Genomic DNA, 57,397 nt, shown 5'->3' with positions numbered 1-57,397 from the left:
GTTTTGAACTGACGGAAGTCTACGATACATTCGTGAGCTACTCTTCCACTCTCGTTTGAATATAAGATCGGGAAATGCTCTGCTAAAATTTCTTTAAGGTAATTAGCATTCATGATCGCATGCCCTGTTGCTTTTTTCAATCCATCTGTTCCTAACATCTTGATGTAAGAATAAGAAATGTTTAGGATCAGACCTGAACCATAAGGTGCAGCAGAAATACCTTCGATCGCTTCTTTAGAACCGATTCTGATATTCGCATTGGAAGGAAGGAAAGGAACCAGGTGCTTAGCCACACAGATTGGACCTACTCCAGGACCTCCACCTCCGTGAGGAATCGCGAAAGTTTTGTGTAAGTTCAGGTGACATACGTCTGCTCCGATGTTTCCAGGACTTGTGAATCCTACCTGAGCGTTCATATTGGCACCGTCCATATATACCTGTCCACCGTGCTCGTGGATCAAGCTTGTAATTTCTTTAATATTCGCGTCAAAGAATCCGTAAGTTGACGGATAAGTAATCATTACGCAAGATAAGTTTTCAGAATTCTGTTCTGTTTTAGCTTTTAAATCTTCGAAATCAATTTCTCCGCTTTCAAGATTTTTAACCACAACAATTTTCATTCCTGCCATTGCTGCAGAAGCCGGGTTGGTTCCGTGTGCAGATTGAGGGATCAATACTACATTTCTGTGGCCTTCACCTCTTGAAATGTGATATTCTCTGATCACCATTAATCCTGCATACTCTCCCTGAGCTCCAGAGTTTGGCTGAAGAGAAGTTCCTGCGAAACCAGTGATTTCAGCTAAATCTTTTTCCAATTCTCTGATCATTTCCTGATACCCTCCAGCTTGGTCCACCGGCACAAATGGATGAACAGCTCCCCAGTTATCCCAAGAAAGCGGCAACATTTGAGTAGCAGCGTTCAGTTTCATGGTACAAGAACCAAGAGAAATCATTGAATGCGTTAACGATAAGTCTTTTCTTTCAAGACGCTTGATGTAACGCATCAATTCTGTCTCCGTATGGTATTTGTTGAATACCTGCTCCGTAAGAATTTCGTCTTTTCTCAACAATTCTTCCGGAATGCTATATCCTTCTTTTAATTCTAATTTGAAAGTCTGCTTGTCTTTAAACTGAGCGAAAGAAGCCATCAGATAATTTAATTTCTCCAATGTTGTACTTTCGTTGACCGCAATGCTTACCACACCTTCTGTGAAATAATTCAGATTAAGTCTGTGATCAAGCATCATTCTCATCAATCTTCCTTTTTCATCTTCACTCATGGTGATTTTCACCGTATCGAAGATAGGTTCTTCAACGGTCTGGTAACCTAATGCTTTAAGACCGTTTTTCAAAGCGTTGGCTTTAAAGTGGATCTGGTCAGCGATATAGTTTAATCCTTTTGGACCGTGATAAACTGCATACATTCCTGCCATTACCGCAAGAAGTACCTGTGCTGTACAGATATTGGAAGTGGCTCTTTCTCTTTTGATGTGCTGCTCTCTGGTCTGAAGCGCCATTCTCAATGCTCGTTTTCCGTACATATCCTGAGAAACCCCGATGATTCTTCCCGGAATATCTCTTTTGTAATCTTCTCTGCAAGAGAAAAATGCTGCGTGAGGTCCTCCGTACCCTAATGGAATCCCAAATCTCTGTGAAGTTCCAACGGCACAGTCAGCACCCATGGAAGCCGGAGATTTCAGTTTCACCAAAGCCATCGGATCACAAGCTACAACCACCTGCAAATCTAATTTTTTATAGTCTACAATATCTTCTGTATAGTCTAAAACGATACCGTTTTTACCTGGATACTGTAATAAAACACCATAATAGCTCTCGTCCAACTGGTGTGTTTTGTGATCACCTTCTACGATTTCGATCGCTAAACCTTCAGCTTTAGTTTTTAAAACTGAAACGGTTTGAGGTAAAACAAGATCGGAAACGAAGAATTTGTTTGCATTGGCCTTTTTCTGGTCCTTTGTTCTGTTGTTAAAGAACATGTGCATTGCTTCGGCAGCGGCTGTAGATTCATCTAAAAGAGAAGCGTTAGCCAGCCCAAATCCTGTAAGGTCACATACTACCGTCTGGAAATTAAGAAGAGCTTCCAGTCTTCCCTGTGCAATTTCAGCCTGATAAGGAGTATACGCCGTATACCAGCTAGGATTTTCAAAGATATTTCTCTGAATAGCTGATGGCAAAAGTGTATTGTGGTATCCAAAACCAATGTAGCTCGTATAATCAGTATTCTTCGATGCCAAATCTTTCGAATGGTTCAGCATTTCGTATTCTGAAAGCGGTGCAGAGATCTCAAGGTCTTTCTCTAATCGGATAGAAGAAGGAATGGTCTGAGAAATTAGTTCTTCAATACTTGAAACGCCTAACCTTTCCAACATTGCCTGTTTATCGGCTTCATTAAGGGAAATGTGACGGCTCACAAACTGTTCTGTATTCATTTTTATTTATTAGATTTTGTTTGTAAAAAAGATTCGTAAAATTACAATTTTTTAAACGACTGTACAAGAGTTCAAAATTGCCGAAACAATAACGAAAATATCATATCAGTTCTAAAAAAATTGAAATGAAATCTGTTTATTGATTAAAATTGAAGAAGCCTCTTTTGTGACCCTATCGCATATTATTTGTTAAATCAACAGTCCGATTCATCATTTGCCTAAATAATATGTAAAATTTATCAACATCTATATGATCGTTTATCCACGGAAATCTTATCATTTTCCCTCAAGAATCAGAAAGTTCACTTTAGACTGGTAGCCAATCATATAATCTTTCACTTTTTTGGACTTAATCAGTATTGATTTTCGGAAATTATACAAACGAAAAAATTTACTTTTCCCATCAAAAAAAGGCTCTCAATAGGTATTGAACTTACTGATCAACAGGCATTGTAACTTTTATGAAATTTTATTAATTATATTTATTCTAAATTAATATATTTGCAACATGAATATGATTGTCCCATTTAAAGTACCGCCTTTAGCTCCTGTATTTGCATTTAATAATGAAGATATGTATTGTGAAAAGAAATCTTGCTGTAAGAAGTTCAAGAAAGGGAAAAGATGTAAAAAATGTCCGGGAAGAAAAAAGATGGCTTAACTAGCCGAAATTCCTGAATAAAAAATATACCGCCAACGCCAAAATAATAATTCCCCAGATCAGCATCATGATCTTTGGCTGGCCGGATCTGTTCATTCTTGTTCGGGGCTTAGGCTTAAACATTTCCTCCACACTGCTTTTGAACTGAGCACTATCGTTCTCAAAAACTTCAGTAATGGTAATTCCCTGAACTACCGTTTTGTGAAGGAGAGAATTCGTTACATGAAGCAATAACTGAAATTTCCCGTCCTTAAATTCTGTGATCTTAAAGATCCTTTCTCCAAAAGGTTTTTCCAAACCGAAAGGCAGTACTTTCACCACATCAGCATTGCTCGTCTGCCAGTTAATGATGATCTCCTCTCCTTTTTTTGCATGAATTTTATTCGCCGTAAATGTTTTAATACTCGGTGGAATATTATATCTGAAACTTTTCTGATGGTTCTCTAAATTCTGGTCGTAGGTACGCCTCCTTTCAGAATCACTCAAAATTTCATAGGCTTCCTGAATTTCGCGAAAACGTCCCGCAAAGAAATCATCGTTGTCATTCTTATCAGGATGGTATTTTAACGATAGCTTTCTATAGACTTTCTTGATGTCTTCTTCTGAAGCATCCGGTGTAATCCCGAGAAAATAGTAGTAATCTTTCATTAAGCTATGCAAAAATAAGGAATTATTTTTTTTGGGGTTTATTCTTTAGGGGAATGTTTCAGTAAAATCCGAGGTTTTTTAGTTGTAATTATTCGTTTTTTAACACAAATGTTTTCACAAATACTATAATTTAATGATGGCTAAGATGTTGTAGATGTAACTTCTTTTATTACAATGGTGTTTCACTCGGCAGGGATCAAAGTATGATGTATTCCTCTGGTAGCTTCGAGAGCTTCAGCCACCAGCAAAGGTGACAAAAAAAATTCCGGCGCGGGAAGCTTTGCTTCCCGCGCCGGAATTAAACAATTTCAATTGAGTTATTTACTTCTTATGCTTCTACGGTATTGTCTTTTCTGCAACATCTTGAAGTGAATTCTTTTTTGAATTTACCCTTCAATTCCTAATACTGCTCATCGTCCATTTCTCTGATCTTATCTGCAAGACCGAAAGGCGATCTTTCTTTGATTCCGTATTCGCTAAAAATACCTTTCATAAATCTTTTTCTCTGTGCTATTTTTTTGGCAGCCAATGCCACGCCCACAACGGCAAGTGCTCCAAGAGCTCCTTTTAATGCTGAATTTTTCATTTTTTCAAAATTTTAAATTTTACTACTTCTTGTTTTTTATATAGACGGATGAATTTCAATTTTACTTTACTACTTCTTAAAATTTTTAAATTATCCGTTGTTTCTGTTAAAGAACCCTCCTGAACATCTGTCTCTCCATACTTCTTTAAATTTTTCTCTTTCTTCCGGAGAAAGTCCTTCCATTTTCTCCCTCATTTTTCTTTCCTTAAAATCTCTCACCCCTTTTCCAAAATGGAAACCTCCAAACAGGATCTTACTCAAAACCAAAATTCCCATTGCCTGCCAATAGGTGATTGATTTCACGCCTAAAATATCAGGAAGCAAGCAATTCCAAAGGGACATGACAATCCATGTAACGCCCAGTAAAATCAATGGCGGACATAAGAATAAAAGAATCCAGCCTTTTTTGTGTTTATTATGATTCATAACTTTCTTTTTACTAACTATTTAAATCTTCGTATAATCTTCTCAGTCTATTTCTCAAATGCTTCACAGCATAATTTTTTCTACTGATAATGGTCTTTATATTTTCGCCCTGTTCATTGGCAATTTCCTGAAGTGTTTTGTCGTTTAATTCATTTTCAACGTAAACCAGCCTTTGTTTTTCGGGAAGTTCATCCAATGCTTCAAATAATTTTTTCCAAATTTCATCCTGAAACATTTTCACTTCCGGACCTGCACTTTCATCCAACAAAAGAATATCTTTTATAGAAAAACTTCCGTCTTCATCTTCATACACGAAATCTTCAAGATTTTCGGTTTTCTTCTTACGATACTTGTCTGTGATTTTATTTGCAGTGACTCTATATAACCATCCACCCACGTTTACAATCTCAGAAAGATTGGTAATACTGCTGAACTGATACCAAACCTCCTGCAGAATATCTTCCGCATCTTCGGTGTTTTTCACTTTCGGACGAATATAAGACATCAGCTTTCCTCCGTACTTTGAAACGGTTTGTGAGATGATACTTGCTTTCTCCTCCTGTGGCATTGTTATTTCTTCGACAACCTCCATATTGCTATGACGATCTGCCTTTTGGTTTTACTTTAATAAATTTAAAAAAAATTATTGACTGTTGGGATTTTGTTTCTGGAAGCGGGTTTCTGAGTTTTAGAGTTTTAGAGTTTTAGAGAAGGAGATTGAAACCGGAACAAAAAAATCCTGTACCGGGTTTTTGTTTCAGGGTGAGTGGATTATAAGTTTTGAATATTTAAACTTCAAATGATTACCTCTTAATCTCAGTCTTAGTCTTAGTCTTAGTCTTAGTCTTAGTCTTAGTCTTAGCCTCAGTCTCAGCCTAAAACCTCATATCTGATATCTGGAATCTTGGTTCTTGGTTCTTGGTTCTTGATTCTTGACTCTTGACTCTTGACTCTTGATTCTCGACTCACGACTCTATCCACAAAAAAACGGAAAGCATAACACTCTCCGTTCCTATAATTATACAATCTGTATTATTTCTTGTTGAAATTCTCGGCAAAGAAGCCCATCATATATTTATACAGTTCTATTCTGCTTGGCTCTTTTCTGAATCCGTGACCTTCATCATATTTTACCATGTACGGAACATCAACTCCTTTGGCACGCATCGCCTTTACAATCTGATCTGATTCATTGATATTCACTCTTGGATCATTGGCTCCCTGAACTACAAATAAAGGTTTTTTGATCTTATCAATATGGAAGACAGGAGAAACTTCTTTAGCAATTTCAGCTTCTTTGGGATCGTCCAGATTATACCATATTTCTTTTACCATTTCTTTGTAAGGTTTCCAGTATTCCGGGAAAGATTCGAAGAATGTGAAGATATTGGAAACTCCTACATAGTCTACTCCACACGCGTAAAGATCCGGTGTTTTGATAAGTCCCATCAGGGTCGCATAACCACCGTGGCTTCCCCCGTAGATGGCGATTTTATTTTTATCGATCCAGCCTTGTTCTATCACGTATTTTACTCCATCTTCCACATCATCCATTGCTTTACGCCCTATCTGCTTATAGCCTGAGTGTTGAAATTCTTTTCCATAACCTCCTGAAATTCTGAAATTCACATGCAGTGTTGCATATCCTCTACTGGCAAAAAGCTGGTCTTCAGGATTGAATCCCCAATTATCTCTAACACCCTGCGGGCCGCCGTGAGGATTAACAATCAATGGAACTTTCTTGCCATTAACCGCATCTTTCGGCATTGTGATATACCCCCGAATTGTCAGCCCGTCTCTGCTTTTGAATTCAATAGGCCTCATTTCTGCCATATCCTCTTCTTTCAGCTGTGGCATCAAGTTATACAGAAGTTTTATCTGTTTAGATTTTGTATCATATTCATAATAAGTTCCATATAATCTATCGCTTCCTACTACCACTAAAAGCTTGTCTTCATTATCATCGGAGGAAACCACCGAAAATTCTTTGTCTTTGAATTCAGATTTTAATTTGTCGTAAACTTCTTTATAAAATTTACTTACCGGAATGGTCTCACTTTTAACCCCGTTATAACTGATATAATCCAGTTCATAATTCCTGTTTTTACGAGCAGTACTTATAGAACTGACATCATATACAGGATTAGAATACACTTCTTTTATAATTGCATTTTTCTTCAGATCATACAGCACGATTCTTTCTTTATCACTGTCTAAATTGGTGACTACATACGCTTCATCTTTATTTTTAGAGTTATCGTTTAATCCAATAATATTGAAGGTGTTTTTCCAGTCTGTTGATTTGATCAGGTTAAATTTACCCGTCTCCAAATCTTTATAGTAGGTCTTTGTGGTCAATCCATTTTCCAGAACCGTATATCCCCTCATATTCCCTTTCTTGTCAAAAATATAGCCGTCGATAGGATTATTAACGTCTTTATTTTCAAAAAGCTGAGTCATTTCACCTGTATTGAAATTGATTTTATAAGGTTCAAAAATCTGTTTATTATTTTTATTCAGAGCAACAATAACGAATTCTGTATCCTTAATGATATCTGCGTAATTGAGGGTTACTCCATCAAAAGGAGTCAGATCTTTAAGATTCTGTCCGTCAATATCTACGGCATACATATGGGTATTTTCATTCCCTCCTTTATCCTGCGTGTAGAAAAGTCTTTTTTTGTCCAGCCAGCCGTAATTTCCGATAAGATCATCTTTTTCTACGATAGCTTTCGTGATTTTCCCTGTTTTCAGTTCTTTTACATAGACGTGATTCTTTTTGTCTTTGTCTTTTTCTTTATAGGAAAGATATTGCCCGTCCGGTGAAATTTTAAACTGTGAAGCATTGGGTCTGGCAAAATAGTCTTCTACTTTGTACTTGAAGTTCCCTTTATCATAGGAAATCAGCTTATCCAGATTTTCTTTGGAAGTAGGAAGCGTAAGGTCGCCCGGCAGTTTAGCCGTTGAAGTCTGTGCATTGATCATAATGGCTGATAGTACGATTTGAGCCGCACCAAAAATTTTAGTATTCAGATTCATAACTCATGTGATTTAATGTTAAGTGTTAGGTCAACTTTGTAAGTCTTCTCTATAATAGGACACCTTTAACCTCAAAATGTTACATCAATTATGAAAAAAATGATAGAATGAGTTTATTTAAACAGATGGGTTTAATTTAAATAAATTCCAAAATATATGGTCCATGCTATCAGAATAATCTGCATTGGGATTCTTTCACGGTAAAGATACTGCATGCCGGGACCGGTATAATCTGCTTTGAAAATATTGATGTTTTTCTTTGAAGAATTGATGTTCGCCATAAAAACCAGGATATAAAAAATAAGAAGAAGTATCGCAGTCAATTCACGTATTGAAGGGATCATTAATCCTATTCCGGCAGCAATTTCAAGAACTCCCGTACAGTAAACCCAGAACATTTTACCGGGAACAAACTCGGGAATCATCATGCCCATTCCTTTCTGAAATTTAAAGTGTGAAAAACCTGTAAATATAATGAATACAGCCATTCCCAGATTTCCGGAGAATAGAAAATCAGGTTTTCCCTGAAGAACAAAGGTGGCAAGTAACGCGAGAATAAATGTTCCAAAAAGGATGCTTAATAATTTCATAGGATTGTTGGTTATAACTGATTAGAAAGATAATGCATCTTCACATGATATCCATATTAAACCTAATAGATTTCAAAAATCTATTAGGTTCTTTTTTGTTAAAGTAATATATGGATTATTTATTTTCGGCAAGATTTTTTACCACTTCCAGGCCTTTTAAAAATCCCGTATTCAGATGCTCTCTCCATTCTTTTTCGACCTGTACCTCAGTATGAAGTTTGGTTTTCCCATCCAGATCGATAAGAATATACTTTTCGAAAGCACCACTCCATTCCATTACTTCTTTGCTGTGTATGTCTTCGTTGCCTTCTTTATCTACCATTCCCAGATGTTTGAAAATGATCTGATTGGGTTCATCCAGACTGTCGATAGTTGATACCATCCCTGCCCCTTCTGCATTCACAAAATAAGTTTTTCCGCCCACTTTCCAGTCGGATTTCATTACAGATCCGGGACCGAAATACTGAGTCCATTCGGTATAGGTTTCGGGAGTCCACAGAACGTCCCATACTTTCTGTAATGAGGCGTTGATAATGATTTCGTAAGATAAGGTTTCCATATTTTAAATTTTTATGGTTGATGATTTTTGCAGTTTATAATTGATTTTCAGAAAGATTTTTCACAATTCCTAAAGCTGTCGGAAATTTTTCTTCAAAATACTCTTTAAACTCTTCAGGAGTCTGAATTTCAATTTTTAAAATTGTCCCTATTTCTGTTTCTTCTAAAATATAAGCTTCTGTAGCTTCGCCCCAATCCTGGGGTGTTTCTACACCATCATAAATTTCTCCGAGGTGCAGGAATTTGACTTCTTTGTGGGGTATATTTTTTTCAACACGGCTGTACATTCCGTTATTGTTGGGATCAAAAAATTTCATGATACTTCCCTCTTCAAATGTTCCCTGATAAAAAGAACCTTCTGTAAAAGCAGTAGTCCATTGTCTGTAAGTGATGTCACTCCAAAGTACATCCCACACTTTCTCACTCGGTGCATCGATTTGAATTTCAAAAAATATTTTTTGCATTGTTTTTTTATTTAGGGTTAGATAGAGTCAAGAATCAAGAGCCAAGATGCCAGACGTCAGATTTCAGATGGTAAATGTTAAAAATACTACTATTGATCGTTATACTTCCAGTTTCTAACTTCTAACTTCTAACTTCTAATTTCTAGCCTCTAACTTCTGATTTTATCCTCCAACGAAATCTCCGCCATTGATATGAATTACTTCTCCTGTAATATAAGTGGCATCTTTTGAAGCAAGGAAAACATAAGCCGGCGCCACTTCTGAAGGCTGTCCTGCCCTTTTCATAGGAGTATCTTTTCCAAATGTTGAAAGATCATCAAAAGCTTCTTTTACAAGAGGCGTCCAGATGGGTCCGGGAGCAATTCCGTTCACTGTTATTTTCTTTTCAGCAAGATTGGTTGACAATGACCGGATAAAAGATAAAATAGCCCCTTTGGTTGCTGCATAATCGATCAGATGATCACTTCCACGGTATGCTGTAACAGAAGTGGTGCAGATAATCCGGCCTCCTTCACTGATTAAAGGCAGATAATCTCTCGTTAAAGAAATCATCGAAAGTATATTGGTATTAAAAGTTTCCTGAATTTGCTTATCAGATATCTTTTCCAGAGTGTTTTTCGAAGTATGAATTCCTGCATTGTTAACCAGAATATCCAAATTCTTCCACTCTTTTTTTATCCTTTCCACACATTTTGCTCTGAATGCTTTTCTGGTGAGATCTCCTTTGATGAGCATACATTGCTGGCCTTCATTTTCTACCAATCTTTTGGTTTCTTTAGCATCGTCATCACTTTCATTGTAAATGATTGCAACATCTGCACATTCTCTGGCAAAATGAACGGCTACAGCCTGGCCTATTCCACTGTCTCCTCCTGAGATGACCGCCTTTTTTCCTTTGAGCTTCCGGCTTCCCTCATAATCGTTACGGATGATTTCCGGGAAAAGTCCTTCTTTGGGAACTTTTGATTTGGATTGTGACTTGTTCTGTGTTTTCATAAGCAAATCTTTTCCCTAAACTACATCAAACAGCAAGCCGAAAACTGAAACATACAAACGGAAAAGGGCTAAAAGAGGAATTTATTTTTCACCTTTTAGCCAATCTATCTTAAGAATGATAAGCCTCTTCCAGGTCTTTTATGATAATATTCTTCATTTTCATAATCGCTTGAAGAACTTTCTGAACTTTATCCTTATCGGGGTCACTCACCAACTTCATTGACTGTTTTGGAAAGATCTGCCAGCTTAACCCATACTTATCTTTTACCCATCCGCACACTTCTTCGTTGCCTCCTTCAGCGGAAAGACTGTTCCAGAAATAATCGGTTTCTTCCTGACCGTCAGTCATCACCACCATTGAAATGCCCTCATTAAAATCATACTGATGATCATGCGAACTATCCATACAGAACAAACTGTAATCATTCAGGGTAAAATGGGCGTGCATGACATGCTCAGGATTCTCCACAGACTCTCCTCCATCTTCATATTTTGATATATTTCCAATACTTGAATTGGGAAAAACCTTTGTATAAAACTCTATAGCTTCCACAGCTTTTCCGTTGTTGTGATGAATAAACATCAAGGTAGGAACCAGTTTCTGGTCGCTTGCCTTTTCACCTAAATACAGCTGCCAGCTAACCCCATACTGATCCTGTATCCAGCCATATTTCTTACTCCAGGGGTAGGCATCGAGATCCATCAGAACTTCCCCTCCCTCTTTTAGCTTATCCCAATATTGTTGTACTTCATTTTCAGTATCACAGATCACCATAAAAGAGACTGAAGGATTTTTCTCCTGTTGTGGACCATTAAGAAGCATTATTTTCTGTCCGAAAAGCTCAATATTAATAACAACCTCTGTATCTACGGTAATTTTCCCGTTAAATAGCTCACAATAAAAATCTGCTGATTTTTTAGCATCTCCACCGCACAAAATGCATGGAAAGATATTATTATTCATAATTTAAGATTTTAGTGGAATTTTCAGTTGGTAGCAATGGCCAACTCACAAGAAATAATTTGACTATTTTGGCTTTATGAACGATAGGCCTCCTCCAATTGCTCCACAACTATTTTCTGCATCTTCATCATCGCCTGAACTACTTTTTGAGCCTTCAACTGATCTGAATCGTTCATTAATTCAATCAGTCTTTTGGGAACAATCTGCCAGCTTACTCCGTATTTGTCTTTCAGCCAGCCGCACATGCTTTCTCTTCCACCTTCTGAAATAAGGGTGTTCCAAAGGTGATCGGTTTGCTTTTGGTCATCGGTCATGATCACGATAGAAACTCCTTCATTGAAATCGAATGGATGATCATAAGAATTATCCATACAGAAAAAGCTGTAACCGTCAATGGTAAAATGAGCATGCTGTACATTTTCAGCGGGCTCGGATATAGGGTGTCCTTCTCCGCCGTCTCCATATCTCAGGATATTTCCAATGCTTGAATTGGGGAATGTCTGGGTATAAAACTCCATCGCTTCCATTGCTTTTCCGTTATTCTCATGGATGAACATCATCGTAGGAATGATTTTCTGCGATCCCTGTTTGTCTCCTAAAAACAGCTGCCAGCTAACGCCGTACTTATCCTGCACCCAGCCGTACTTCTTGCTCCAGGAATAAGAATCCAGAGCCATAAGAACAATTCCTCCTTCTGTCAGCTGATCCCAATACTGTTGTACCTCATCCTCTGTTTCGCAGATGACCATAAAGGAAATGGATGCATTCTTTTTAAAGTGGGGACCTCCGTTCAGCAGCATCAGTTTCTGCCCGAACAGATCCATATTCATGACTACAGGAGTATCTGCGGTGATCTTTCCGTCGAAGACCTGGCCATAGAATTCTGCGGCTTCTTTAGCCTCTTCATCAAACCAGAGACATGGAAAAATATCGTTATTCATACTATTAAATTTAGGGTTGATATATAGTTTTATGAATCACTGCAAACCAATTGGGCCCACAATGACAAAAAATATCCGGTAATTACAGGTGTCAATTTTTGAAAGAAACCTGATGTTCCTTCATATGATTTTTAAGTTTTTCCATGGCGTTCTTCCCGAAACCATGAAGTTGCATGATCTCTTCTTCAGAATAGTCCGAAAGTTTTTCAAAAGAGTCTATTTTTTCTCTTTCTAAAGACCTTCTCGCCGGTACTGCAATAATACCACACAGGAAATTATTACTTTTAACAACATGATTAACAGCACAAATAGAGCCTAAACATTTTGCCATTATTAAGAGATTGATCATGACTGCACTTGTGTGTTTTAGTGATTTTCAACGTACTTGTGAAAATTATTGAGAATAGCATACCAGCCGTCTCTTTGCATCTCCACGGAATTCTGTTTTTCAGGATCGAAAATTTCGGTCACCTTGGTCGTATTTTCGTCTATCTTGTCAAATATAACTTCTACTTTTCTTCCGTCTTCTAAATGATATTTGAGATGGGCATTCGGAATCACCTCATCATAGATTCCTTCAAAATCAAAACCGAAACTTTTGTCTTTCGCTTCCATTCTGGTCTTAAATTTACCTCCTACTCTCAAATCATTTTCCGAACTTGGACATTCCCAGGTTTCATGGGCGAAATTCCATTTTGTGATGTGTTTTGGTTCATTAAAATAATTCCAAACCTTTTCTACAGGAGCTAAAATCGTAATATCTATCTTAATAGGATCCATAATTCTACTTTTTAATGTTGAAGTAAAAAGGCAGTCCGGGTTTGAACTGCCCTTATAATTGAGTTAAATATAAGATTATTTTGTGTATTCTTCATTATAGTTCACCATCCAATGAACTCCGTACCTGTCTTGAAAGCTTCCGAAATAATCGCCCCAAAACTGGTCTTCAATCGGCATTTCTACATTCCCGCCTTCAGAAAGTCCTTTGAACAGTCTGTCTGCTTCGTCTCTGGACTCCGGGAAAATTGAAACATAATTATTATTTCCTACATTAAGGGTCTGTCCAAAGCTTGGAACAATATCCGAAGCCATAAGAAGGTCATCTCCGATTGGCAAAGCAATATGCATCACCCTGTTTTTTTCTTCGTCTGATAAGTTTTCGGTTCCCGGGGCATTGCCCATTTTGAAAACCTCTCCACGGAATTCTCCTCCGAAAACAGATTTGTAAAAGGTAAAAGCTTCTTCTGCTTTTCCGTCAAAATTGAGGTATGGATTTAATTTAGCCATGATTTTTGATTTTTAAATTAATAGTAATGATTTTTATGTTTTTGTTTTAAACGCTAAGGGTTTAGAAATTTCGTCACCTCGTTAACCGTTAGATTTATTAAATTATGGTCTGTATTTCCTCCAAAATCGGCCATCATATAGGAGCCGTGGGTTGCCGGAAGGATCATCAGTTGAGAATCCGGGATCAATCGCCACATTTCTACCGTATGTTCAGGTTTCATAACGTCTTTGTCTCCGCTGATCAATAAGGTGGGAGCTTCTATAGAGGTTAAAACAGCCTCATCCCAATCTTCAAAAGTCTGCATCCTTTTGCTGTCTTTATCGAAAAGATTTTCAAGCTTTGAAAAATCCGGATTCAGGTTAAGAAAATTGATCTTAAGAGGCTCGGGCATTGATTCCAAAGTGGCTTCTGCCATACTTTCGAAAAAGCCATCCATCATTCCATTTCTTTTGTAGAATGCGGAGGCAACAATCAGTTTTTCAACAATTCCAGGGTAACGGTGGGCAATCTGCATCACGGTATTCCCTCCGTTACTGAAGCCCCAGAAGGAAGCTTTTTCAATGTGGAGTTCTTTTAAAAGAGCGGTTACATCATGAGCATCCTGTTCAAAAGTTTCGGGAATATCCCGGTGATCAGTCATTCCATGGTTCTGCAGATCAATTCCTATTAACTGAAACTGTCCTTCCAGTCTGGAGATTATTTCCTTAAAATCAAACAGGATCGAGGAACCGCCACCATGAATCAGTACCACAGGTTTTCCTGAGCCATAAACTTCGTAATACATACGGATTCCGTTGACCTGTTTGTAGCCTTTTTCTTTGGGTTCCATACTAATACTTTAGATTTTCATCCATATCATATTTCATTCCCGGATAACCCAATATTCTTCTCATCAAACCTATCTGTCCGCATAAATAGTCCTCACGACCTATACACATTCCTGCGAAATTGAGTTTGGTTTCACGGACAAAAGGAATATTCATCCCGATCTCGAATATTTCGTCCAATTCTTCATCAGTCACTTCCGCCAGCTTCTGAAATACTTTTGGCGAAATATCATGGAAGTTTTTCTCCAATTCATCTAAACTCGGATACTTATAACTTTCATCCAGTGCTTTTCCCTGAAAGAAAAGATCGCTGTAAGGATCTTCATCTCTGAGTCCTAAAACCCAACCCAGGCTATAACGCATATTCACAAAGTTCCCTGCCATCCAGACAATATGGTTGGTTTTTCCGTCAATTCTTTTCAATGCATCTTCTTCCGAAATACCGTCCAAAACATTGAGAAAGCTTTGGGTGTGCATTCTGTAAGCCGGCATAACGATCTCCATTTTTTTTGATTTTGGTGTGTCCATTTCTTTGATTTTTAGTTGTTTTAAAAATGATATCTTTCTGAATAAGGAACATGAAGTCCCTCTTCTGCAAATTTTCTCAAAACTCTTAAATACAGTGCCCAGCAAAATGAGGTCTGACGAAAATGCTCATTGGTATCTTTCCAGTTGGTATGATAAAAACTTAACTTAGTTCCATTTCCGGCTTCTTTTAAAATAAACCCAACGCTGGTTTCTACCCAATCTTTATCACCGTCTGTTATTAAAAATTCAATTTCATAAGGAGGATTGAATTTTGAGATTTTTCCTTTTAAAATATCCTTTTCGGAAAATTCGAAAGTATATTCTGAATCGGGCTCGGGGACGCCCTGACAATAATGGGTCCACCATTCATTGAGAAATTCGGGAACGGAAACCATTCGAAATACATTTTCCAGGGTGGAATCGACTTCCAGGTCGTGGAGAATTGAAAAGGAATTGTCCATAGTATTAGGGATTTGGATTTTTTTTGGTGATGTTTCACATCAAGCTATTCTTTTCAGGATTATTTTATAGCGCCCGGTTTTCCGAGAATTCTTCTGAGGTAGCCTAATTGTCCACTGTGATAATTTTCATGAAAGCTTAGGATCGCAATATCGTTCACCGTTTCCGGATGAAAGCTTTCCATACTGATGAGCTTTGCTTCCAGTTTATCCTGAGATTGCTGGAGATAAGACTTCAGTTCTTCAAAAGTGACCAATTCCTCTTTTCTTTCAAGTGGAATAGCTCCTCTGTTGTAGCATGAAAATTTTTCACTGTCCCACACAGATTCTTCGCCAAGAACATTTAAGAAAGCATTTCTGATGTAAATTAAATGTCCTAAAATCCAGTTCATGCAGTTCGCTTCACCATTCGGAAAGATCATAGATTCTTCATGGGTGATGCTGTCGATATTCATTGAAATCACTTTATAATTGCTGAATACGTGAATTTTTATGATTTCTATATCATTGGATTGTGTTTCCATAACTTTAGATTTTTATTTTTACGTCTCCTGAATCAAGCAGATTCGCTGAACTGGAGAATATGACAAGTTTCTCATTTTCCCCCACAGGGTATCCGGATAGCCACAGATTCTTTATGATGACTTTCCAAATTAACACGTTATTTTTATCTGGTTATTTTTTGCTTTCCGGAATAGGAGTATTGACTGCCTTTAATTTTTTATCCAACTGATTAATTATTCTACTGGGAGTTGAGAAGCGTCCGCAAACATGACGTTCCAACCATGTCCGTTAATGTCCCAGAAAGAATTATGATACATCCATCCGTAATCCTGAGGTTCCTCATGCTGGGTAGCTCCATTTTCCAAAGCTGTATTCACTACCTGATCAACTTCTTCCCGGCTGTCAAGACTAATCGCAACAAGAACCTGGGTAGTATCGCCTTTTGGAACAGGTCTTTCGGAAAAAGTCTGGAAAGATTCTTCGGTCAGAAACATAACGTAGATCTGTTCTTCTTTCATTTCGATACAAACTGCTTTTTCACTAGACATCTGTTCGTTGAAAGAAAAACCAATTTTTGTCCAAAATTCTCTTGTTTTCTGCACATCTTTTACAGGAAGATTGACATAGATCTGATTGATTTTCATATTATAATTATTTGATGTTTAACTTTTAACCAAAATTACCAAGCCTTTATGAAAATCAACTTGTCATAGGACAAGATTTAATTTTTCTTGGGATGGGAAACTATTTCTTTACGAATCCGGCTCAGAGAAGTATCTGTAACACCCAGATAGGAGGCGATCTGTTTGAGGGGTGCAAACTGCACCACTTGTGGCTTTTGTTCTAAAAGATTAAGATAACGTTTGGTTGCAGAAAGGGTAAACATTTCCACCGAACGCTGTTTATAGACAAAAAGCTCTTTTGACATCCATGATCTGCCCCATTCACTGAGATTAGGAATTTTATGGTACAGCTCCTGGAATGTTTCAAAGTCAAACCTCCAGCATTCACAGTCTGTGATGCAGACGATATTTTCCTGGGAAGGAATTCTCTGGAAAAGGGATAAGACTTCAATAATGATCTCATTATCTGCAAAAAAGTGGGTGGTTACTTCATTTCCGCTAAAATCGTTGACATAGGAGCGGGCGAGGCCTTTTTCCAGAATATAATATTCATTGGCCATTTTTCCTTCTTCAAGAATGATGTCTCCTTTTTGGAATGACACTTTTTCATGAGCCTGAAATATTTCGTCAAGCTCTTCCTGTAGAAAAAACGGGAAATCATAGCAGATTTCTAAGGCTTTACTGGTCATTGAGTCGGTGTTTGTTAAAGCTTTAAAAATAGAATTTTTAATTGAATCATGGATCAAAAGCATTAAACAAATCAATAAAATATGTAAAGAAAGCTGCATTTAACAGTATTATTACTAACTGTTTTTATTGTTTCTAAATAATTAAACATGTTTTAACCACCCCGTCAAATCTTCAATTTGCCACCCTTCCAAAGGATGGGAATACTCGCCCATTCAATGGGAGTAATCGTAAGAACCGATGATTATTAAAAAAATTGAGCGTAAGAAAACATTCTGAACTATTATACATTATATCAGAATAGAGAAAGCTGGATTGGTTTTGGTTTTTTGGGAGGTTCGGCATCTCCGAAAACCGTTTTTCCTCCGAAGCGCCATGAATTCTGTCTTTCTTCTTCTATCACCTGCTGGATATCGAAATCCGGTGTAAAGTCTTTTTCGGTGGCTGCCACAATCTGATGAAGTTTATTTAAAGTATTCAGCTTATCAGAGTTTCCAAGTTTGGATTTTTCGATTCCTTTTCTGAGAATACTGATGCTTTCATCATAGGTTTTGGTTGGAACCGGGAAAGGATGTCCGTCTTTTCCACCATGGGCAAAGGAAAATCGTGCAGGATCAGCAAACCTTGACGGAGCACCGTGGATCACTTCGCTCACCAATGCCAAAGACTGCATGGTTCTGGGTCCTACGCCTTCGAACATTAAAAGATCCTCAAAATTCTGAGGTTGCTGCTCGCGGGTGAGATATAAAAGGGCACCCAAGCGTTTTAAATCAACGTCTGAGGCCTGAACATCGTGATGAGCAGGAAGAATCAATCTTGAAAAATCTTTCATGACATCAATGGAATCGGTATGGGAAATATCCAGAATTCCTTTTCTGTTTTCTGAAGCTTCAGCATCGGTAAGGTTGAGGATCTTTCCTCTGGAAACACCATTGATCCCTGTGTGAGGCTCTTCTATAAATGATTTGATATTTCCGGAATGCCAGTGATAGCGTCTCGCGGTACCATCTGATTCATGCATTCCTTGTTGCACCACACTCCAGCTTCCGTTATCCGCTAAAATAAAATTATGCAGATACAATTGATACCCATCCTGAATGGCTGTATTATCCACTTTCGCGGAGAGTTTGCTGGCTCTTACCAGTTCATGGCCGTTCAGCCCTGTTTTATCAGCAATCTGAATAAGTTCCGATGGAGTTTCTCTTGATAATTTCCCTTTTCCGCCACAGATATAAAGCCCCAGCGCTTGAGAATTAGGGTTAATGGAACGTTTCAAAGCGCCCATCACAGAAGTGGTAATCCCTGAAGAATGCCAGTCCATTCCCATCACAGCTCCAAAACTCTGAAACCAGAAGGGATCTGCCAGCCTTCTGAGCACTTCATCTTTACCATAATCCATTAAAATGACTTCAATAATGGAAAGTCCAAGTGCGGACATACGCTCATACAGCCACGGCGGTACTTTTCCGTAATGTAAAGGCATATCTGCAGTTCCTGAACGTTTCATAGTATATTCTAAAGTGTAAAGGTAATTATTGTATTGATTCTTTTTTGATGATTTGAATCATCGATTTTCTTATTCATTTCATTATTAAACGGACTAAAGTCCGTTCCTATTGATATTAATGAATTGAAAAGAATTCAAGGTCTTTATGTTTCTCTTCATCAAATTCTTCGTTGAATATGATTTTATTTCCAAACGGATCATCTACTGTAAAAGATACCGCTCCATAAAAGGCTTTTTCAAGTCCGGGGCGGTTGTATTTGTATTTTTTATCAATCAGTTCTTTGTGGTAATCTGCAACACCTTCTCCCCAGATGAACACTCTGCTTCCGGGCGTTCCGTCTCCATGATGTTCGCTTAGATGGAGAATGATGTTTTCTTTTTTCACTTCCATATAAACAGGTGTATTTTCTTCAAAATGATGTTCCCATACCACTTTAAACCCCAACCAATCGATATAAAACTCGATCGCTTTTTTGTAATCAAAAATCCTGAGAACCGGAATGATCTTCTCTGCTTTCATGTGTAAAAGTTGTCTTTTTGAATTAATATTACTTATTGCAAGTAAATTATTGATGTGAAAGTATATTAATTAATTGTCCAAATGGATCTTTGACAAAGAATCTGCGTACTCCCCAGTCTTCATTGGTCATTGCGTAAATAATTTCGAAACCTGCCTCCTGCATTTTCTCATACACTTCATCTGCATTATCCACTTCAATAGAAAGATGAGGAACTTCGGTATCGTTTCCGCCCTGGTTGGCAAAACTTACCTGAACTTTTGCATCTTCCTGATTTCCAAAAGTTTTGATCCATCCGTGATCCATCAATATTTCAAGACCCAGAATATCACGATAGAAATGATCTGCTTTTGACAGATCATCTGTCTTTATATTGGCTACAATTCTCTTTACCATCTGACCCGGATTTTTGACATTCTTACTGCTGAAAAAGCCCTGCAAAATAAAACTTTCACAAGGCTTTTATAAAAATTTTATCTCAAAATTATTTTAATGCTTCAATAGCAGCACTGTAATTAGGTTCGTCTGCAATTTCAGAAACCTGCTCTGTATAAACTACTTTATTATTTTCGTCCGTTACGATGACAGCACGGCTTAAAAGACCCTTTAACGGAGAATCTGTAATGGTTACTTCATAATCGTCACCAAAACTGCTTCTGAAATCTGAAAGGGTTTCTACATTATTCAATCCTTCAGCTGCACAAAATCTTGTCAAAGCAAAAGGCAAATCTTTAGAAACGTTGATCACAACTGTATTACCTAAGCCTGAAGCTTCTTCATTGAATTTTCTTGCTGAAGATGCACAAGTAGGCGTATCAATGCTTGGGAAAATATTGAACACTTTTTTCTTTCCTTCAAAACTATGAAGTGTTTTCACATTTAAACCTGAATCTACCAAAGCAAAATCCTTAACGGTAGTTCCTACTGATGGTAAAGTTCCTATTGTATTGACTGCGTTTCCTTTTAATGTAATATTTGACATAATTTATTTTTTTGTTCTTCAAATTTACTTAAAATAGAAAGCTTTTAGAGTCAATTAAAGGTTAAATAATTCTTAAAGTGAAAATAAAAAGACTTATCTCCCCGCAGTGATTTTTTAGTCAGATTTTTATTTATATTCGTTATCCAAAAAAAATAATAACAATGCGAAAAAAAATTACTCTCTTGCTCTTTGGAGTGCCGGTCTTTGGTTTCGCCCAGTCTGTGATCGGGAATGTTAATTCCGGGGCAGTTTCTGATACCAATTTCACGCATTCTGTAGGAGAAATCTATGTAATTCCTACTGATCCTGACCAGGCTAATTCAGGAACTATGGGAATGTATTATCAATCTGTTTTAAAGGTTTTAGGTATTAAAGAACTTGAGAAAGACCATGTCAAGATCTACCCCAACCCTACCGCTGATTTTGTTCATGTCACTTTAAACTCAACATCAAAAATTGAGGATGCAGAAGTGTATGACACTGCGGGAAGGCTTGTATTAAAAGTGAAACTGGACAGTGGGAAGCTTGATCTCCGCAGTCTTAATTCCGGAGTGTATATGATCACTTTTAAAAATCCGGATCTTAAACCTATTAAAATCATTAAAAAACCTTAAAAACTCTTCAAACATGAAAAAACTTTACGCTACTATAGGATTATGTATTGCCACTTTATTAAGTGCACAGGTTCCACAGGCTTTCAGCTATCAGACGATTGCTTTCAATGCAGCCGGAGCTCCAATTGCCAACGGAAATGTATCTTTAAAAATAAGCATTTTAGAAAACACTGCTACAGGAAACGTTCTGTATACTGAAACACATAACAAAACGACTAACTCTAAAGGTCTGATTAATTTAAATATTGGACAGGGAACTGCATCTACAGGGAGTTTCGGAGGAATTAACTGGGGAACCAATACCAAATTTGTAAAAGTAGAAATGGATCCTGCTGGTGGAAGTAATTATACCAATGTTGGAGTGAATCAACTAATGAGTGTTCCTTATGCGCAGGTAAGTAAAACAATCGTTACTGGTCCTGGCCAGGGCATTACTCTGGTATCTCCAAACGGAACCAATTATACATTAAACGTAAGCGACTCCGGTATATTAAGTCTGCCTACGAATACGAGTTCATCTGGTAATACTTTACCTTCCAACTTATATACGTATGGATCATATAACTCCTTTACTCCTTCCTCCGCTGAATTACTACGGGGAAACGGCACTACGAAAGTGGGTTATAAATACCTTCAGGCCAATACCCAGATTAAGTTCATAGCTTCACCGAGTAATGGTGCACAGGTTTACGGTTCAGACTCCAACGGATTCGTTACTGCTAACGGAAGTAATTATAATGTTGCGTCCAACGGATACTACCAGATCCTGGTCGCTTCTAACGGTCCGCAAATGAAGGCAGGTTTCTTCAACTTTGTTCCCAAAATCAAGTTTACTGCTATTTCAGGTACCACGCCTGTAACTTCTGTCACCTATAATAATGCTACAGGAAAATTTACGGCCATTATCAATGGAGTTACCACCAGTACCGGAGGTTCATTTTATATCCAGCTTGCCTCAGATAGTCTAGAGGTTGAAGATTTAGGAGATAACCTGAATGACGGATCTTTTGATATAGAAGGTGCAGCGATTACCTTTCCCAATCTTTCTTCTACCACACCCAAAAACTATAAGGTTGAATTCAGCCTCAATTTTGATGGTACCGGAACTTATACCATCACACAAATATAAACTTAAGAGGCACCTGCCTCTTTTTTTATGCAAAATAACTCTATAAAACAATCATATTTAGTAAATTTGTGATTCTTAAAAAATCAAATAATAAATACCAGTATAATGTCAGACAAATCAAAAATCTATTACACCCTTACGGATGAGGCTCCAATGTTGGCAACACACTCGTTTTTACCTATCGTAAAAGCATTTACAAAATCAGCAAACATTGAGATTGCCGTTCCGGATATTTCTTTGGCGGGAAGAATTCTAGCCAACTTCCCTGAGTTTTTGAAAGATGACCAGAAAATCGGTGATGCATTGGCTGAATTAGGTCAATTGGCCACTCAACCAGATGCAAACATTATCAAATTACCCAATATTTCAGCTTCTGCTCCTCAGTTAGATGAAGCTATTGCTGAATTACAGTCTAAAGGTTTTGCCGTTCCCAATTATCCTGCAGAGCCTAAGAATGATGACGAAAAAGCGATCAAAGCTAAATATGCTAAAGTTTTAGGAAGTGCTGTAAACCCTGTATTAAGAGAAGGGAACTCTGACAGACGTGCTCCGAAAGCGGTTAAAAATTATGCAAAAGCCAATCCTCACAGAATGGGTGACTGGGCTTCTGACAGCAAAACTGATGTTGCTCACATGGACAACGGAGATTTCTACGGAACAGAAACTTCTACCACGCTTGAGAATGCCACAAAATATAAAATTACATTCAAAGGAGCAGACGGTGCTGAAACTTTATTAAAAGATTTCGCAGGTCTTCAGGCGGGAGAAGTGATTGATTCTTCTGTAATGAACTTAAATGCTTTAAGAGCTTTTGTACAGAAAGCTATCGATGAAGCTAAAAACAGAAACGTCCTTCTTTCTGCTCACCTGAAAGCTACGATGATGAAAATCTCTGATCCTATTATTTTCGGAGCTATCATAGAAACTTTCTTTAAGGATGTTTTCACTAAATATGCTGAAACATTCAAATCTTTAGACGTTAATCCAAACAACGGTCTTGCTGACCTTTTTGATAAAATCAAAGGAAATGCTCAGGAAGCTGAGATTAAAGCCGATATTGAAGCTGCTTTAGCCAACGGACCAAGAGTGGCCATGGTAAATTCTGACAAAGGAATTACTAATTTCCATGTTCCTTCTGACATCATCGTTGATGCCTCTATGGCTGCCCTTGTAAGAGGAGGCGGTAAAATGTGGAACAAAGAAGGTAAGGAAGAAGATACGGTATGCATCATCCCGGACCGTTCTTATGCAGGTTTCTATCAGTCTGTTATTGATGATATGAAAGCGCACGGAAAATTAGATCCTACCACAATGGGTTCTGTTCCAAACGTAGGTTTAATGGCTCAAAAAGCTGAAGAATACGGTTCTCACGACAAAACTTTCCAGGCATCTGCAGACGGAACTATTGAAGTTCAGGACGAAGCAGGAAACGTTCTTCTTTCTCAAAAAGTAGAAACAGGTGATATCTTCAGAATGTGTCAGACGAAAGATGCTCCTATCCAGGACTGGGTAAAATTAGCGGTAAACAGATCAAGACTTTCTGATACACCTGCTATTTTCTGGTTAGACAAAGGAAGAGCGCACGACAGAGAAATCATCAAAAAAGTAGAAAAATATCTTAAGGATCATGATACTGCAGGTCTTGACATCAGAATTCTGGATGTAAAGGATGCTATGACTGAAACGCTTAAAAGAGCAAGAGAAGGGAAAGATACAATCTCTGTTTCAGGAAACGTATTGAGAGACTATTTAACGGACCTTTTCCCTATCCTTGAATTAGGGACTTCTGCAAAAATGCTTTCTATCGTTCCATTGATGAACGGAGGTGGTTTATTCGAAACAGGTGCAGGGGGTTCTGCTCCAAAGCACGTTGAGCAGTTCCTGGAAGAAGGTTATTTAAGATGGGATTCTCTAGGTGAGTTCTTAGCACTTCAGGCTTCTTTAGAGCACCTGGCTCAGACGCAGGGAAATACTAAAGCTCAGGTTTTAGCAGATGCATTAGACGAGGCTAACGCTAAATTCTTAGCGACTGATAAATCTCCAGCAAGAAAAGTCGGACAGATCGATAACAGAGGTTCTCACTTCTATTTAGCAATGTACTGGGCTGAAGCTTTAGCTAACCAGACTGCAGACGCTGAATTGGCTTCTCATTTTGCTCCGGTTGCAAACGCAATGCAGGAAAGCGAAGAGGTTATCAATGCCGAATTAATAAGCGCTCAGGGTAAGCCTCAAAATATTGACGGTTATTACAAAACTGACACCTATAAAACGTATGCAGCGATGAGACCAAGTACTGTTTTAAATGAAATCATTGACAGAATTTAATTCCTGATTGATATAAACGAAAGCTCCTTTTTAAGGGGCTTTTTTTGTGTCCGAATTAATAAATTTTGAAACCATTCCTAATTAAGTCTTCAAATAAATACTATTTAAAATACATTGCCATTCTCAAACTCTTTAGACTATTAATCAACAAATCCTCCCGGAAATGAGAGGATTTATTATAGAAACTATGTCGTAGAAAATTGAAGTTTAATTAGTTCATAAAGCTCTGAGGAATCCATTCATAGGCGGACCCTTTCTTTTTTGTAAAGCCAAGTCCCGGCCATGGAAGATGATAAGAAAAAGCTTTAGTCTTGGTTTCTGCTAACTGTGATAAGAGTTTTTTACGGGATTCTACAGCAATATCAAGATCTGTATCCCCTGAAAAACCCCATTCAGGATGCGGAAAAAGGATCACATCGGAATGGATAAGATCTGCCACATATATGAGTGTATCGCTACCGGAAGAAATAGTCATGACCGTAAGTCCGGGTGTATGTCCGGGAGCGAGCTGAAAACTGAAATGATCATACAAAGGCTTTTTAAAGTCATAAAACCTGAGCTTCGGACGAATTGTTTTCAGAATATTCTGGATAGGCGGAATCACCTGATTAAGAAATTCCGGCTGGGTCTTTAGAAAGCTGTTTTTAAAATCTTTCATGGAAGCCTGTAGCCAAAAGTCATGTTCAATCTTTGAAATGTAAAAATCTGCATTGGGGAAAACCAAATTATTCTGTTTGTCTACCACTCCACCGATATGATCCGGGTGAGCATGGGAAATAAAAACATCTGTGATATCTTTCGGAGAAAACCCGGCCTTTTGAAGACTTTTTAAAAGAAAACCAGTTCTTTCATCAGCAAAAATCCCCATTCCGGTATCCAATAAAACGATTCTGTCCTTGGTTTTGACAAGCATCAGATTCATCGCCATGTCTATATAATCATCCGGTCGGAAATTATCCCTCAGAATTGTTTTCAATTGAGGCACATCGGCTCTCGGACAGAATGTATCGACATTTTTCTCGTGAATATATCCATCCGTAAGAATGAATACCTCCAATTCTCCCAGTTTTATCTTTTTAAATCCGGAAAGATCTTCTTCCGAATCCGGCACAATTGTTTTAGTTCCTGCAAAAACATCTGTAAAAGGGACAAAGCTTAATGCGCCTGCCATCAGTCCGTTTTTTAAAAGTTCTCTTCTGTTCATAATCAAAATAGGTGTTTTTATAATAGATCCGGATTCCTGAATAATAAGCAGGAATCCGGAAATAGGGATGTTTAGTTGTTGACTAATTTCATAGAACCTTCAGTATATCTCTCCCCTACATTAGGGTATTTTTTAAGAAGACTATCGATGGTTTCCAGATCTGATGGTGAAAGATCGATGTTCACCGCTTCAATATTCTCTTCCAGATATTTGATGCGCTTAGTTCCTGGAATCGGAATGATATCTTCTCCCTGGTTTAACACCCACGCCAGGGCTAACTGAGTTCCTTTTATACCTTTAGACTGAGCAAATTCATTGATTTCTCTGGCCAGGTTTCTGTTATTTTCCAAATACTCTTCCTGATAGCGCGGTAATGTCTTTCTGAAATCTTCGTCACCAAAATTCTGCACTTCATTGATATTGGCAAAAAGGCCTCTTGCCAACGGAGAATATGGCACCAATGTAATTCCCAGTTCTCTGATGGTCGGAAGTATTTCATCTTCTATATCCTTGGTAAGAATGGAATATTCTGACTGCAACGCTGTGATCGGGTGAATGGCATTCGCTTTTCTGATAGACTCCGGAGAAGCTTCTGATAACCCAAGATACTTTACTTTTCCTGCTTTTACCAATTCTGCCATAGCACCTACCGTTTCTTCTACCGGAATATTCGGATCAATCCGGTGGGCGTAATAAAGATCAATGGTATCTATTTTCAGTCTCTGAAGACTTAAATCAACGGCTTTTTTGATCCATTCCGGCGAACCGTCAAAATACGTTCCCGGAGCTCCGCTGTGACTTGGTTTTCCATCTTTAAACCTGAATCCGAATTTGGTAGCTATAAAGATCTTATCCCGGTTGGGAACCAAAACCTTTGAGATCAGTTTTTCATTTTCTCCGGCTGCATACATATCTGCCGTATCCCAAAAGTTGACCCCTAAGTCTAATGCTTTGTGTAATGTGCTGATGCTTTCCTGTTCATCTGCCGGGCCATAAGCAAAGCTCATTCCCATACATCCTAAACCTACTGCAGATAACTGCTCTCCTGTGTTTCCTAATTTTCTGAATTTCATAATGGGTTGTGATTTTAAATTGATAAGACAAAATTATAACAAGGACAGCCCGGATGCTCTATAGAATTCAAACTAAGAATTATAAAAATCAAACAACCGTTGTTCTGACGGCATTGGGAGCTAATCCGGTCTGCTTTTTAAAGAAGTTGGTAAAATAAGCAGGCTCTTCAAATCCTAATCCATAGGCAATTTCGGAGATATTCCAGTCTGTATGTTTCAGCAGTGCGCTGGCTTCCTGAGTAATTCTTGAAGCAATCTGCTGGCTTGTAGTCTTTCCGGTCATTTCTTTTACGGAACGATTTAAAGAGTTGACATGAATGGACAAACTTTGTGCATAATCATTGGGTGTTTTTAACTTCAAATAGGCTTCAGGGCTGTCAATGGGAAACTGTCTTTCAAGAAGTTCCATAAATAATGAAGCAACCCTATGTGACGCATTCTGATAGGGCTCAAAGTTTTCCGCAGGATGCATTTTCATGGTTTCATGAATCAAAAGATGGAGGCAGGTACGGAGCATATCATATTTGTGCATATACTCGGACTCGATCTCGGACATCATCTTGATAAAAAGATCTGAGATAGTCTTCTGCTGTTCTTCATCGACAAAGAAAATAGGGGTTCCTCCAATTTTAAAAAGTTGTGAATCCTGAAGATTCCCCAGACGGGTACCATTCTGCAGAAACTGGTCTGTAAAAAGACAGAACCAGCCAGTCTGGTCATCATTCTCTGCTTCCCAGGAATAAGGAACGATGGGATTTGAAAATAACAGGGCTGGACGGTCTACATAGATCCATTTATCTGCATAATGAAGCTTTCCTTTTCCAATAATCAGTGAAATTTTATAATAATCTCTCCTGCTATAAGGGGTTAAGAGTGAGCAGCTTTCCCGTGTAAACACATTAAAATGTCCTACTCCTGCAGTGGTATCAGTCTCCAGCCTCTGTACTGAAGCATTGCGTAAATAAAATCCTTTTATTGTTTCTTTAGATTCCATAGTACTAAGTTATAAAATTCAAACGAATAAAAATATTTAAATTCTGATTATAGATACCATAAAAAATGACCGGCAAAAATGCCAGCCATCTAAAATTGAATATATAGTTGATATTTGAGACTTAATGATGTCCCTTTTTGTGTTCTTTTTTATATTCCTTTCTATACTCTTTGTATTGTTTGGAATTACTTTTCTTATAGTTATTCTTGTTACGGTTATAGACCGCTACAGGATTCTGGCCTTTATAGTATTTAGTTTTAAACTTAGTATACTTTTCTCTTCCAAGTATTCTTTCTATTTCATAATACCTGTCTTCTCTCCATCGATCGGGCTGGCTTACATAAGCCCTGTTCCAGGAATCATAATCACGGTATCTGTCATTTAAAGCATTCAGTTGGTTGGTTTGTGCTACCGAAAGCAGTAGATCTGCAGCCACGGATTGCCAGTTAACATCTGTGATACTTCTTCTGTAATCGTTATAATAATCTGACTGCGCATAAGTGAGGCCAAATGTGCCTGCAAGCATTAATGCAATTAATATTTTTTTCATCTTTTAGCTTGTTTTAAAGTTAAACTGTTTTAGCATAGTCAATTAAAATGCCAATCTCATAAAGCACAATCCTAATCTTTGTTAAAAAAACAAATCACCCCTGGTCCATCTTAGAATAATATCCTCAGAACTTTGTTCAGCACACCACGAATTACAAGTAAAGGACCCTTGTTATAAGCTCTTAGTCTGAAACACTACAACGCGCTCACCTTTTTAAAAGAACTTAAAATTTCGTTAAGTTTAGGGAAAACTCATGTTTCGTATTATTTTAATTTGTAATTTTAAGAGTGAGAAGTATAAATCCGATAGGATTGTCATGTTGCCAGATTATTCAATGCTTGATGAACTGAATGAAGCAAATCATTTAAACTCAACTAAATCTTAATTATTATGGAAAATATAAAGTTTGAGATATCTCCCTATCAGGACGAACTGCAACTATTATTGGATGGAGAGAAAGCAGGATATATGTCTATAAAAATTGACGGAAGGCTCCTGATCGTTTATTATACCAAAATTATTGAGGAACGTGAAGGGCACGGCTATGCCAAAATGCTTTTGGATGAACTGGTACGCTATTCTGAGGAAAAAGATCTTCTGGTAGATCCGGAATGTGATTTTGTACGCCAGCAGTTTGAAAACCATCCTGCAAGGTACAAGGACATCTGGCATGCCTGAATCAGTCTTCCCACCAATTTCTGAACTGATGGTCAAAATGGTTCAAATCCAATACTTCCCCAATCATCGGGGTAAGGATATTGAGACCTTTTTCTTTTCCTAAATCTGTTACTTTCTGAAGCGGTTCATTCCAGGGATGAAGAGCCAGTGCAAATTTTGAAGAATGAACAGGAATAATATTTTTTACTTTTAAATCAATCGCTGCCTGAATGACATCTTCGGGCAGTGCATGTATATATTTCCAGGCTTCATCGTATTGTCCGTTCTCAAGAACTGCATAATCAAAAGGACCCACTTGCTCCCCTACCGTTTTAAAATGAGAGTCGTATCCACTATCACCGCCCAAAAATATCTTTTTCGTAGGAGTTTCCAGAACGTAGGATGTCCACAGCGTATTGTTTTGCTTTATTTTCCTTCCGGAAAAATGCCTCGCCGGTGTGAAGGTTATTTTTAGATTATTTTTTAAAAGCACTTCTGTTCCCCACTCCTCTTCAATCAAACTTTCTTCATGGTAGCTCCATCTTTCAAAATGTGCTCCGGCTCCCAAAGGCACAATAACCCTGCCCGTCCGGTCTTTAATTGATTTCACTGTTGGATAATCCAAATGGTCAAAATGATCATGCGTAATCACCAAATAATCAAGATTGGGAATATCTTCCGGTTTAAAAATATCTGATCCTTTAAAAGCTTTGTTGAAATATTTAAAAGGAGAACCATATAAACTCAGTACCGGATCGATCAGAAAGGAAACACCGTCGGTCTGAAGAAAATAGGATGAATGCCCCAGCCAGATGAACACATCCTGGTTTTTCTGGATATTTCTTAAATCTGTATGAATAGAAGGAATCGCTTTTAATGGCTTTAGCAAAGGATCTTTTTTACCGAATAGGAAATCATAAGTGACTTTTAGGGTACTGTGCCCTTCAGCAATATTAGGAGTATGGCTGATATTCTGAAATTCCCTGTTTTTATAAAGTTTTGACTGTTTTATGCGTTGCAATCTTTTGCCTTTCGGTTCTGCTCCGAAAGCCGGCAGATTCATTACTATGAAGTACATGGCAACCAGAAAAACAACAATTAAAATCAAATATATCATCTGCATTTAAATAAGGGACAAAGGTATTGACTTTTACTTTCTCTTAAAAATATCATTCTATAGAAGGTTATTTTTAACTAAATTTATAAAGCTTTTGGAATAATTTATTATTTATTTAATCGAGAATAATCTTAAACTTTTTAACTTAGCCGATTGAAAAAGTCAAAACACATTGAAAAATTATTCGATCATATTGCTGGCAGCAGCCCTTTCTTCATGTGCTTCTATCAGAAGGCATAATGAACAGAGAGCGTCATGCATTGAACCGGACAAGCTTAAGGAGGACATAGACTATGCCTACTCTAAGCTTCAGAAGATGCATCCCCAGCTTTATTGGTATATTTCCAAACAGGATCTTGACCATAAATTTGACAGCCTGAAACAGACAATCAACGAACCTCTGACTCCGCTGCAGTTTTATTTTAAACTGCAACCCGTTATTGCAGATATCCGTGAAGGACATTTGTCGCTGAGAATCCCCAGAAAAAAGTTTTCGAAAAGAGAAATCAAAACTATTGAAAATAAGAAAGGAATGTTCAGCCGTTTTGAATATTATGTAAAAGATAATCATCTCTATATCATTCAAAACAGAGACTCAATAGAAAATATACAACCGGGAACTGAAGTTTTGTCTATCAATGCTATTCCTGTTACTGAATATTTAAAAAAATACCGTGAACTCATCAGCAGCGACGGCTATAACAATACCTTTCAGTCTTATTTTTTAAAGGATGTTTTCTTTAATTTTTATACTGCAGAAAACGGGTTTAAAAACACCGCAACTATAGAAACACTGTACAACGGTGAAAAACACACATATACATTACACCGGGAATCCAAATCCAAAAATGATCTGGACCAGGATAAACAGCTGGAAAAACGCACTCCTGAGAAGAAAGTGAATGATTATGTAGCCTCAAGCAATTCTTATAACCGGAATTTCAAATTTCTAGATAAAGACAGCACAACAGCGTATATAAAAGTAAAAAGTTTTTCAAGGGATTATTCTGATAAGTTTTACAAGGAAACATTTGCAAAGATAAAAAATGCCGGATCCAAATACCTTATCATAGACGTCCGCAACAACTACGGCGGGTCTTTGTATGAGATCAACAACCTGTATTCATATCTGGCTCCGAAGCCCTATGTCCTGATAAAACCATCACAGCTTACGTCAAGACTGACTCCTCTAAAGACCAATTATTTCAGAAAAAGCAGTGCTTTTCAATATGCTTTTAAGAGTCTGGCCTACCCTACTTATGTTTTTGCCCAGACTTTCAGTACTTATAAAAAAGATGGAAAGGTCTACTATAAAATGAAAGCAGATCAACCTACGAAACCCAACAAGAACGCCTTCAATGGGAAGGTTTTTGTACTGATCAACGGCGGAAGTTTTTCAGCGTCTTCAATTATCACAGCGAAACTGAAATATGATAAACGGGCAGTTCTTGTAGGCGAAGAAACCGGCGGTGCGAATGACGGAACTGTTGCAGGATTTTATTCCTACCAAAAGCTACCTAATTCGAGGATCAATCTTCCTATTGGATTGTTATTGGTGCAACCCAACATCGATTTTCTGAATACAAAAAAAGGAGTCATCCCTGATATTACCATTACAGAAAGCATGCAGGATATTATCGATAAAAAAGATCCGCAGCTGGAATGGGTAAAAAAAGAAATTGCAAAAGAAAAAGAACATCAATAGTTTTATACGGTTTCGGCGGGCTTTCAGCCCGCCGAAACTGTTTTCACTTTTTTAATTCCTTCACAAGATCTTCAATATGTACAATATATCTTCCGTAGTAACGGTTGAACCAGAATTTCCCCGTCACAAACAGCACAAATAATCCTATCGTAACTGAACTGATCAGAATTACGGCCGTTTTTATTTCACTCATGGGTTCAGGCCAAGGAATAAATTCTATCACAATGATCATTTCGCAGACGATAAAAGGCACAAAGCTCAGATAATAGGATAGATAATACTGTTTATTCAGATTAACCTGCATCACCAGATCTTTTAAAGAATCATATGTTTTGAGCATCGGATTGCTGATATCGCTGTAAAGCCTGAAAAATTTACTAAAAAAGAAGATCGTAACCATCAGCATTGACGCTATGAGAACCGTAATATAAAACTGTAGTTTAAAGGGTCTGCAGAAAGCGCATACTATAAATGAAAATATAAAGATTCCAATGATGGACCAGAATTCCATGCGCATATTTTTACGCATTTTTTCCAGCGGAAGGTTGATCTTATTTCTTTGCTCCATACTTATTTCAGGTGCTTCTTCGGAAACATCTTCATTCCAAGCGTTTTTTAATTCATCTATATTCATTTGGGATTGATTTAAAAATTATGATTTATTTGAGTTCAGGATATCCTTAAGCTTATTTTTGGCGCGGTTCATTCTTACCCTTGCATTACCTTCGGAAATCCCCATCTGCTCTGCAATATCTTTTCCTGAAAAATCTTCCAGATAGTAAAAAATAAAAGCTTTATCGATAGGATTCAACTGACGGATCGCTCTATACATCTGAGCAAGTTTCTCTTCTTTTCCGTCATCATATTCATCCTGAATGACTTTAAAGACGGACAATTCCCCATTAGAAATAAAACTTCTCTTTTTCTCAGATTTCAGAAAAATAATAGCGGTGTTGAGGGCAATCCTGTACAGCCAAGTAGAAAATTCACTCTGCCCTCTGAAGTTGAGATAGGCTTTCCAAATCTGGTAGGTAATTTCCTGAAAAAGATCATCGCGGTCGTCTTTTTCGGACATATACATTTTAGAAATCTTAAAAATGATTCCTTTATGTTTTTCTATTTTGTCTAAAAATTCCTGCTCTAACGAGTTCATATCTTCGGGCTCTATAGAGTTAGTTTTAATTGTAAAAAAATGTTACAAATATTTTTTAAAATAAAAAACCCAACAGAAAATTCCTGCCGGGTCTCATTGTGTGTTTTATTTAGTTTTTCTCAAGCATCCGTTAAAAAACATAGCCTTTGGACGAAATAATCTTAATCTATAAACTTTCTCTTAAATGGTTTATCTATTAAATTAAACAGTTAGTTAAAAATTTGAGCCTCAACAACTAAAATATGTGACTAACATTTTATATTTCTAATAGTTAGTAGAAAAAAAGAAAAAATGTTACACCATTTGGGGAAAAATTTACATTAAAAAACAATATTATATTTCTTGTCATTTTCACAAGCTCCTTAGCCCTCTCATACAGGCGGTTTTTAACAGACCGATTTTTTATTAATTCGTATAAAAAAATAGCCCCATCAGAAAATGTCTGTCGGGACTAATGGATATGATTAAATTTATGAAGAAATCAATTCAGTCTGTCTAACGCTTTTTGAAGTATGTGAAGATCAATAAAATCAAGTTTTACACCGATAATGATGAATAGCAAAAGAACCAGCGTCAAAAATATAATGATAAAAATATATACCGAGACAAACCATATCACCGTATTCAGGATATTTCCTTTGAGCCCGAATTTATTCATGAAAAATCTCTGGGAGCGCTCAAACCATGAATTTTTTCTGGCCTTTTTCTGTTCTATTTCCAGACCATTCAGTTCATCCACCAAGCGTACCACATCTTCTATATAGCGGCCGTACATATAATAGATCCAATATTTTATAATGAACCAGACCAGCATCAGGGTCATCAGAAAACTGACTCCAAAAATAGCCAGGTTGTATTTCGCTTCAAAATGAAAGTTGATCTTGATGAGCGATAACAGAAAAGCAAGCGGAATGTAGGAAATATAATAGGAAATGTAGATTTCTTTCGATATTAAAAGCTGTGTTTTAAGGTTAAACAGATCATAGTTTGTATTGATACCACTTTTACGAAGTATTTTGTAAAGCTTGAGAAAACGGGAATAGAAATAAATAATAAACCCCATCGTCAGTGCAACGACAAAAGCTGATATGGTGACAATATTTGTATCTCCGGAAGCAAACGGAAATCCTATCAGAAGCATAGGCATGGTGACAACCATCAGCCAGAATTCTGTTTCCATATTGATCCTGAGCATTTGCATTGGTGAATGGATCTCTGTCTGTTTTTCAATGGAAATTTCAGGCAAATCCTCTTTGTTGTCTTTATTCCAAAGTGTTTTAAAATTTTCTAACTCCATTTGTTTTTGTTTTTAAATCTGGTCACTCTTTTGCTTTTCGATGATTTCCTTTAATTTTGTCTTGGCTCTATTCATCTTTACACGGGCATTCACTTCGGTAATACCTAGCTGACGGGCGATCTCTTTGCCCGGAAAATCTTCCAAAAAGAAAAAAATAAGTGCCTTGTCTATAGGACTGAGTTGGTGGATAGCCTCATACATCAGCTTCATATTTCTATCATCTGCATCATTATAGGATTCATGTGGAACTACAAGATTCTCTATACCCTGATTTTGTATAAAACTACGTTTTTTTTCACTGCGCAAAAATACAATCGCTGTATTAAGTGCAGTCCGGTAAAGCCATGTAGAGAAGTCACTCCTCCTCTGGAAATCTCCGTATGATTTCCAGGCCTGATAAATGATCTCCTGATAAAGATCATTTTGATCATCCTGATCGTCCATATACATTTTAGAGATCTTGAAGATAACACCTTTATGCTTCTCTATTTTCTCTAAAAATTCTTTTTCCATTAAAGACATGTTCGAAACTCTACTCGTAAAGCAGCATTTTGATAAAAACACTGCTTTTTTAACACAAAAAACTAAAAACTCTCTGTCTCAAAGTACAAAATCCTCAAAAAATAAATAAATTTATTGAGGATTATTATTTTATGTTAAATAGAATCAGAAATCTATCTAGAAAATGTAGTCTGTGCTTAGAAAATTAGAATCATGTTCTCTCACGATTGTATTTAATAATTTCTTATTGGAATCCGTCAGTTTTGCAGCTACCAGAGACCTGATTGAAAATGAGCGAAGCGCATCAAATACAGAAAGTGTTCCTTCTGCGCTGTCTTTTCTTCCTGTAAACGGAAAAACATCCGGTCCACGTTGCGCCTGACAATTGATGTTGACACGGCTTACCAGATTCACAAACGGATCGATTAGCCTGGAAACTTCCTGCGGATCTTCACTGAAGATGCTCACCTGCATTCCGTGGGACGCATTCACCTGATAATCGATAGGCTCTTCTATATCTTCAAACGGAACCACCGGGATCACCGGACCAAACTGTTCTTCATGATATAATTTCATCTCGCTGTTAACCGGATAAACCACTGCAGGAAAAACAAAAGATTCTTCTGTAAATCCTCCGTTTTCATTTAAAACTTTTCCACCTTTTGCCAAAGCATCTTCAATACATTCTTTCAGATAAGGAGGTTTGTTTACTTCAGGAAGTGGGGTTACTTTGACGTCTTTTTCCCACGGCAGCCCCGGCTTCAGGGCAGAAACAGCAGCACTTAATTTTTGTATAAATTCTTCAGCAATTTCTTTTTGAACAAATATCAATTTTAGGGCGGTACAGCGCTGCCCGTTGAAAGATAATGCTCCAAGGATACATTCGCTCACCGCAACATCCAGATTGGCATTTTTAGTCACGATGGCAGCATTTTTAGCATCAAGGCTCAGGATGGCGCGCAAACGGTTGACTTTAGGGTGCAGCTTTTTCAGTCCGTTCGCCACTTTGCTAGATCCGATAAAGGCCAGAACATTTACTTTTCCACTTTCCATGATCGGGGTAATGATCTCTGAACCTTTACCGTAAAGGGTATTTACCGTTCCTTTCGGGAAGGCTTCTTTAAATGCATTCAGTAAAGGATAATGGGCTAAAACACCATGCTTTGGAAGTTTAAACAATATCGTATTTCCCATGATCAGTGCAGGAATCAATGTGGTGAAGATCTCATTTAAAGGATAATTGAATGGTCCCATGCTTAAAACAACGCCCAACGGAGCTCTTCTGATCTGCGCTATGGTTCCTTCAGCTTCCTGAAAACGGGAAGATTCCCGGTCCAGATCTTTCAAGGCATCAATGGTTTGATTGATGTAATCTACGGTTCTGTCAAATTCTTTAGTAGAGTCGGCGAGCGTTTTTCCGATCTCCCACATCAGCAGTTTGATGACCAGGTCACGCTGCTCAATCATGAGATAAACAAACTTCTGCATGCATTGTATACGTCCTTCTACAGACATGGTTGGCCATTCGCCCAAGCCATTATCATAGGCTCTCACGCAAGCTTCAAGAACTTCCATTGCTTCTTTGGGGCCGATATTGGGAATACTTCCGAGAAGTTTTCTTTCCAGGCCGTTTTCTGTAGGAATACAGACGGGTGAGTAGATATCCTGAACCTCTCCTTTCCATTCTACCAGTTCTCCATTGAGAAGGTAGACCTTTTGGTGGATCTCGGGAACTTTAAATTCTTCTGGAATTTCGCTTTCGCTTTTAAAAATATCTTGAAATAACGGCTTATTTACTGAATCCATAAATTTTATTTTTTTTGATAACTGAGTGTGATTCTAAAATTATACAGAATAAAGGTAGCCGTTAAAATCGATTTTAAAAAGAGGCAGTTGATAGATTTGCTCTATTTATCGGGTATTTGAATTAAAATTAACAAACGGAGACTAAAAAAAGAATAATTTTGTTTCAAAATAAAATTACATGTTTTCAAAAATAATTTTCAGTACGTTATTCCTTTTCTCAGTATGTACGTTCGCTCAGAATACAGTAATGATGGGAGGAAAACCGGTACATACCTACGCCAAACTGCCGGCAGTGAATAAGGCAGCGCCCAAGTTTACGCTTACAGATGTTACGATGAAGGATCAGACTCTTGATTCTTACAAAGGAAAATTCATTATTCTTAATATTTTCCCAAGTGTAGATACAGGTGTTTGTTCGGCTTCTGTACATCATTTCAATGAAGATGCAGCTAATATTCCAAACACAGTGGTTCTTTGTATTTCCAAAGATCTTCCTTTTGCCCAAAAAAGATTTTGTGGTGCAGAAGGAATCAAGCATGTGGTGATGCTTTCGGATTTCCGTTCTGATTTCGGGAAAACTTATGGGGTGGAAATCACAGATTCTGTGATGAAAGGGCTTTTAAGCAGAGCCGTTGTGGTAATTGATCCTTCAGGAAAGATTGTGTATGAAGAGCAGGTGGATGATATTTCGCATGAACCTAATTATGAGGCTGCTATTGCAGCGGTAAAAAAGTAAGTTTTTGCTTTTGAAATAATTTAAAACGAGTTGCGGCGATCTTCGATCGCCGCAACTCGTTATTTTTTTAGCTTTTCTTTCTTTTTAGTGGTTACTACAATAACGCCGTTTTGAGCTTTTGAGCCATAAATTGCCGTTGCAGAAGCCCCTTTCAGAACATTCATCGTTTTTATTATTTTAGTGTCCATCGAACTGAGTTCTTCAAAACTACTCACCTTTCCATTGATTACACATAAAGGCTTTTCAGTACTCCTCAGCGTTGATGAAGCACCTCCGATCCTCATTTTCCGATGAGCTTTATCGTCTTGTTGTACAGTGGAAATTCCCTTACCCATCAAACCGCTCAGCTGGGCCTGCATTTCACTCTGTTGAGTATTCGCTATAAGATTTCCCGGTATTACGGTCGTTGAACCCAGCAGTTTTTTTTGTTTTTGGGGGAAGATCACAACGTCTTTTATTTCGTCTGATTTTAAAGTATCGTGTACTTCATTTTGCTGTGCATATACGGAAACAAATCCTCCTGTTGTCAACATAAAACCGACCGCAAACTTCGTAAAGAGTGAATTGATAAAAGAATATTGCAGATCTCTGTTAAGCTGCGATGCATTAAAATTTCCACAAATATCTTCTGAAGAATGGGAAAAAACCTCTATAATTTCCTGATCAGAAGCCCCGGCGAAATCCCGGACAGTTTTGGAACAAACGGAACAAAATCTACCTTTCTCTTCGGGCGTCATCATTTCCCAGTTTTCGTGACATGGTTTTGGTATGGTGATTTTCATAGTCTCTTTTTATATAGAGATGCTGTAATTATGGAAAAGGTTGGAAATATTTAGACAAGTTCTGTAAAAACAAGCCGTAAAAAACTTTTATTTTTTATGGTTGGAACATCGCAAAGACGCAAGTTATATGACAAAAACACGTTTTAAGGTGCAAAGATTTTATCTCTGATAAAATTTAGTACCGCCCATTTCACAATGAATCTATAGCTGAAAGTCTTTGATTTTCTTGCGCTTTAAATATTCATGCAGCTGTAAGAAACCTTGCGCTTTTGCGATTTCCCAACAAAGCAAAGAATACCCTTTGATCTGAAACAAAAAAGAATCATCAAATGTTGCCGCTAAAAAACCTAACCCCTATTTTTTTTGCGTAATATTTTGCATATTTGTACAAAATACGGTTATGCAAAAAGAAAAACTACGCGACGTAAGAAAAAGAAAAGGCTTTACACAACAGCAGATCGCAGATATCATTGCAACAGATGTTTCCAACTACAGCAGAAAAGAAAGCGGAGATGTAAGCATCCGAAAAGAAGAATGGGAAAAAATCGCCCGTTTTCTTGAAGTTCCTTTGGAGGAAATTTATCAGGAAGATGAAGCTAAAAACATAAATCATTTTAATAACAATACAATTGATGTAGGGAATATCAATGGTAATTATTACTGCAATGTCCCGGAATTCCTTCTGGAAAGCCAGAGAGAGCTTATACAGATTCTGAAAAAGGAAAATCAAAGGTTGGAGGAAGAACTGAAAAAGTATAAAAAATAAATAGTCGAATTTTGATTATCAGATATAAAAAAACTCAGCGGTGTGCTGAGTTTTTTTGTTCCTATTGTTTTAAGATGGCTTTTCCGGTTTGGGGGTTACGATAGAAGAATTTTTCGCGGCCTTTACCAATTCATTAACATCATTGTAGAAAAGTTCCCAACCCGAAACTCCTTTCATTACGGTTAATAAACTGATATACGCTTTCAGATTTTTTTCCAGATCCTTTCGGATGGCCGATGCGCTTTTCATCTGACGAAGATCTGCATTAATCATTGCCTGTTCAGAAAAAAGCGTTTCAAAAGCTTCATGTTTGGCTTTCATATCAGCCAATGCGGTTTCCAGAGAAAGGGCTGTGATTTTCTGTGTATTCTCGGAACTTTCAAGGGTTTCGATCAGCTTTTTCATTTGAGCAGTCTGGGAAGAATAGCTTATTCGGTCGAGATCCAGCCCGAAAGTTTTAAATACCTGATACAGGTCTTCCGCCAGCTGATAATTGGCGGCAGAAGAAAGCTTCCGGTACCCGTTCAGGAATGCTTTCATACTGTTGTACGCAACATCTCTTTCATGATCCAACGCGGCAACGTCTTTTCCTTTTCCGCTGTAGACCTGTTTGGTATATACCCTATCGTATTCGATATAGGAGTCCTGCAAATCCGTAAGCAGCGGATGGTTGGCAATAACCGGATATTTCCCTGACTAGGCATTTGAAATAGTTCTCTGAGCTAAAGTCGCAAGATCTTTAGTACTCAGCTTGGTGAGTGCGATTTCCATACGTGTTTTTGTGTATTTGTTAGTGAATTGATACTGATTTTCAGAATCAAATATATTAAAAAGTCACTAGGTTACAAATACCGTTGCGCGTAATCTTCGGAACACTTCTTTGGCTGCCTGCACGTTGCGGGAGACTTCCGGAGTCCTCCGGAGATTAGAATCACGCTTGTTTTGAAGTTCCGGAGGAGTACGGAAGTTACAAACAGAGTTGTTTTAAACAAACGGAGAAGTTGGGAGGTTTATTTTACGATTTTTTTTACTGAAAAGTAAAAATGTTTTAGCAGAAGTGAAAATATTTTGTGTATTGATTTTCTTCAAAAAAAAATAATCCAATTAAAATCTAAAACTATCTTTATTATTCAGAATGATTTCTTTATAAGCAAATACGATATTTATTATCATCTTTTTTTTACTTTTGTCATAAAATACCATATACAATGAATGAAGGTTTAAATAAAGAAATAATAAAGCTTGATGAGGATGTTGTTGATGATTCTAATTCTAGTTCTAGTTTATACCCATACGATCCTATTCTCAATGATTTGGATATGGGCGTGGAACAATTTTCTATTTTTGAACTTTTACGTCAAAAAAAGAAGCAAAAAATTATCACACAACCTGATTTTCAAAGAAATTTGGTATGGAACACTAAAGCCAAATCTAAATTTGTAGAATCAATTTTACTAAATTTTCCTATTCCATTCATATACTTTAATGAACGAATAGATTCTGAAACAAAAGAATCTAAATATATGATTATCGATGGTTTGCAACGAACTACTACTCTAGAAGAATTTTATAACAACCAATTTCCACTATCACAATTAGAAGCTGTTCCAAAATATAATGGTTTTTTTTATAAAGATTTACCGGATAATTTACAAGCTAAATTTGAAGACAAAAAACTTAATATATTTATCTTAAAGCCTTCTACGCCAATGGAAGTCATTTATGATTTATTCAATAGAATCAATACTGGAGGTACACAACTCAACAGACAAGAAATTCGAAATTGTATTTTTATTGGAAAATCTACAGCTCTCCTTAAAGAATTATCAGAAGAACCTTATTTCAAGTCTGCTATTTCTGATGGTGTTTCACCTCAAAGAATGAAGGATCGAGAACTTATTTTACGTTACATCGCCTTTCGTTATTTTGATTATGAAAAGGAATATATTGGTAATCTAAGTAATTACATAGAGGATGCAATGAGAAAAATAAATAAATGGTCTGGTAAGCAAATAGAAGAGGTAATTAAAGATTTTGAAAGAGTAATGAAATACTCATATCAAATTTGGGGTGACAAAAATTTTAGAATTCCTACTCTCAGTACAAAAGGGACTATTAATATGGCGGTTTTTGAAAGTGTCTCACATGCTATTTCGTTAATGAGTGATGACTTCATTAAAAAAAATAAAAATACTATCAAAAAAAATTACACTCAATTAATCCGCAATCAAAGTTACATTGATGCGGTTACTCGCTCAACTAATACCAAAGAAAGGGTTAATACAAGATTTAATTTAGCTACTGAAACACTAAAAGAAAACATATATGATTAAAGAAATATTCCTTAAAAATTTTAAATGTTTTGATGAGAAAGTTTCCTTTACGGCAAATAAACTTAATCTTCTTACAGGAATAAATGGTCGAGGTAAATCATCATTACTACAATCAATACTGCTTATTTCTCAATCTAATTGGAATATTTGGGATAAAGAGGAAAACCAAATATATCTTAATAGTTCGTATGTAGAACTTGGGACGTATGAAGATATAAAAAATAGCTACACTACAAATAAAGTAATTGAGATAGGTTTTACTCTAGAAAGTGATAGTGTAGAAGAAAAAGTAAACTATCTTCTATCAGAAAATGAACAGGATCATTTGCAGCTATCTGCAAGATTGAGTTTAGAAAATGGAAATATATCTCTTGCTGATGTTTCTAGTTTTTTTAAAAATATTCATTATGTTTCAGCCGACAGAATTGGTCCTAGAAAATATGTAGAAAAATTATCCATTCCAAAAAGTATTCATACCGGTGCTAAGGGTGAGTACAGCATTAATGTATTATACCATACTAAAAAACAAGGAACTACTGTACATGAGAAATTGTATAGAGGCGAAAATGCATATACAATTTTAGAACAAACAGAGGAATGGCTTAGTTATATATTAGATGGAGCAAATCTTAAACTGATAGGGGAAGAACAAGAAAGTAGTATTTTAAGTCTTTTGATTAATAATAGAAATGATGGGAAAATTTATAAGTCTATCAATGTAGGCTTCGGATACAGCTATATACTTCCTATTATTATTACAGGTCTTATTGCTAAAAAAGGAGAGGTTATAATTATTGAAAATCCAGAGGCTCACCTTCATCCCAAAGCGCAATCTAAAATAATAGAGTTTCTTACAAAGGTAGTAGATATTGGTGTACAAGTGTTTGTAGAATCTCATTCAGATCATATTATAAATGGAATTCTTGTACAATGCAAAAAGCACGAGGACAACTCTGAAGAAGGAATTAGTAAGGATAATGTCAGCATCTATCAGTTTGAAAGAGATGAAAATAGCCCTAGCTCCATAGCGCATAAAATAATCATAGAAGAGGGAGGTATAATTCGTTTTGCGCCCGAAGGATTTTTTGATCAAATTACTACAGATACTGACTTTTTATTTGATTTATAATGATAGATAAATTTTGTTTTTATATTGATGATGCTTTCTTTGAAGAACCAATAACAATTCAAATTATTAAAGACTTTCAAATATTATTTGAAGTTTCCAGACAATTAGGTGTGAAAGCTATCTATAATAAAAGTAAATTCAAAAATGCAATTGGAAATATTCAATATGATAATGCGTTGCCAAAATTCAAAAATAAAGTGAAAGATTTTCTAAAAGATTTTGAAGGAGTTGATAGCATTACTCAATCACAAGCCAAAGTAAATATTACTTTGGCCAAAGTTTGTAATCAAAGAATAAATCATTTTAGTAATGCAAAAAGTACTTGGTCATTGATTAATAAAACACTGCCTCCAAGAAAATTTAATCCACATTACCCAAAACATGGAAGAAGAAGAGAAAACGGCATTCTTATACCTGCACATTCCGGCGAATCACAATTATATTGTGTTGACAGAAATTCTCAAAAATTATTAGATGACGCTATTTTTGATTTGAGGAAAAGATCCAACTTTCATATCAATTATGACGAGGTCGAAAAATTATTTATACTTTTCCCAAATGAACGGACGGCAGACAACACTTTTCATGCCTATCATAATAATTTAGATAAGTCAAATAATACTATACCGACATCAATTAAAAAATATTTTGGTAAGTAAATAAATGAGACTATCAATTTTTTGACAGTCTCATTTATCAAACATATTATGTTGATTAGATTATTTTTAAAACAAATTCTCATCCACAAAATTCGGAAGCGTTACTTTCAGATTAGGTTCTGCTTCCATGGCTCTTTTAATGGCGAAAACAGCACCTTCATTTCTGGCCCAGCTTCTTCTGGAAATTCCGTTGTTCACGTCCCAGAACAGCATAGATTTCAGTCTTCGGTCTGCTTCAGCACTTCCGTCCAGAAGCATTCCGAAACCACCGTTGATTACTTCGCCCCAGCCTACTCCGCCACCGTTATGGATAGACACCCATGTAGCCCCGCGGAAACTGTCGCCAATTACGTTGTGAATTGCCATATCTGCGGTAAATCTTGAACCGTCATAGATATTGGAAGTCTCTCTGTAAGGAGAATCTGTACCGGAAACATCGTGATGATCCCTTCCTAAAACAACAGCTCCAATCTCCCCGTTTTTAATGGCATTATTGAAAGCTTCTGCGATCTTCATTCTTCCTTCTGCATCTGCATAAAGGATTCTTGCCTGTGAACCTACCACCAGTTTATTTTCCTGAGCACCTTTGATCCACTGGATATTGTCTTTCATCTGCTGCTGAATCTCTTCAGGAGAGTTTTTTACCATCTCTTCCAAAACAGCACAAGCAATATCATCTGTTTTCTGCAAATCTTCCGGTTTTCCGCTGGCACATACCCAACGGAACGGTCCGAAACCGTAATCAAAACACATGGGACCCATAATATCCTGAACATAGCTCGGATATTTGAATTCTCTTCCTAAGGTAGGATTTTCAGCCATTACATCTGCTCCTGCTCTGGAAGCTTCCAGCAAAAAGGCATTTCCGTAATCAAAGAAGTACGTACCCTTCTGAGTATGTTTATTGATCGCCGCAGCGTGTCTTCTTAATGTTTCCTGAACTTTTTCTTTAAATAATTCAGGATCTTCAGCCATCATTCTATTGGATTCTTCAAAGCTTTGTCCTGCCGGATAATAACCACCAGCCCAAGGGTTGTGAAGCGATGTCTGATCTGAACCGATATCGATTTTTAAGTTTTTCTCATCAAATTTTTCCCAAACCTCAACAATATTTCCAAGGTAAGCGAGAGAAACGGTTTCTTTATTTCCCTGAGCCTTTCTTACTCTTTCTATCAGTTCATCTATATTCTCATAAATCTCATTCACCCACTTCTGGTCGTGACGGATCTTTGTGATTTTTGGATTTACTTCAGCACATACGGTGATACAGCCTGCAATATTCCCTGCTTTTGGCTGTGCGCCACTCATTCCTCCCAATCCGGAAGTTACAAAAAGTCCTCCCTGCGGTTCTTTTTTAATCTTTCTGAAAGCATTCAGTACCGTAATCGTGGTTCCATGAACAATTCTCTGCGGACCGATGTACATATAACTTCCCGCCGTCATCTGCCCATATTGGGTAACGCCTAGTGCATTGAATTTCTCCCAATCATCCGGTTTGGAGTAATTAGGAATCATCATTCCATTCGTTACAACGACTCTTGGAGCATCTTTGTGAGAAGGAAATAATCCCATCGGATGCCCGGAATACATGGTTAAAGTCTGTTCGTCTGTCATTTCAGACAAATATTTCATCGTCAGAAGATATTGTGCCCAGTTGGAGAATACAGCTCCGTTTCCACCATAGGTAATCAGTTCGTGAGGATGCTGCGCCACTGCATAATCAAGATTATTCTGAATCATCAGCATGATGGCTTTTGCCTGCTCCGATTTCCCGGGATAATCTGCGATGGACCTTGCCTTCATTTCATAATCCGGACGGAATCTGTACATATAAATTCTCCCGTATTTCTCCAGTTCCTCTCTAAATTCAGGCAACAGTTCTGCATGAAACTGAGGTTCGAAATAACGTAATGCATTTTTCAGGGCAAGCTTTTTCTCTTCTTCCCCTAAAATTTCTTTACGCTTCGGTGCATGGTTGATATTGGTTTCGTATGGTTTAGGCTGTGGCAGCTGATTCGGAATCCCCTGCTGTATCTGTTCTTGAAATGTCATATTGCTATCTAGTTCAATGTTTAGAATTCAACGTTTTGAAGTTTTAAAGATATTCAAATTACGAAATATAGGCAAGGGAATTTGATGATGTCTTAAACTACAAATATCAACTATAACAAAAACACCGACTGAATATTCCCCTCCTCCGGAGGGGTGGATTGCAAAATTTATAGAATTTTGGAAGACGGGGTGGTCCCAAAATGCTGAATAATAAAATACTCCAGATCCTTCATCACTACATAAATATTATTCCTTACATCAAAATCAGTAGTCCTGAAAACCAAAAGCCCCAAAGACTCAAGATATTCCTGTCTGATTCCATCGTAAACTTGTTTTTCATCATGGCTGGAACCATCAATTTCAACAATTAGTCCTAAAGTTTTTACATAGAAATCAACAATATAATTTCCGATGATTCGTTGTCTGTCAAAATCAATGTGGTGAAATGTTCCCGCCCTCACCTTTTTCCAGAAAATAACCTCACTTAAAATACGTGCTTTCCGTTTTTCTTTTAGCAATACTGTTAAATAGGGATTAAAGGGTAGATTTTCTACAAAATTCCTTTGGATGGGAATACCTTGAATATGGGTAAGGATTTCTTTCATTGTTTATGTTTTTTTTAACCACCCCGTCTTCTCCTTTTAGTCGAATCCACCCCTCCAAAAGAGGGGAATGATATTCGTCAGAGAATAAGTGGTTTTCAAAAATAAAAAAAACCTCACTGATCTCAGTAAGGTTAGTCTGTTGTACAGATCCAGAATTTAGGTTAAAACGTCATCATTTTCTTCTTCGTGGTCGTCTGCGTTATCGCTACGGCTCCAGTAGTTGTTTTCTTCATCCTCGGATCCTATTTTTTCCATATCGTCGTCATCTTCAGTTCCTGGGATATCTAGGCCTTTATCTATTTTATCATCGTCCTCTTCATTTAGGATGGGATTTCCGTCACCGTCCAGCGGAATATGTTTTTCTTTATTAAATATATCTTCACTGGGATTATAATCCATTTCTTCCAGTTTTCTGTTCTGTTCGTTGGTATTGTTTTCTGGTATCATGATATTAAATGTTTAAGGTTTATCAACAAAAATAATTCCAAGCTACTAAGAACTCACCGAATATACCTCAGGATTTGCACAATAAGGTATTTTCTCCCCTTTGGAGAAAGCAATGATATTTTCAGCAGCAATTTTCGCCATTCCTGTTCTGGCCTCGATGGTCGCAGAACCGATGTGTGGCAATACACATACATTGGAAAGTTCTAAAAGCGGATTTTCCTTAGACATCGGCTCAGGATTGGTAACATCTAACCCAGCTCCACAGATCTGCTTTGAAACCAAGGCTTCATAGAGGTCTTTTTCATTTTGGAAACCCCCTCTTGCGGTATTGATAAAGATGGTATTATCCTTCATTTTTTCAAACACGGGACCATTGAAAAGGTCTTTCTGTTCAGGGTTAAAATTGGCATGAACACTTAGTACATCTGACTGTGCAATCAGGTCTTCGAAAGAAACATAAGTCGCGTTCAATTCTTTGTCTGCGTCTTCATTTTGGTGGCGGTTATGATAAATGATATTCATATCAAAAGCCTTTTGGGACTTTTTAGCCATTTCAAAACCAATTCTTCCCAACCCCAATATTCCCAGGGTTTTTCCGTACAATTCCTGTCCTAAAGCATGCAACGGGTCAAAGTCTCCCCAATTCCCGTCTTTTACCTTCTGAAAATTATAACTCGCTCTTCTCGCCACCGACTGCATCAATAGAAAAGCTACATCAGAAGTGGCTTTACTGAGAACGTCAGGTGTATTTCCTACCGGAATCTGTCTACGGTTCGCTTCCTGAATATCTACATGGTCGAAACCTACGGAATATAAAGCGATCGTTTTTATATTAGGGCATTGAGCAAAAAAATCTTTGTCGTATTTAAATTCTCCGCCCACGCTTAAAATGGCATCGTGATTCTGACAATAGATCAGCCATTCTTCGTGAGACAGATTTTCGTGTTCCGGGATAAAAACTTCCAGTCCCGCCTCTTTCAGCATATTGATTCCTGTTTGCGGAATCCTTCTATTTACAAATACTTTCATTTTTTATTTTGATTTAATTTTCGTGTTTACAATTTTTAATATCTCATTTTTGTATCGCAAGATTCGTTAAGATATTTCAAGGACAAATGACAGATAGTCGTGAAATTTTCAAATAAAAAACCTCACTGCGTTAAAAAGTGAGGTTCTTTAACTATCGAATTAAAAATTATTGATGTTTATCTTTATTTTTGTCCCAGGCCTCTGAAGCCATCTCCTGAATCTCTTCCCAAGCATCCTTTGCCGATTTCTGTGCATGAGCGATAAATCCCTGCTTGGTTGCTTCCTGATTCTTAGCTTTCATATCATTCATATAATCCTTCACCTGCTGGGTATAGCTTTCTGCATGATATCCCGGATTATTATGCAGATTTTTCTGAATATTACTAAAATCATGTGATGATTTAAATCTATTCGTATCTATAATAATAAAATTTAAGTGATTAGGTTTTAAATTGAATCCAATTACTATTCCGAACCGGTCTTAACGTTTATTAAAACTTTAATTTTTAACCACAAAAGTCATAAAAGTTTTTTTGAACTTTTAGTTATTTTTAATTTGAATATATTAGGTATAGAAGAGAAGTACACTTAAGTTTCTATGAAAATATTTGATTTTCAGCTGATATACTCTTCTTATTTTCAGGATGGTAAACTTTTAAAACTAAACTGCTCTAAAGTATTTAATTTATTTAAATACTTTAGAGCAGTTTTGTGGTAGAAAAAATCTCCGTTACTATTTAATGGTTCGTGTCTCCCAACATCGGAACAAATTTATAAGCCCCGAATTCTTCTTTTTCAAATTGTGTAGGAGCCGTTTTTGTGAACCGGTATAAAATCTGCTCATCGGTAGGTCCTAATGGAATGACCATTTTTCCTCCGACATTCAGTTGTTTCAATAATTCTGTAGGTAAAACGGAAGCCCCACAGGTGACAATGATCTTATCGAAAGGCGCAAAGGTCGGAAGTCCTGCAAAACCATCCCCGAAACTCTGAAATTTTGGATTCAAATGTAATTCACGGAATTTCTTCTTCGAAAAATCAAACAGGTCTTTCTGTCTTTCCACGGTATATACCAAAGCCTTCATAGTCAGCAGAACAGCAGTCTGATAGCCGCATCCGGTTCCGATTTCAAGGACCTTCTCGCCAGGTTTTATCTGAAGCAGCTCCGATTGTTCCGCCACCGTTGAGGGATGGGAAATAGTCTGGTGCGACAAGATCGGAAATGCCCGGTCTTCGTAGGCAAAGTCCTCAAAAATACTTTCGATAAAAAGGTGCCTCGGAACTTCACTCATTGCCGAAAGTACATTCTCATCTGAGATCCCGATCTTATGTCTTAAATATTCAACCAGGATTTTTCTTTTTCCTTTATGTACAAACGAATCATGCATCATTAGTAAGATAGTAGTTATTAGGTTACAGATAGTAGTTTCTACAAAAGTAAAAAAACTATCAATACTTATCAACCTAAATGCAACAACGTATTTCCTAATACCTAAAATTCTTATCTTTACCAAAATTAAAAAATCTATGTTAAAAGCAGGTTTGGTAGGTGCCGGACATCTGGGAAAGATTCATTTAAGACTTCTTAACCAATCAGATAAGTACGAGCTGGTAGGTTTCCACGATAAAGATATTGAAAACGGAAAAAAAATAGAAGCTGAATTCGGGTATAAATATTTTGAAAATTTTGAAGATTTATTAAATCAAATTGATATGTTGGATATCGTAACACCAACTCTTTATCATTATGATTATGCTTTAAAGGCTATTGATAAGGGTCTTCATTTTTTTATTGAAAAGCCGGTTACCCAAACGCTTGAACAGGCTGAGGAAATTCTTCAAAAATGTCGTGAAAATGGCATCAAAGCACAGGTTGGACATGTTGAAAGATATAATCCTGCGTTCATTGGAGCAAAAGATTATATTCAGAATCCGATGTTCATCGAAATTCACCGTTTGGCAGAATTTAATCCCCGTGGAACGGATGTTTCTGTGGTTTTGGATTTAATGATTCATGATCTGGATATTTTATTGAGTGTGGTAAAATCTAAGGTCAAAGATATCCATGCAAGCGGTGTTTGCGTGGTAAGCAAAAGTCCCGATATTGCCAATGCAAGAATTGAATTTGAAAATGGATGCGTTGCCAATCTTACGACATCCCGAATTTCTATGAAGGCTATGAGAAAAAGCAGGTTTTTCCAGAAAGACGCTTATATTTCTGTAGATTTTCTTGAGAAAAAAGCAGAAGTGATCCGAATGAAAGACGCTCCTGAAAACCCTACTCCATTCGACATGATCATTGAAAATGCTGAAGGCGAAAAAAACCAGATTTTATTTGAATACCCAAATATCCAGCCTAATAATGCAATCCTTGATGAATTGAATTCTTTTGCGGATGCCATTATGGAAAATAAAAATGTAGAAGTTTCCCTGGAAGACGGAACTGAAGCTTTAAAGGTTGCTCTGGAAATTGTAAAACTGATTTCTTAATTATTTTAAACCTCAGCTTTCTTTTTTAAGTGTAAAAGAGATCTGTTTTAATGACTGTATTATGAAAAAAATAGGATTTTTCTTTCTTCTGGTTTCATCATTGACATTCGCTCAGAAATCAGTATTAGAACAAAAAATAAACGCTATTACTGAAGGTAAAAAAGCTACAGTTGGCGTTTCTGTTCTAGGTTTTGACAATAAGTTTACCTACAGCAAAAATGGCGATAAGCCATTGCCTACGTTAAGTGTATTCAAGTTTCATATTGCCTGTGCGGTTTTAGATCTTGTAGATAAAGGAAAGCTGTCATTAGACCAGAAACTTTTCTTTAAAAAAGCGGATATGCTTGAAAATACATGGTCGCCGATCCGCCAGAAGTATCCTGATGCCAATGTTTCACTGTCTCTGGGTGAAGTGTTGGATTATACCGTTGCATTAAGTGACAATAATGGCTGTGATCTGCTACTGAGACTGATCGGAGGGACACAGACTGTTCAGAAGTTTATGGATTCTAAAGGTGTAAAAGGCTTCCAGATCAAGCGTAATGAAGATGACATGCACAAAAACTGGAAAACGCAATACGACAATTACAGCACCCCAAATTCTGCAGTTCAGGTTCTGAAAAAATTCTATGACGGGAAATTACTTTCCAAAAAGTCTACAGATTATCTGATGCAGATTATGATCGGAACCAAAACCGGCACTAATAAAATTATTGAACAGCTTCCTAAAAATACGCCCGTAGCCCATAAAACCGGTTCTTCAGGAAAGTATGATAACGGTCTTACTGTTGCTGAAAATGATATGGGAATCATCACTCTTCCGAATGGAAAACATTACGCCATTGCCGTATTTGTAAGCAATTCCACAGAATCGGATGCCGTAAACTGCAAAGTGGTTTCTGACATTTCAAAGGCAGTCTGGGATGATTTTAATAAGTAAAATATTAAGCTTATTTTTAAAGCAGAGGAATTGGTAAAATCTTAATTCTCACAATCAAAAAAGCATTGATATGAAAAAGATATTATTAACAATAGGTCTGTTCTGCTCCGCATTCTTTTTTTCACAAAAGAGCATGAGCTATGTACAGATAAGCTATGGCAGCATCTGCTGTGGAACACCGTCTACAAAGCCCGTAACAGATTATCTGAAAAAGTTTGAGAAAAGTAATCAGCTCAAAGCTTTTGAAATTTTAAGGCAGGGAGGACTTGGAAGAGAAGGCGAATTTAATTTATACATCGGAATAGACGGACTGGGTAAAAAGCAGAAGACTACTTTCAAAAAAGGTCTTCAATCAGCTATCGCTTTACAAAACAAAAAAAGGAAGCAGGACAGCGATGGTACTGTAAGTTTTGATTCCGCAGTAACCCTCTATAAATCTGACCTTACCAACATAAAGAATTTAACTATCTATAAAAATAAAAGAATAAAATGATCAAAAACATTGTAGTTATTGGAGCAGGAACCATGGGGAACGGTATTGCGCATACTTTTGCACAAAGCGGATTCAAAGTAAATCTGGTAGATGTATCTCAAGACGCCCTGGACCGAGGCCTGAAAACGATTACAACTAACCTTGACAGAATCATTGCAAAGGGAAACCTTACCGAAGAGCAAAAAGCTGAAACATTAGGAAATATCAGCACTTTTACAGAACTTAAAGATGCTGCAGGATCTGCAGACCTTATTGTAGAAGCAGCAACTGAAAATCAGGATCTGAAGCTTAAAATCTTCGGTCAGATGGACGAATTAGCGCCTGCAGGCTGTATTCTGGCAACCAATACTTCTTCTATCTCCATCACAAAGATCGCAGCGGCTACCAAAAGAGCGGATAAAGTGATCGGAATGCATTTTATGAATCCGGTTCCTATTATGAAACTGGTAGAGATCATCAAAGGATATTCTACTTCTAAAGAGACTTTTGATGCGATTTATGAAATGAGTAAGACTTTAGGTAAAGTTCCTGTGGAAGTGAATGACTATCCGGGTTTTGTAGCCAACAGAATTCTTATGCCGATGATCAATGAATCTATTGAAACCCTTTACAACGGTGTAGCTGGTGTAGAAGAAATCGATACAGTAATGAAACTAGGAATGGCACACCCAATGGGTCCGCTTCAACTGGCAGATTTCATCGGTCTTGATATCTGTCTTGCCATTCTCAATGTAATGTATGACGGTTTCAAAAATCCTAAATATGCTCCCAACCCACTTCTTGTGAACATGGTAATGGCAGGGAAACTGGGTGTAAAGTCAGGGGAAGGTTTTTATGATTATTCAGAAAGTAAAAAAGCTGAAAAAGTTTCAAAAATGTTTTTGAAATAATTTTAAGTCAATAATTTTATTTATCTTTGATCAAAGTTAAAATATTTAAAAAAATGAAATTACCAAAGTTTTTATTAGCAGACAATTCGGAATTTCCTGAAGATTTATTCGTAGTTCACACAGAATATCCAAGATTCATCTTAAACGTTGAAGAAGAAGAAGTTGAGTGGTTGGATGATTTAGAAGGTGATGATGAAGAAACTATGGCAGACGAAGCTACAAAAGTGGTAGAGGCTGCGTTTAAATGGTGTGATGAAGAGTTGGCTAAGTACGACGAAGAAGAGGAAGAATAATAACTACCTAAACATAAAAAAAGGAACTCAAATTGAGTTCCTTTTTTATTTTATTCCGTTTTGTTGAATTTTAACAGCAGAAGATTGTCTTTGTACAATTCTAAGGTAGTTCCGGAAATCACATATTTATTAGCTTTCCCTACCATATCCATAAAGTTCTGCTCAACGCTCATATTGTTGCACATCATTTTGGTAGATCCCATCTGTCCCGCAGCGAAATCACCTGTGGAAGGATCTATTTTAGCGGTTCCGAAATAGTTGTTGCATCCCCCATTTCCATTGATCTTTTCCCCTTCAATATTAAGGGTTGGAATCTTGCCTTTCACATTGTCTGCCAATGTCCATTTTGTATTAGCCAGTGAAGGCTGTGCTTTTCCTACCTTAGATGCAGAAGCACTGGACATGGTACCGCACGATGCCAGAATGGCAGCCGCACCTATACTTAAAAAAAGATTTTTCATTTTTTTCTTTTTGAATTACTCAAATTTAAGGAAATTATATTATTTAAACGGCGCGCGAAGGATTTTATTACTTTTTAAGAATTCTATTTTCTGATTATTTTTAAACACAAATTCATTTTATTTCATAAATCATATTCTTTATTTTTTGGTTAAAACCAAATTTCATTTCAAATAATGATAAAATGGGCTAAAGCCCGTCCTATTGAATATTTTAAACATAATCATTTGTGAAATTTACACAATCAGCAAGAGTAAAACAAAAAAACGGGCTTTATAGCCCGTTTCAATAGTATATTATTCCTTAATTAAGATCTTAACTCTGCGTTGTATTCTTTTTGGAATGCTTTGATCAGAGAATCCATTACTTCAGAAATTTCTTTCTCTTCCAAGGTCTTTTCTTCATTCAGAAGTTCAAAACTCATTGCATAAGATTTCTTTCCTTCCGGAAGGTTTTTCCCTTCATAGACATCAAATAAGTTGATCCCTTTAATGAAAGGAGATTTGTTCTTTTTCGCGGTCTGATACAGATCCTGATAGTTTATATTTTTATCAATCAATAAAGCAAGGTCTCTTCTGATCTTGTTGAATTTAGGAATATCTTTGAACTTAAGTTCGTTTTTAGAACGTAATTCCTGTGCCAATTCAAGTTCGATCTCTGCGTAGAAACATTCCTGATCGATATCAAAGTCTTTCAGTAATACAGGAGATACTTTCCCAATTCTCACTAAAGTTTTCCCGTCTGCTTCGTAAGCTAATGAATCGGAGAATCTTTCGTCTGTTGAAGCCACTTCTTTATAATCAACAGCAAGTTTTTCTAATAAAACCTTCACATAGGCTTTAAGATTATAGAAACTTACCGCAGATTTAGGCTGTAGCCAGTTTTCTGCAACATCTCTTCCTGTTACCAGGATCGCCAATTGCTTTCTTTCCTCGTATTGATCTTTTTTGTGGTAGATTTTTCCGAATTCGAAGAACTTGATATCCTGGTTCTTTCTGTTGATATTGTACACTGCATTTTGAAGAAGCCCTTCCAGTAAAGATTTCCTCATGAATGCAAGATCTCCACTCAAAGGATTCAGCAATTTTACGGCATCGGTTTCATCTTTTACAGAAGTCAGTGAGTTGTTCATCACTTCATTGAATCCAATACTCTGTAACGTTCTTGCCCAGTTGTTTTCCAGCTCATCCTGATCGTTGGCGCTCAGTTTAACAGGTGTAAAAGAAATTTTTTGCGGCGCATCGATCTTGTTGTATCCGTAGATCCTTAAGATTTCTTCGATAACGTCAATTTCTCTCGTTACATCAGCTCTATAAGCAGGCACTGAAATTTCAAGCCCGTTCTGGATCTCGTTTAAAACCTGGATTTCAAGAGCTTTTAAAATCTCTTTTACTTTCTCTCTGTGAATTTTAGTTCCTAAGATCTGTTCGATCTTTGAGAATCTGATGATCACATAATTGTCTTCTATTTTCTTTGGATATTCTTCTAACAGGTCTCCCACTAATTTTCCACCTGCAATCTCCTGGATCAGTTTAATTGCATGAGTGATGGCTGTTCTGGTAATATTGGGATCCACTCCCCTTTCAAATCTGAAAGAAGCGTCTGTGTTTAAATTATGAAATTTAGCTCCCTTTCTTACCGCTACAGGATTGAAATAAGCACTTTCCAGGAATATGGTTTTTGTTTCATCAGAAACTCCTGACTGCGCACCCCCGAAAACACCGGCAATACACATAGGATTATCTTTTCCGTCTTTGATTATGACTTCAGAACCGTTCAAAGTTCTTTCAACACCATCTAAAGTTGTGAATTTTGTTCCTTTTTTTACAGTTCCTACTTTCACTTTACTGTCAGCAATCTTATCTGCATCAAATGCATGAAGAGGTTGTCCGTAACCGTGAAGAATATAATTCGTAATATCTACAATATTGTTGATTGGGTTTAAACCTATCGCCTTTAATCTGTCTTTTAACCACGATGGAGATTCGGCTACTTTCACCTCCTCAATCACCGCTCCGATATATCTTGGACACAGTTCAGCGCTTTCAACTTCTAAAGTGAAATTGTGTGTACCTTCATTATTCAAAGCTTCAGAAGACACTTTCTCAAATGTTGATTTCTGTTGGTTCGTTGAAAGGAATGCATGAAGATCTCTTGCGACACCATAATGAGACATCGCGTCTGTTCTGTTCGGTGTTAAACCGATTTCTAACACTTCATCGTTGGCCAGTTCAAAATAATCAGCAAAATTCTTTCCTACTTCATATTTCGTTTCGTCTAAAACCATGATTCCTCCGTGGTCTTCACTAAGGCCAAGTTCATCTTCTGCACAGATCATCCCCTGGGAAACCTCGCTTCTGATCTTCGCTTCTTTGATTTCAAAAAAGTTTCCGGTTTTGTCATAGATTTTAGTCCCGACAACTGCTACAGGAACTGTTTGCCCTGCTTCAACGTTGGGCGCTCCGCAAACAATATTCAATATTTTTCCGTTTCCTACGTCAACTGTTGTTTTCTTTAACTTGTCTGCATTCGGATGTTTTTCGCAGGTCAATACTTTTCCTACTACGATCCCTTCCAGGCTGCCTCTTACACTTTCAAATTTTTCTATCCCTTCAACTTCAAGACCTATATCAGTAAGGAATTCTCCGATTCTTTCCGTTTTCAGTTCCGTTTTGATAAAGTCTTTCAGCCAGTTGTTTGATATTTTCATTTGCTATATTTTGAAAAATTTATTGAATTTCCGTACCCTATTTCCTGTACGGTTTTTCCCGTACAAATGTCGTGTTTTTTTAAGAAACAGCGAAATTTAGGAAGGAATTTAAAACAAATAGTTTTATTATTTCCATCCCGCTAGGTGAGTATATTTTTAATAAAAAAGGAGACATATACAGTATTATCTTTATAATATGTCATATTTTTATTAAAATAATGATCTTTAAAAATCTTATTAGTTTATTTAAAAATAAAAAAGAGGTCTTGAATATCAAAACCTCTTTTATTTATTTGTCAAAATATTACAATCCGATCACCGGCATTGATAACATCAGGATGTTTTCATTATCTTCAAGACCGTCAAGAGGTTCAATGATCCCCGGTCTGTTGGGTTGTGACATTTTCATTGTGATATCGTCAGAACCTAGAATGCTTAGCATTTCCGTTAAAAATTTAGAGCTGAAACCGATATTGATATCTTCTCCGTTGTAATCGCATGGAATCTGCATATCTGCTTTGTTTGCATATTCTGTATCTTCTGCATGAAGGTGAAGAATATTGGCAGACAATTTAAATCTTACCTGGTTGGTAGACTTGTTAGACATGATTGATGCTCTCTTGATCGCTCCTAAAAGAAGGTTTCTGTTGATCGTCAGTACATTTGGATTTTCCTTTGGAATCACAGCGGTATAGTTAGGATATTTCCCATCTATCAGTCTGCAGATCCAGATATGTTTTCCAAAAGTAAATTTAGCCATGTTCTCGTTGAAGTCGATCTTAACGTCTTCATTGGAACTTGCCAGTATGTTTTTGAAAATGTTCAAAGGTTTCTTAGGCATGATGAATTCCATGGGCTCGGCATTCATCAGGTCTGTTCTTTTATACACAACCAGTCTGTGGGAATCTGTAGAAACAAAATTCGTTTCATTTTCTCCAAACTGGAAAAGCACTCCTGTCATTACGGGACGAAGAGAGTCGTTGCTAGTTGCAAAAAGAGTGTTGGTCAATGCTTCCGATAAAACTCCGGCAGGCATTGATACGCTTTGTGAAGCATCAAATTCCGGAAGTTCAGGATAGTCGTCAGCATTATCCAGTGCTACTGCGAAATTATCTTTTTCATCTAAAATCTCCAGCTGGCTTCCGGTTCCTTCCGCATTATCCTTCACAACGAACGTCAAAGGCTGTTCACCATAAGTCTTGATAAAATCTTGAAAAATTTTAGCAGGAACGGCAAATTTACCCGAATCATCAGACTTTACCTCCAAAGAAGTAACAAGAGTAGTCTCGCCATCGGAAGCTGTAATGGTAACGTTATTCCCGTCTAGTTCAAAAAGATAGTTTTCTAAAATCGGTCTCGATTGAGAGCTTGATATTACGCCACTTACAGTTTGCAATGCTTTCTGCAGTTCACCACTTGAAATAATAAATTTCATAGATTTAAAAATAAGTTTCTACAAATATAATAAATAGAAACTATAATGAAAAAAATAATCTTAAGGAGTTTTGAACAAATATCATTAAGCTGTTTTCAGACTTGACATTATGTTCTCTTTTCAGTGATGGTTAATTTTCACACCAAAGATCTGAAATCCTATTAGCATCAAAATACAAATCCTATATTTGTGAAAAAGAATCATGAAAAAACCACTTATCCATAAAAGTTTTCTACATGCTTTCCGGGGTATTTTCCTGATGGCAAGAGCAGAAAGAAATTTCCAAATCGAACTTGCCGCTTTTTTCATAAACCTTTTCCTCATTTTCTATTTTAAGCTTTCAGCAGTAGATACCGCATTGGTTCTTATGGCCTCTGCAGCCGTTTTAAGTGCCGAAATTTTCAACACAGCAATAGAAATGACATGTGACATCATCCAACCCGATTTCGACAAGAGAATCGGCTTTATTAAAGATATTTCTGCTGGAGCTGTTCTGATAATGGCGGCAGGGTCTGTTGTTGTGGGAATTATTGTTTACTGGAAATATGTGTTTCAATAAAAAAGCACTTCTAAAAAGAAATGCTTGCCGTTTTTTAAGAGCAGTGAAAGTCCCATGATTCGGAGGTCATACACCCTTAAATTTGGGACAATACCAGGGCAAACGCATCATAAATTAATTAATTTTTCAAGATACCTGTTATCCCATCCTGCTTTTAGGCGCTTTCCTCTAACACCGACTTTGAGCGTTTTCTCATTTTTCAAAAGATTGAGAGCTATTT

At 37.0% G+C, this 57,397-nt stretch carries 62 protein-coding genes (1 of these 62 cut by a window edge); 16 read left to right on the top strand and 46 right to left on the bottom strand.

Annotation, left to right across the window (positions count from 1 at the left end; translation table 11 throughout):
* The 25 genes from gcvP to tpx (HHL23_RS15990) all read right to left on the bottom strand — a co-directional run.
* Nucleotides 1-2,450 carry the 5' portion of an aminomethyl-transferring glycine dehydrogenase gene (gene gcvP / locus HHL23_RS16110; protein WP_169235812.1) on the bottom strand. The gene continues 409 nt to the left of window position 1, outside the view, so only the first 2,450 of its 2,859 coding nucleotides appear in the window; its start codon is at nt 2,448-2,450; the stop codon falls past the left edge of the window.
* A gap of 661 nt (nt 2,451-3,111) precedes the next feature.
* Nucleotides 3,112-3,759: a J domain-containing protein gene (locus HHL23_RS16105; protein ID WP_169235811.1), complete on the bottom strand. Its 648-nt coding sequence runs from the start codon at nt 3,757-3,759 to the stop codon at nt 3,112-3,114.
* A gap of 400 nt (nt 3,760-4,159) precedes the next feature.
* Entirely contained in the window at nt 4,160-4,345 is a 186-nt protein-coding gene (locus tag HHL23_RS16100; protein ID WP_228464800.1) for a hypothetical protein, read from the bottom strand.
* 90 nt (nt 4,346-4,435) lie between these two features.
* Nucleotides 4,436-4,771, bottom strand: a complete 336-nt coding sequence (locus HHL23_RS16095; RefSeq protein ID WP_169235810.1) for a hypothetical protein — start codon at nt 4,769-4,771, stop codon at nt 4,436-4,438.
* 13 nt (nt 4,772-4,784) lie between these two features.
* Nucleotides 4,785-5,363 (bottom strand): RNA polymerase sigma factor, encoded by a 579-nt coding sequence (locus tag HHL23_RS16090; RefSeq protein ID WP_034707508.1) that lies wholly within the window; start codon nt 5,361-5,363, stop codon nt 4,785-4,787.
* A gap of 440 nt (nt 5,364-5,803) precedes the next feature.
* Entirely contained in the window at nt 5,804-7,810 is a 2,007-nt protein-coding gene (locus HHL23_RS16085; protein ID WP_169235809.1) for a S9 family peptidase, read from the bottom strand.
* A 131-nt stretch (nt 7,811-7,941) separates the two neighbouring features.
* The gene (locus HHL23_RS16080) at nt 7,942-8,400 is read right to left on the bottom strand and encodes a DoxX family protein (protein ID WP_169235808.1); all 459 of its coding nucleotides are present in this window, start codon (nt 8,398-8,400) and stop codon (nt 7,942-7,944) included.
* A 115-nt stretch (nt 8,401-8,515) separates the two neighbouring features.
* Nucleotides 8,516-8,959, bottom strand: coding sequence for an SRPBCC family protein (locus HHL23_RS16075; RefSeq protein ID WP_169235807.1), 444 nt, complete (start codon nt 8,957-8,959; stop codon nt 8,516-8,518).
* A 34-nt stretch (nt 8,960-8,993) separates the two neighbouring features.
* Nucleotides 8,994-9,422 carry an SRPBCC family protein gene (locus tag HHL23_RS16070; protein WP_169235806.1) on the bottom strand — a complete coding sequence of 143 codons (429 nt, stop codon included), beginning with the start codon at nt 9,420-9,422 and terminating at the stop codon, nt 8,994-8,996.
* 162 nt (nt 9,423-9,584) lie between these two features.
* A complete protein-coding gene (locus tag HHL23_RS16065) occupies nt 9,585-10,418 on the bottom strand; it encodes an SDR family oxidoreductase (RefSeq protein WP_169235805.1) in 834 nt (277 codons plus the stop codon).
* 109 nt (nt 10,419-10,527) lie between these two features.
* Nucleotides 10,528-11,382: a VOC family protein gene (locus HHL23_RS16060; protein ID WP_169235804.1), complete on the bottom strand. Its 855-nt coding sequence runs from the start codon at nt 11,380-11,382 to the stop codon at nt 10,528-10,530.
* Between the two features lie 74 nt (nt 11,383-11,456).
* A complete protein-coding gene (locus HHL23_RS16055) occupies nt 11,457-12,323 on the bottom strand; it encodes a VOC family protein (protein WP_169235803.1) in 867 nt (288 codons plus the stop codon).
* A 91-nt stretch (nt 12,324-12,414) separates the two neighbouring features.
* Nucleotides 12,415-12,654, bottom strand: a complete 240-nt coding sequence (locus HHL23_RS16050) for a helix-hairpin-helix domain-containing protein (protein ID WP_228464798.1) — start codon at nt 12,652-12,654, stop codon at nt 12,415-12,417.
* A 35-nt stretch (nt 12,655-12,689) separates the two neighbouring features.
* Entirely contained in the window at nt 12,690-13,103 is a 414-nt protein-coding gene (locus HHL23_RS16045; RefSeq protein WP_169235801.1) for an SRPBCC family protein, read from the bottom strand.
* A 75-nt stretch (nt 13,104-13,178) separates the two neighbouring features.
* A complete protein-coding gene (locus HHL23_RS16040) occupies nt 13,179-13,610 on the bottom strand; it encodes a VOC family protein (protein WP_169235800.1) in 432 nt (143 codons plus the stop codon).
* 53 nt (nt 13,611-13,663) lie between these two features.
* Nucleotides 13,664-14,440: an alpha/beta fold hydrolase gene (locus tag HHL23_RS16035; RefSeq protein WP_169235799.1), complete on the bottom strand. Its 777-nt coding sequence runs from the start codon at nt 14,438-14,440 to the stop codon at nt 13,664-13,666.
* A 1-nt stretch (nt 14,441) separates the two neighbouring features.
* A complete protein-coding gene (locus HHL23_RS16030) occupies nt 14,442-14,966 on the bottom strand; it encodes a DinB family protein (RefSeq protein ID WP_169235798.1) in 525 nt (174 codons plus the stop codon).
* Nucleotides 14,967-14,986: 20 nt separating this feature from the next.
* Nucleotides 14,987-15,427 (bottom strand): SRPBCC family protein, encoded by a 441-nt coding sequence (locus tag HHL23_RS16025; RefSeq protein ID WP_169235797.1) that lies wholly within the window; start codon nt 15,425-15,427, stop codon nt 14,987-14,989.
* Nucleotides 15,428-15,486: 59 nt separating this feature from the next.
* Nucleotides 15,487-15,948 (bottom strand): DinB family protein, encoded by a 462-nt coding sequence (locus HHL23_RS16020; RefSeq protein ID WP_169235796.1) that lies wholly within the window; start codon nt 15,946-15,948, stop codon nt 15,487-15,489.
* 213 nt (nt 15,949-16,161) lie between these two features.
* Complete coding sequence (locus HHL23_RS16015) at nt 16,162-16,572, bottom strand: VOC family protein (protein ID WP_169235795.1); 411 nt, start codon at nt 16,570-16,572, stop codon at nt 16,162-16,164.
* 77 nt (nt 16,573-16,649) lie between these two features.
* Nucleotides 16,650-17,240: a Crp/Fnr family transcriptional regulator gene (locus tag HHL23_RS16010; RefSeq protein WP_169235794.1), complete on the bottom strand. Its 591-nt coding sequence runs from the start codon at nt 17,238-17,240 to the stop codon at nt 16,650-16,652.
* A gap of 293 nt (nt 17,241-17,533) precedes the next feature.
* On the bottom strand, nt 17,534-18,745 hold the full coding sequence (locus tag HHL23_RS16005) for a DUF763 domain-containing protein (protein ID WP_169235793.1): 1,212 nt from the start codon (nt 18,743-18,745) through the stop codon (nt 17,534-17,536).
* Between the two features lie 115 nt (nt 18,746-18,860).
* The gene (locus HHL23_RS16000) at nt 18,861-19,265 is read right to left on the bottom strand and encodes a glyoxalase superfamily protein (protein ID WP_169235792.1); all 405 of its coding nucleotides are present in this window, start codon (nt 19,263-19,265) and stop codon (nt 18,861-18,863) included.
* Nucleotides 19,266-19,311: 46 nt separating this feature from the next.
* Nucleotides 19,312-19,659, bottom strand: coding sequence for a VOC family protein (locus tag HHL23_RS15995; RefSeq protein ID WP_169235791.1), 348 nt, complete (start codon nt 19,657-19,659; stop codon nt 19,312-19,314).
* 88 nt (nt 19,660-19,747) lie between these two features.
* Nucleotides 19,748-20,245: a thiol peroxidase gene (gene tpx, locus HHL23_RS15990; protein ID WP_169235790.1), complete on the bottom strand. Its 498-nt coding sequence runs from the start codon at nt 20,243-20,245 to the stop codon at nt 19,748-19,750.
* A gap of 161 nt (nt 20,246-20,406) precedes the next feature.
* Between tpx (HHL23_RS15990) and HHL23_RS15985 the strand changes: the two genes are divergently transcribed.
* The 3 genes from HHL23_RS15985 to HHL23_RS15975 all read left to right on the top strand — a co-directional run bounded on the left by HHL23_RS15985 (nt 20,407) and on the right by HHL23_RS15975 (nt 24,313).
* Nucleotides 20,407-20,859, top strand: a complete 453-nt coding sequence (locus tag HHL23_RS15985) for a T9SS type A sorting domain-containing protein (RefSeq protein ID WP_169235789.1) — start codon at nt 20,407-20,409, stop codon at nt 20,857-20,859.
* Nucleotides 20,860-20,872: 13 nt separating this feature from the next.
* Nucleotides 20,873-21,988: a cadherin repeat domain-containing protein gene (locus tag HHL23_RS15980; RefSeq protein WP_169235788.1), complete on the top strand. Its 1,116-nt coding sequence runs from the start codon at nt 20,873-20,875 to the stop codon at nt 21,986-21,988.
* 105 nt (nt 21,989-22,093) lie between these two features.
* A complete protein-coding gene (locus HHL23_RS15975) occupies nt 22,094-24,313 on the top strand; it encodes an NADP-dependent isocitrate dehydrogenase (RefSeq protein WP_169235787.1) in 2,220 nt (739 codons plus the stop codon).
* A gap of 211 nt (nt 24,314-24,524) precedes the next feature.
* On the opposite strand, the gene HHL23_RS15970 is transcribed toward HHL23_RS15975, so the two are convergent.
* From HHL23_RS15970 to HHL23_RS15955, 4 genes are all read right to left on the bottom strand, one after another.
* Nucleotides 24,525-25,517: an MBL fold metallo-hydrolase gene (locus HHL23_RS15970; RefSeq protein ID WP_169235786.1), complete on the bottom strand. Its 993-nt coding sequence runs from the start codon at nt 25,515-25,517 to the stop codon at nt 24,525-24,527.
* 71 nt (nt 25,518-25,588) lie between these two features.
* Nucleotides 25,589-26,590, bottom strand: coding sequence for an aldo/keto reductase (locus HHL23_RS15965; RefSeq protein ID WP_169235785.1), 1,002 nt, complete (start codon nt 26,588-26,590; stop codon nt 25,589-25,591).
* 88 nt (nt 26,591-26,678) lie between these two features.
* Nucleotides 26,679-27,584 carry a helix-turn-helix domain-containing protein gene (locus tag HHL23_RS15960; RefSeq protein ID WP_169235784.1) on the bottom strand — a complete coding sequence of 302 codons (906 nt, stop codon included), beginning with the start codon at nt 27,582-27,584 and terminating at the stop codon, nt 26,679-26,681.
* Between the two features lie 121 nt (nt 27,585-27,705).
* On the bottom strand, nt 27,706-28,134 hold the full coding sequence (locus HHL23_RS15955; RefSeq protein WP_169235783.1) for a hypothetical protein: 429 nt from the start codon (nt 28,132-28,134) through the stop codon (nt 27,706-27,708).
* A gap of 390 nt (nt 28,135-28,524) precedes the next feature.
* Between HHL23_RS15955 and HHL23_RS15950 the strand changes: the two genes are divergently transcribed.
* Nucleotides 28,525-28,812, top strand: a complete 288-nt coding sequence (locus tag HHL23_RS15950; protein WP_034725627.1) for a GNAT family N-acetyltransferase — start codon at nt 28,525-28,527, stop codon at nt 28,810-28,812.
* A 1-nt stretch (nt 28,813) separates the two neighbouring features.
* Here the strand turns inward: HHL23_RS15950 and HHL23_RS15945 are convergent, their stop codons facing one another.
* A complete protein-coding gene (locus tag HHL23_RS15945; RefSeq protein ID WP_169235782.1) occupies nt 28,814-29,908 on the bottom strand; it encodes an MBL fold metallo-hydrolase in 1,095 nt (364 codons plus the stop codon).
* 172 nt (nt 29,909-30,080) lie between these two features.
* Between HHL23_RS15945 and HHL23_RS15940 the strand changes: the two genes are divergently transcribed.
* Nucleotides 30,081-31,613 carry a S41 family peptidase gene (locus HHL23_RS15940; RefSeq protein WP_169235781.1) on the top strand — a complete coding sequence of 511 codons (1,533 nt, stop codon included), beginning with the start codon at nt 30,081-30,083 and terminating at the stop codon, nt 31,611-31,613.
* Nucleotides 31,614-31,656: 43 nt separating this feature from the next.
* On the opposite strand, the gene HHL23_RS15935 is transcribed toward HHL23_RS15940, so the two are convergent.
* From HHL23_RS15935 to HHL23_RS15915, 5 genes are all read right to left on the bottom strand, one after another.
* Nucleotides 31,657-32,247 carry a hypothetical protein gene (locus HHL23_RS15935; protein WP_169235780.1) on the bottom strand — a complete coding sequence of 197 codons (591 nt, stop codon included), beginning with the start codon at nt 32,245-32,247 and terminating at the stop codon, nt 31,657-31,659.
* 18 nt (nt 32,248-32,265) lie between these two features.
* The gene (locus HHL23_RS15930; RefSeq protein WP_169235779.1) at nt 32,266-32,766 is read right to left on the bottom strand and encodes an RNA polymerase sigma factor; all 501 of its coding nucleotides are present in this window, start codon (nt 32,764-32,766) and stop codon (nt 32,266-32,268) included.
* A 481-nt stretch (nt 32,767-33,247) separates the two neighbouring features.
* On the bottom strand, nt 33,248-34,063 hold the full coding sequence (locus HHL23_RS15925; protein ID WP_169235778.1) for a hypothetical protein: 816 nt from the start codon (nt 34,061-34,063) through the stop codon (nt 33,248-33,250).
* Nucleotides 34,064-34,075: 12 nt separating this feature from the next.
* A complete protein-coding gene (locus HHL23_RS15920; RefSeq protein WP_169235777.1) occupies nt 34,076-34,585 on the bottom strand; it encodes an RNA polymerase sigma factor in 510 nt (169 codons plus the stop codon).
* Between the two features lie 156 nt (nt 34,586-34,741).
* Nucleotides 34,742-36,370 carry an NADP-dependent glyceraldehyde-3-phosphate dehydrogenase gene (locus tag HHL23_RS15915; protein WP_169235776.1) on the bottom strand — a complete coding sequence of 543 codons (1,629 nt, stop codon included), beginning with the start codon at nt 36,368-36,370 and terminating at the stop codon, nt 34,742-34,744.
* A 178-nt stretch (nt 36,371-36,548) separates the two neighbouring features.
* Here HHL23_RS15915 and tpx (HHL23_RS15910) point away from each other — a divergent pair, with 178 nt between their 5' ends.
* A complete protein-coding gene (tpx, locus tag HHL23_RS15910; protein ID WP_185194883.1) occupies nt 36,549-37,106 on the top strand; it encodes a thiol peroxidase in 558 nt (185 codons plus the stop codon).
* Between the two features lie 59 nt (nt 37,107-37,165).
* On the opposite strand, the gene HHL23_RS15905 is transcribed toward tpx (HHL23_RS15910), so the two are convergent.
* A complete protein-coding gene (locus HHL23_RS15905; RefSeq protein ID WP_169235775.1) occupies nt 37,166-37,888 on the bottom strand; it encodes a TonB-dependent receptor plug domain-containing protein in 723 nt (240 codons plus the stop codon).
* Nucleotides 37,889-38,288: 400 nt separating this feature from the next.
* On the opposite strand from HHL23_RS15905, the gene HHL23_RS15900 reads away from it, so the two are divergent.
* Entirely contained in the window at nt 38,289-38,654 is a 366-nt protein-coding gene (locus HHL23_RS15900; RefSeq protein ID WP_169235774.1) for a helix-turn-helix transcriptional regulator, read from the top strand.
* A gap of 69 nt (nt 38,655-38,723) precedes the next feature.
* On the opposite strand, the gene HHL23_RS15895 is transcribed toward HHL23_RS15900, so the two are convergent.
* On the bottom strand, nt 38,724-39,305 hold the full coding sequence (locus HHL23_RS15895; RefSeq protein WP_228464796.1) for a DUF6261 family protein: 582 nt from the start codon (nt 39,303-39,305) through the stop codon (nt 38,724-38,726).
* 557 nt (nt 39,306-39,862) lie between these two features.
* Between HHL23_RS15895 and HHL23_RS15890 the strand changes: the two genes are divergently transcribed.
* From HHL23_RS15890 to HHL23_RS15880, 3 genes are read left to right on the top strand one after another with little or no spacing between them, the layout of a single operon-like run.
* Complete coding sequence (locus HHL23_RS15890) at nt 39,863-40,987, top strand: DUF262 domain-containing protein (RefSeq protein WP_169235773.1); 1,125 nt, start codon at nt 39,863-39,865, stop codon at nt 40,985-40,987.
* Nucleotides 40,980-42,116, top strand: a complete 1,137-nt coding sequence (locus tag HHL23_RS15885; RefSeq protein WP_169235772.1) for an AAA family ATPase — start codon at nt 40,980-40,982, stop codon at nt 42,114-42,116. Before HHL23_RS15890 ends, HHL23_RS15885 begins: the two co-directional genes overlap by 8 nt.
* Nucleotides 42,116-42,775, top strand: a complete 660-nt coding sequence (locus HHL23_RS15880; protein ID WP_169235771.1) for a hypothetical protein — start codon at nt 42,116-42,118, stop codon at nt 42,773-42,775. Before HHL23_RS15885 ends, HHL23_RS15880 begins: the two co-directional genes overlap by 1 nt.
* Before the next feature lie 66 nt (nt 42,776-42,841).
* Here the strand turns inward: HHL23_RS15880 and HHL23_RS15875 are convergent, their stop codons facing one another.
* From HHL23_RS15875 to HHL23_RS15850, 6 genes are all read right to left on the bottom strand, one after another.
* Nucleotides 42,842-44,827, bottom strand: coding sequence for a urocanate hydratase (locus tag HHL23_RS15875; protein ID WP_169235770.1), 1,986 nt, complete (start codon nt 44,825-44,827; stop codon nt 42,842-42,844).
* Between the two features lie 167 nt (nt 44,828-44,994).
* On the bottom strand, nt 44,995-45,432 hold the full coding sequence (locus HHL23_RS15870) for an endonuclease domain-containing protein (RefSeq protein WP_169235769.1): 438 nt from the start codon (nt 45,430-45,432) through the stop codon (nt 44,995-44,997).
* Nucleotides 45,433-45,588: 156 nt separating this feature from the next.
* The gene (locus HHL23_RS15865) at nt 45,589-45,879 is read right to left on the bottom strand and encodes a hypothetical protein (RefSeq protein WP_169235768.1); all 291 of its coding nucleotides are present in this window, start codon (nt 45,877-45,879) and stop codon (nt 45,589-45,591) included.
* 45 nt (nt 45,880-45,924) lie between these two features.
* Entirely contained in the window at nt 45,925-46,908 is a 984-nt protein-coding gene (locus HHL23_RS15860; RefSeq protein ID WP_169235767.1) for a 2-hydroxyacid dehydrogenase, read from the bottom strand.
* 166 nt (nt 46,909-47,074) lie between these two features.
* On the bottom strand, nt 47,075-47,209 hold the full coding sequence (locus HHL23_RS22780) for a hypothetical protein (RefSeq protein ID WP_262889250.1): 135 nt from the start codon (nt 47,207-47,209) through the stop codon (nt 47,075-47,077).
* Between the two features lie 436 nt (nt 47,210-47,645).
* A complete protein-coding gene (locus tag HHL23_RS15850) occupies nt 47,646-48,296 on the bottom strand; it encodes a protein-L-isoaspartate(D-aspartate) O-methyltransferase (protein ID WP_169235833.1) in 651 nt (216 codons plus the stop codon).
* A 139-nt stretch (nt 48,297-48,435) separates the two neighbouring features.
* Here HHL23_RS15850 and HHL23_RS15845 point away from each other — a divergent pair, with 139 nt between their 5' ends.
* The 5 genes from HHL23_RS15845 (at nt 48,436) to HHL23_RS15825 (ending at nt 52,014) form a co-directional block, all read left to right on the top strand.
* Nucleotides 48,436-49,398, top strand: a complete 963-nt coding sequence (locus HHL23_RS15845) for a Gfo/Idh/MocA family protein (protein WP_169235766.1) — start codon at nt 48,436-48,438, stop codon at nt 49,396-49,398.
* 61 nt (nt 49,399-49,459) lie between these two features.
* Nucleotides 49,460-50,338: a CGA/CIA family class A beta-lactamase gene (bla-A, locus tag HHL23_RS15840; RefSeq protein ID WP_169235765.1), complete on the top strand. Its 879-nt coding sequence runs from the start codon at nt 49,460-49,462 to the stop codon at nt 50,336-50,338.
* A 70-nt stretch (nt 50,339-50,408) separates the two neighbouring features.
* The gene (locus tag HHL23_RS15835) at nt 50,409-50,831 is read left to right on the top strand and encodes a hypothetical protein (protein ID WP_169235764.1); all 423 of its coding nucleotides are present in this window, start codon (nt 50,409-50,411) and stop codon (nt 50,829-50,831) included.
* The gene (locus HHL23_RS15830) at nt 50,831-51,721 is read left to right on the top strand and encodes a 3-hydroxybutyryl-CoA dehydrogenase (protein WP_185194884.1); all 891 of its coding nucleotides are present in this window, start codon (nt 50,831-50,833) and stop codon (nt 51,719-51,721) included. Before HHL23_RS15835 ends, HHL23_RS15830 begins: the two co-directional genes overlap by 1 nt.
* Nucleotides 51,722-51,774: 53 nt before the next feature.
* Nucleotides 51,775-52,014 (top strand): hypothetical protein, encoded by a 240-nt coding sequence (locus HHL23_RS15825; protein ID WP_007845674.1) that lies wholly within the window; start codon nt 51,775-51,777, stop codon nt 52,012-52,014.
* Between the two features lie 50 nt (nt 52,015-52,064).
* On the opposite strand, the gene HHL23_RS15820 is transcribed toward HHL23_RS15825, so the two are convergent.
* The 3 genes from HHL23_RS15820 to dnaN form a co-directional block, all read right to left on the bottom strand.
* Nucleotides 52,065-52,475, bottom strand: a complete 411-nt coding sequence (locus HHL23_RS15820; RefSeq protein ID WP_169235762.1) for an META domain-containing protein — start codon at nt 52,473-52,475, stop codon at nt 52,065-52,067.
* Between the two features lie 305 nt (nt 52,476-52,780).
* Nucleotides 52,781-55,183: a phenylalanine--tRNA ligase subunit beta gene (gene pheT / locus HHL23_RS15815; protein WP_169235761.1), complete on the bottom strand. Its 2,403-nt coding sequence runs from the start codon at nt 55,181-55,183 to the stop codon at nt 52,781-52,783.
* 304 nt (nt 55,184-55,487) lie between these two features.
* Nucleotides 55,488-56,618, bottom strand: a complete 1,131-nt coding sequence (gene dnaN / locus HHL23_RS15810) for a DNA polymerase III subunit beta (protein ID WP_169235760.1) — start codon at nt 56,616-56,618, stop codon at nt 55,488-55,490.
* A gap of 202 nt (nt 56,619-56,820) precedes the next feature.
* Between dnaN and HHL23_RS15805 the strand changes: the two genes are divergently transcribed.
* Nucleotides 56,821-57,177, top strand: a complete 357-nt coding sequence (locus HHL23_RS15805; protein WP_169235759.1) for a diacylglycerol kinase family protein — start codon at nt 56,821-56,823, stop codon at nt 57,175-57,177.
* Nucleotides 57,178-57,397 lie beyond the last annotated feature (220 nt).

Origin of the sequence: Chryseobacterium antibioticum (assembly GCF_012927325.1) — a bacterium.
GTDB lineage: Bacteria > Bacteroidota > Bacteroidia > Flavobacteriales > Weeksellaceae > Chryseobacterium > Chryseobacterium antibioticum.
The sequence above is the reverse complement of the archived record's forward strand: the minus strand, read 5'-3'. Positions and strand labels throughout refer to the sequence as shown.

Bases quoted from the DNA above. Each gene is read 5' to 3' on its own strand.
- HHL23_RS16000 (WP_169235792.1), bottom strand. From the start codon at position 19,265: ATGAAAGCAGAGAAGATCATTCCGGTTCTCAGGATTTTTGATTACAAA.
- HHL23_RS15870 (WP_169235769.1), bottom strand. From the start codon at position 45,432: ATGAAAGAAATCCTTACCCATATTCAAGGTATTCCCATCCAAAGGAAT.
- HHL23_RS16005 (WP_169235793.1), bottom strand. From the start codon at position 18,745: ATGAAACGTTCAGGAACTGCAGATATGCCTTTACATTACGGAAAAGTA.
- HHL23_RS15965 (WP_169235785.1), bottom strand. From the start codon at position 26,590: ATGAAATTCAGAAAATTAGGAAACACAGGAGAGCAGTTATCTGCAGTA.
- HHL23_RS15900 (WP_169235774.1), top strand. From the start codon at position 38,289: ATGCAAAAAGAAAAACTACGCGACGTAAGAAAAAGAAAAGGCTTTACA.
- HHL23_RS15905 (WP_169235775.1), bottom strand. From the start codon at position 37,888: ATGAAAATCACCATACCAAAACCATGTCACGAAAACTGGGAAATGATG.
- HHL23_RS22780 (WP_262889250.1), bottom strand. From the start codon at position 47,209: ATGAAAGCTAAGAATCAGGAAGCAACCAAGCAGGGATTTATCGCTCAT.
- HHL23_RS15935 (WP_169235780.1), bottom strand. From the start codon at position 32,247: ATGAATATAGATGAATTAAAAAACGCTTGGAATGAAGATGTTTCCGAA.
- HHL23_RS16065 (WP_169235805.1), bottom strand. From the start codon at position 10,418: ATGAAAACACAGAACAAGTCACAATCCAAATCAAAAGTTCCCAAAGAA.
- tpx (WP_185194883.1), top strand. From the start codon at position 36,549: ATGTTTTCAAAAATAATTTTCAGTACGTTATTCCTTTTCTCAGTATGT.
- HHL23_RS16090 (WP_034707508.1), bottom strand. From the start codon at position 5,363: ATGGAGGTTGTCGAAGAAATAACAATGCCACAGGAGGAGAAAGCAAGT.
- HHL23_RS15860 (WP_169235767.1), bottom strand. From the start codon at position 46,908: ATGAAAGTATTTGTAAATAGAAGGATTCCGCAAACAGGAATCAATATG.
- HHL23_RS15920 (WP_169235777.1), bottom strand. From the start codon at position 34,585: ATGTCTTTAATGGAAAAAGAATTTTTAGAGAAAATAGAGAAGCATAAA.
- HHL23_RS16050 (WP_228464798.1), bottom strand. From the start codon at position 12,654: ATGGCAAAATGTTTAGGCTCTATTTGTGCTGTTAATCATGTTGTTAAA.
- HHL23_RS16015 (WP_169235795.1), bottom strand. From the start codon at position 16,572: ATGAAAATCAATCAGATCTATGTCAATCTTCCTGTAAAAGATGTGCAG.
- HHL23_RS15955 (WP_169235783.1), bottom strand. From the start codon at position 28,134: ATGAAAAAAATATTAATTGCATTAATGCTTGCAGGCACATTTGGCCTC.
- dnaN (WP_169235760.1), bottom strand. From the start codon at position 56,618: ATGAAATTTATTATTTCAAGTGGTGAACTGCAGAAAGCATTGCAAACT.
- HHL23_RS16060 (WP_169235804.1), bottom strand. From the start codon at position 11,382: ATGAATAATAATATCTTTCCATGCATTTTGTGCGGTGGAGATGCTAAA.
- HHL23_RS15880 (WP_169235771.1), top strand. From the start codon at position 42,116: ATGATAGATAAATTTTGTTTTTATATTGATGATGCTTTCTTTGAAGAA.
- HHL23_RS15805 (WP_169235759.1), top strand. From the start codon at position 56,821: ATGAAAAAACCACTTATCCATAAAAGTTTTCTACATGCTTTCCGGGGT.
- HHL23_RS15980 (WP_169235788.1), top strand. From the start codon at position 20,873: ATGAAAAAACTTTACGCTACTATAGGATTATGTATTGCCACTTTATTA.
- HHL23_RS15950 (WP_034725627.1), top strand. From the start codon at position 28,525: ATGGAAAATATAAAGTTTGAGATATCTCCCTATCAGGACGAACTGCAA.
- HHL23_RS15890 (WP_169235773.1), top strand. From the start codon at position 39,863: ATGAATGAAGGTTTAAATAAAGAAATAATAAAGCTTGATGAGGATGTT.
- HHL23_RS16045 (WP_169235801.1), bottom strand. From the start codon at position 13,103: ATGGATCCTATTAAGATAGATATTACGATTTTAGCTCCTGTAGAAAAG.
- HHL23_RS15865 (WP_169235768.1), bottom strand. From the start codon at position 45,879: ATGATACCAGAAAACAATACCAACGAACAGAACAGAAAACTGGAAGAA.
- bla-A (WP_169235765.1), top strand. From the start codon at position 49,460: ATGAAAAAAATAGGATTTTTCTTTCTTCTGGTTTCATCATTGACATTC.
- HHL23_RS15925 (WP_169235778.1), bottom strand. From the start codon at position 34,063: ATGGAGTTAGAAAATTTTAAAACACTTTGGAATAAAGACAACAAAGAG.
- HHL23_RS16055 (WP_169235803.1), bottom strand. From the start codon at position 12,323: ATGAATAACGATATTTTTCCATGTCTCTGGTTTGATGAAGAGGCTAAA.
- HHL23_RS16035 (WP_169235799.1), bottom strand. From the start codon at position 14,440: ATGGAACCCAAAGAAAAAGGCTACAAACAGGTCAACGGAATCCGTATG.
- HHL23_RS15930 (WP_169235779.1), bottom strand. From the start codon at position 32,766: ATGAACTCGTTAGAGCAGGAATTTTTAGACAAAATAGAAAAACATAAA.
- HHL23_RS15945 (WP_169235782.1), bottom strand. From the start codon at position 29,908: ATGATATATTTGATTTTAATTGTTGTTTTTCTGGTTGCCATGTACTTC.
- HHL23_RS15835 (WP_169235764.1), top strand. From the start codon at position 50,409: ATGAAAAAGATATTATTAACAATAGGTCTGTTCTGCTCCGCATTCTTT.
- HHL23_RS15985 (WP_169235789.1), top strand. From the start codon at position 20,407: ATGCGAAAAAAAATTACTCTCTTGCTCTTTGGAGTGCCGGTCTTTGGT.
- tpx (WP_169235790.1), bottom strand. From the start codon at position 20,245: ATGTCAAATATTACATTAAAAGGAAACGCAGTCAATACAATAGGAACT.
- HHL23_RS15845 (WP_169235766.1), top strand. From the start codon at position 48,436: ATGTTAAAAGCAGGTTTGGTAGGTGCCGGACATCTGGGAAAGATTCAT.
- HHL23_RS15820 (WP_169235762.1), bottom strand. From the start codon at position 52,475: ATGAAAAATCTTTTTTTAAGTATAGGTGCGGCTGCCATTCTGGCATCG.
- HHL23_RS15825 (WP_007845674.1), top strand. From the start codon at position 51,775: ATGAAATTACCAAAGTTTTTATTAGCAGACAATTCGGAATTTCCTGAA.
- HHL23_RS15975 (WP_169235787.1), top strand. From the start codon at position 22,094: ATGTCAGACAAATCAAAAATCTATTACACCCTTACGGATGAGGCTCCA.
- HHL23_RS15970 (WP_169235786.1), bottom strand. From the start codon at position 25,517: ATGAACAGAAGAGAACTTTTAAAAAACGGACTGATGGCAGGCGCATTA.
- HHL23_RS16030 (WP_169235798.1), bottom strand. From the start codon at position 14,966: ATGGACACACCAAAATCAAAAAAAATGGAGATCGTTATGCCGGCTTAC.
- HHL23_RS16085 (WP_169235809.1), bottom strand. From the start codon at position 7,810: ATGAATCTGAATACTAAAATTTTTGGTGCGGCTCAAATCGTACTATCA.
- HHL23_RS16075 (WP_169235807.1), bottom strand. From the start codon at position 8,959: ATGGAAACCTTATCTTACGAAATCATTATCAACGCCTCATTACAGAAA.
- HHL23_RS16100 (WP_228464800.1), bottom strand. From the start codon at position 4,345: ATGAAAAATTCAGCATTAAAAGGAGCTCTTGGAGCACTTGCCGTTGTG.
- HHL23_RS16105 (WP_169235811.1), bottom strand. From the start codon at position 3,759: ATGAAAGATTACTACTATTTTCTCGGGATTACACCGGATGCTTCAGAA.
- HHL23_RS15850 (WP_169235833.1), bottom strand. From the start codon at position 48,296: ATGCATGATTCGTTTGTACATAAAGGAAAAAGAAAAATCCTGGTTGAA.
- HHL23_RS16080 (WP_169235808.1), bottom strand. From the start codon at position 8,400: ATGAAATTATTAAGCATCCTTTTTGGAACATTTATTCTCGCGTTACTT.
- HHL23_RS16070 (WP_169235806.1), bottom strand. From the start codon at position 9,422: ATGCAAAAAATATTTTTTGAAATTCAAATCGATGCACCGAGTGAGAAA.
- HHL23_RS15960 (WP_169235784.1), bottom strand. From the start codon at position 27,584: ATGGAATCTAAAGAAACAATAAAAGGATTTTATTTACGCAATGCTTCA.
- HHL23_RS15885 (WP_169235772.1), top strand. From the start codon at position 40,980: ATGATTAAAGAAATATTCCTTAAAAATTTTAAATGTTTTGATGAGAAA.
- HHL23_RS15915 (WP_169235776.1), bottom strand. From the start codon at position 36,370: ATGGATTCAGTAAATAAGCCGTTATTTCAAGATATTTTTAAAAGCGAA.
- HHL23_RS16010 (WP_169235794.1), bottom strand. From the start codon at position 17,240: ATGACCAGTAAAGCCTTAGAAATCTGCTATGATTTCCCGTTTTTTCTA.
- pheT (WP_169235761.1), bottom strand. From the start codon at position 55,183: ATGAAAATATCAAACAACTGGCTGAAAGACTTTATCAAAACGGAACTG.
- HHL23_RS15995 (WP_169235791.1), bottom strand. From the start codon at position 19,659: ATGGTAAAGAGAATTGTAGCCAATATAAAGACAGATGATCTGTCAAAA.
- HHL23_RS16095 (WP_169235810.1), bottom strand. From the start codon at position 4,771: ATGAATCATAATAAACACAAAAAAGGCTGGATTCTTTTATTCTTATGT.
- HHL23_RS16040 (WP_169235800.1), bottom strand. From the start codon at position 13,610: ATGGCTAAATTAAATCCATACCTCAATTTTGACGGAAAAGCAGAAGAA.
- HHL23_RS15875 (WP_169235770.1), bottom strand. From the start codon at position 44,827: ATGACATTTCAAGAACAGATACAGCAGGGGATTCCGAATCAGCTGCCA.
- HHL23_RS16025 (WP_169235797.1), bottom strand. From the start codon at position 15,427: ATGGACAATTCCTTTTCAATTCTCCACGACCTGGAAGTCGATTCCACC.
- HHL23_RS16020 (WP_169235796.1), bottom strand. From the start codon at position 15,948: ATGGAAACACAATCCAATGATATAGAAATCATAAAAATTCACGTATTC.